This window comes from Geobacillus sp. YF-1 (assembly GCF_052692335.1).
On sequence record NZ_CP199850.1, the window covers coordinates 1,998,660 to 2,056,330 of the forward strand.

The following is a 57,671-nucleotide window of genomic DNA, read 5'->3' on the forward strand; positions in this document are numbered from 1 at the left end:
TCTTCCTTAATGACGAGATCTAACGGAATCGGAAAAATAAAGTGCTTTTTTTCCACGTCATATACATGCACTCCCCTGACCGTCAGTGAAACAGTAGGATCATCGTCGGTGTTGAGCTGCCTGGGGGTGAATTCATTTGGATTCGTTCCAAAATAGGCGCTGCGCAACGCCCCATAAAACGTGCTAGGCGGCGGTGGAAAAACGCTTTGAGCCGTGACATCCTCCCCCATCGAAAACGGCTTCCCATCCCGGACAAAGAGAAGGTCAAGCGGCTGAATGAGAACTCTCATTGCCCGTCTCCCTTTCCATCAGCTTGATGTCGTTTAAGGAACGAAAGGATATACAGTGTATTTATAAAATTCAAAATGGAATGATTCTCTGTCTGCACTCCGACTGCTTTTTGGTTGATTGTCGGAAGATAGTCGCTGATCTTCCACAATTTCATCAGCAGGGAGAGCAACTCTTCAACAGTCTCCTCTCTAGACACCCCGTCTACCTTTTTGAAACTTCGGTTGAGCAGCCTTCTCAGCTCCGCCTCCATCATTCCCCGGAATGGTTTCCGGGTGAAGGCAAACAATTCACGGGACAACACTTGCAAAAACGTATCGGAAAAATGTTTTGTCATTAAAGCAAGAATTTGCTGCAACAATCGAGGTGTGCTTTCATTTTCTTGGCTGGAGACGCCCCACTTCAGTGCTGAAATCAGATGTTCCCCATTTCTTTTCAAGACACTGATGCAAAAAGCATCTTTTTCTTGTTCATCGGGGCGTTTCGGTTCAACTTTTTTCCCTATTTTTTCTGCATAACGAGCTCCTCTAACCACGTCTGCAAGCGGTTCTTTATAATGGCCAATGCAGATGCCGGCCGTAAACGTCAGCTGCCCGCTCAGCTCAAACTCCCTCTGCAACTTTTGGTTCACTTGCCTGTCAAACTCTTGCCGCAGTTGGTCAATGACCTCAAACAGACAGCCGAGGTTGATGAAGCCAAACAAATCATCCCCGCCGGCATACACCGTTTTTCCTCTTGACCCGTTCAAATATCGTTTCGCCCATTTGGCGTATTCCCCTAGGCAAAACGTAAACTTTTGCTGGAACGCTTCGAGTTGTTCTTTGTACACGAGTTTCCCCCCGCCGAACCACTCTCCCATGCTGTCACCGTCAAATACGATCATGGCATAGTATGGGTTCGGTCGCTTCTTCTCTGCTTTCAACCGTTGAATGAGCTTATCGCTTTCCCTGCGCTGCTGCTCGGTGATGTCGTTAGCTGGTGGATTTTCGTTTAGTATGTCAAAGACATATGCATAATCGATATGATCGTTTTCTATTTCCTCATCTGTCAAGATGTCGAGCATGGCCACCTTAGCAGTCGATGGAAATTGGATCTTCTTGTTTTTGAATGCTTCATCCATAAAGGCAAACCGTTTGATAAAACCAAGAGCTCCTAAATACTCCCCTTCACGGATATAGGAAACGTATCGCTCCCCATTTAAAGGGATCGCTTCTTCCGGGATAAAAAACTTTCTCTTTCCTTCTTTATCCACTCTCGGATTACGATAGAATAATACATTGTGTTCCCCCGTCAAGTTGCATTTTCTTCCCTGCTCCTCAATCTGGCGGAACGGACGGATGTTTTTTACCTGCCCCATCAATGTTTCTAGCTTGGCATATGAGCGATGATAATCATCATACGGGATAACGACCCAGAAAATTTGCAGATGGGCTTCTAGCTGTTCAAAATACGACTGTCGAAAGGAATCAGACACAAAAAACGAGAGTTTATCCGGTCCAATCAAGCTTTTGCCAATTCTCATAAACTCTTCGTGAATATGCCGCTCGACTTGTCGACCTACTTCATCGATTGAATAATGCCCAGAAAGGCTGGCTACAAATCGATTGGGAGCAGAATCGTTCTCTGGATTGGGAAAGATAATCGTCCCCCCATACTCGGAACGGATCAAATTCATCCCAGTTTGCGACAAATGCGACAAAAGCAAGCTGCCAATATAAAGATCTTGTGTTTTCCGTGCCTGCTCGATAAAACTCTGTACCGGGCCGATGGTCACATAAAGCAGCGATCTGTTCATGTCAAAATCGCCTCCTTGAATGCTTGGAACTGATCCACCTCCCCTTTTAAAGAAAAAGGTGGAACAGAATTCAACGTCGTAATAATCGGCCGCAGCCGGCCGCTCCGATTAACTTGACAGGAATGATCTTCAATAACTGAAACGACGATAGGGGAAGCAAAACGACGGCCGGACTTAGCAATTCTTTTATGTTCGTGATTATGATCGCTAGCACTTTGAGCAATCCTTTGGAGGAGGGAATCAGCATTTGTCCACACATCCCCTACTTCAATCATCTTTATATAAGGAAACCGATTATCGCGGTTAGATGAAACAACAATGGCAGACTCCCGCACATCGATCATCGGCCTTGCGATGCCTGATTTGTCATAAAAATCGTCTAGCAAACACTTAATGCCTAGCAAGTCGCTCGGTAAGGCATAGGGATTCCCATTTATTTTCCTAATCGTTATACTCCCAAATCCTCTCCGGCTTCGCATCCCCCATCCCCCAAGCAGAACAACTATTTTGAATAACCGATCATATAGTTCTAGATGTTTTCTTGCCTTCAACACCACCTTGAACGACTGGCCGCACTTGTAACTTCTCGTTCTCACCTGCTTTTTGTGCGGAAGTAAATACGTCTCTCCGCTAGGAAAAATACTCCAAACACGAACAGTCAATGGGGATTGGCTCATGCCGCTTTCTCCAAATAATTCCCCTTCCCTCTTTCGCAGTTCCTCGAACGAAAGATGGCCATGCAACGCCCGCCACCAAAATCGCATCACCCCTTTCAAAGTCGAGGCGCGAAGTTCCAGTATGCTCTTGTCGGCTCCCTTAGCGACAAGCGGCGTAATTATTTCACACGTATACTCATTTTGCAGCAAGATTGTTCTCCCCACTTTCAACATGACTTTGCCAAAATTCCAACAACAGAGAGCGATATTGGCCGAACAGTTCCACTATTTTCTTCTCTAGCGTTTCGCTTGACAACGGAGCCGGCCGCCATCCGCCGTGGTTCAAGTCATTGCGATAATCTCTGATCTCGTGCAATATATCAAGCAACGGTTTATGTGAAAGCACCATTTCAATCAGTGACAAATATTTCTCATCACGATATTGTTCGCGGTATTGATCCATTGAACGTTTCTTTTCAATAATTTTCATCGCGGCAGTCAACGCCCGATCGACTAAATCTCTCTTGCTGATCTCTTCCCCCTCCTCCTTTTTGCCGTATGGATTCCATTTATATTTCAAACATATGGCCGTTGTATAAAGTTCACTGGCAAGTGTATATGCTTGTTGTGTGAGCCCATGGTTGATGCACCACTCAATCGCAGCCAAACCAGACAAGATGTCGTCTTGAACAGCCAAGTCACTAATATCTTCCTCCATTTTTTGGTACAGCACTTTCAATGGACGGAACATCGGCCGCAAGCTGCCGCTGACTTCCTGCAACTCTTTTAATGATTGGGACGCTTCCATTGCTATTTTCGATACTAACGGAGCACGGCTCGCTTGCAGCGCACTTGTCAGTTCTTTAAGTTTCTGGGCGGCGCTATTTAACTTGCTTAAATCTTCGGTACTCCTTTTTTCCTGGTTTCGGATCATTTTTTCACGCTCCAACACCCATTGACTCAGAGCGTTGGCATTGCCTGTCTGGATATAGGAGTATACGTTCGTCACCCAGTCCTGCATATCGGAAAAGGCCGTTAAATCAATGATTGGATGTTCCCCGTTTTCCTGTTCAAACAACCCGTAATAGATTCCTAACACTTTTACACGTTTTGTAATCCGGGCGTAATGAAGAGTAAGAAGCGCCAACATCGGTTGATAGCGGAATGAATGGGTGATGTCAAAAATCACCTCATCCTCCTCTTCCAACACGTTCGTCACGATTTCAAACATCTCCCATACTTCTTGCGGATATACCGCTGTCGGAATACGCACCGCGTCATATCGAAAGCCGTCCATTTGCTTGCGCAACTGCTCTAATTCAGAAGCTAAACCAGCCCAGTTTGTGCTTTCCGCTTTTTCCGTGACGAAAATATACGCACGGTCAACCATGATTCCTTGCTGCCGCAATATATCCAATACTGCTTTTTGCACGAAATGTGTTGTCTCTGACTTGATTCCTTCGAGATGGTATACGCCAGACAAATAACGACCAGTCCCTAAAAAGGATAAAAATTTGATCATTCTTCTCCCCCTCTGCCGCCCTTGGAATCTCTCATAGTCAAACCAAGGAAATACATAATTTCCAATTGTCACAAGTTACTTTGCCGCATCCATCTGCAATGCTACCAAATGATCTGTATGGTTGATACACCGGAGCAACGTTTGGTTTTGCCGCATCACGAAATGGTGAATGGACGTATCGGCCGAATCGACCCGGAAGTCATGGCTAAGCGGTAAGTTCATGACTTCTTTCAAAATGGCGTTAATGGCCCGCCCGTGCGTGACAATGCATACCGTTTGCCCTTGATGGCGATGGACAAGTTCATAGAACAACTCAATCACCCGCCGGTGAAACTCAAGCTCGGATTCGCCGTCATACGCTCGGTTAAATATTACCTGCCTCGGCGGAACAGGATATAAAATTTCCGCTTCCTTTTTCGTCAGCCCGCTTGGCTTCCCGTAGTTCATCGCCCGCAAATCGTCCAATACAAGCGGCTGAATCTCCAATTCCCTTCCGATATGCTCAGCTGTTTGGCGTGCACGCATCAGTGAGCTCGTGTACAGTACATCAATGCTAGGATAGTTTTGTTTCAAATATTGAGCTACCAGTTTCGCTTGCTTATGACCGACATCCGTCAGCTCAAAATCAGCCCATCCTTCAATTCTCTCTTCTTTTTCACCTACGTGCTGCCCATGACGGACTAAAATAAATTCCACGCTTTTCTCGCTTGGAGTTTGCACAAGCGGCTCAAAACGCTGATGCAATTCAACAACAGCCGCGTTGACTTGCATTTCATCAGCAGCAGTTGTTTGAATATCAAACAGCCATGTCTTTTGTTCGTGGCCGTAAGAACCGCGGATGATACCAGAATCCCCCTGTCCTATGAACGTCATTGGTCCTGAGACTTGCTCCTTCGTTCCAACAATTTGCACAGATGTCACAAACGGCAGCCGCTGGATCGTCTGCAACACCGTCTGCAAGTGAAGCGGCAAATCGCTCCCCCACTTTTGCTCTCCTTCCTGTCCTCCATCCTCGGCGACAGGAGGCAAATACAGCCGCCCGTGTTCCTTAAACTGGTTCCATAATACTTCGTGCATAAGCCAGCCAACCGAAGAGAGGCGAATTTGCTCTTTCGATTGGTATTCAATTAACCCACTAAGAGGGGACAAATCAACATGCTTCGGCAACAGCTTGACGGAAACGACTCCAAGGTGGTATAAATCCCAAAACAGCCGAAAATGCTTTAGCCAAATTTTATAGTCGAAAGAAATGGGCATTTCCGGCAGCTGGATCACCGACGAGAACCCTTCAAACTGGTAATAAACAGGGATTTTCAACACTTGCCCGATCAAACCGGCGAACGAAATTTGCGCCTTATATCCCCCTGTAGCGTTAATGACGCATCGATCCCCGCGGTTCGACGTCACCCTGACGATTTGGACGATCGTTTTAACTAAGTTCCTTAACCCTTCATTTTTAAACAGCTCTGGTTTTTCTCCATTTAAATTTTCAATCGCAAACACGTGCACTTGGCGGAAAAACGATTGAAAGTAAAGCTTCAAAATGCTAGCGATTCTTTCTCCATCAGGAGTATCGGAAGTCAATAAATACAAATCTTGCGATTCTTCCTCGATCAGCTGATCCCGAATTAAGGAAAGAGTCGAGGAAGCCTCGGCGCAGATCGTATGAGGATCGACGCGAAGAAGTTGGTTGACGATCTCTTCATCAGGCAGATCCATCGAAATATTGTGGCGTTTTAATCCCCCTAACAGCGAAATACCGACAGTTGCAATCACATTCACTTTATTCACCATGCATCCCCCTAGCGAAACCAAAGTTCATACTGTCCAAGCCCAAATGACGTCCCTTTGCCGACATGAAATTTTTCGTTAAACGAAAGAAGCGGCAGCCATTGGTCAAGCGCGTTCGACCTTCTCATCGCCAACGTTGCTTTGATGCCACCTAAATAGACTTTTTGCTGTTGCCGCATCGAGTAGCGGGACAGCTCCTCCCATTCTTCGCTGACAATCGCAACGTCCTTCTGATGAAGAAGGGGCAAATCGCCCCATGCAACTGTGTCCCCCTGCTCATGGTGCAATAAAAGAAGATGATAGGCACGATGCCTTACTTGCCATAAAAACTCCTCAACAGAAAAATTCCGCAGCACCTTGCCTTTTCGGATCATGCGGCACGGCGTGACAAACTGAAGCCGAACCTCCTCGTACGGCCGTTCTTGATACTGAAATCGGCTCTCTTTTGGCGCGGCAACAATAGAGTTGCCATCCATTAGAACGATAGACTTCGCATCAAGGATCTGATAGATTGTCAGTGTCCGAAAGAGCAACCGCTCCCTGCCAAATCCATATTGTTCCATCCCGCCAAAGCTGGAAAGCAAATGGATGGCGAACACCTTAGCATAGCGTCCAAACAAAATCATGTCAAAAGAAAGGTGATCCCCTGTTTGGAAAAACGTTCGGCCATCTCCGCATCGGATAATATATGGATGCGGCACTGTTCCACCACGATTCAGCCGATGAACGAGATAGTGCGGCGACTCAAACACTGCCGCATACATGCAGCTGTCATTAAGGCTACAGTTGCTACAAGCCGCTTCTATGTCGTAACAAACTTGCTTTTTAAATACTCTCGCAACGATCCCGCGAATCATCGATGCCTTGTATTTCGAAATATACCCGGCACTCTGGCACTCCAACACGACGCGTAAATGAATATAAGGAAAAGAATCTACGAGTTGCTCGATGATGCTTGACATTCAGCTTTCTCCTATCAAAATCGTTTGCTGATTTTGAACTGATTTTCCGCCGTAGACCGCCTAAGGCGAAAACCTAACATCCCCTTATGTGCACAATCGAACAGCGGGGTGCAGAGAACATTAAGCACCTTCTGCCCCTCTACACAGTCAAACCCACCTCAAAACTTGCTTGCATCGCACGAGGGCAATTCTCCCACACAAAGAAATTTCTAGATTGATATGGTTATCATACCATAAAAATAGTTAATTTTCACTATTATTTAATTATTTTTGCGTCAAATTAGGAGAATCTTCCCCATTTTCCATCTCTCATCACCAAAAGCCGACGTGACAGCCCGTTTCTTTTAGAGGCAAAATAAGGTGTCTAGTTTGTTGCTGTTTCATAAGCAAAAGTCTGTCCATATTGCTTTCAAGCTTATGGGTACACAACCCATCGCCTCGTCATTACGTGGGGACATTAACATAATAAACATGCCTAGCATAAGCGGAAGCCCATCAGCTTACGGAACTGTACACTTTAACAAGCCAACGACACATCTTTGAACCTAGGAGCTATCGAACATGAAACAGGTGAAGGCGTTAACGATTCAAGATTCCTGCGGCCTTATCCCGCGTGAAGCGTCAACTGAGGACAAACAGGGGAAACATTCCCTAGAAGGCTGGGAAAAAAACGGTTGTTTCTTTTGAGCGATGGGGGAATGTGTAAAAGGCGATACCGATGCGACAGAGCTTTTCTATTTGAGAAACGAGACCGGTAAGCGGCCTGCTCCCTTAAATCACCGGCCTTCTAGCATTTTTCAAAGGGGCAAAGAATCCTCTCTACGAGGCCCAATTCTTTCAACTGTATCTATGGGTGACCGAATTCAAGCCACATTGGATGATTGTTTCAATCCTCTCCGCGAGGCCCAATTCTTTCAACATACAAGTCCAAGTCTCCAATGGGAAGACTCTATGACTTTGTTTCAATCCTCTCCGCGAGGCCCAATTCTTTCAACAAGAAGAAGGAATAATCCTTCAATTTGAAGTCGGAACGTGTTTCAATCCTCTCCGCGAGGCCCAATTCTTTCAACTCACATAGAAAATTTTGAAGTAAAAGAAGGAATTCAATGTTTCAATCCTCTCCGCGAGGCCCAATTCTTTCAACAGCACCTTTATTTTACCATTGATTCTCTAAGGCGGCAAGAGGCCATTTTGCACACCCCTCATATCCCCTCAAATCATAAAAATTGATTATGTCAACTTTTACAGCTGACCGAATCTGTCAAACGTTCAAACTGTTGATCTATCAATACTATATTTCGCGAATCGAAAGAAAAAGAGGCTTGCACACCCCTGCCGTTTTTGCGGCTGTTTTGGGGTGTGCAACCCGGACAGAGCTGCTCGCTACACGATCAAGTTGTTCCACGGCAAATGCTCTAAAGGCGTGCCAATGACCTGTTTGTTTTCGTAGCTTTCCACCGTTAGCTCGTACACGCGCAAGGAATCTCCTTCCCCGATCCACGGCCGGGCTCCTTCCATCATTTCCATGGCTTCGGCCGCCGTCAAATACGCTTCGAATACACTTTTTTGCACTCGAATGCCGTAATTTAGCAGCCACTTAGCAAGCTTATTTCTCTTCTTTGTATCTTCAATATCATAACAAACGAGATAATAGCTCTTGGATGGCGGTGCTGAAGGCATGCGTTTCCCCCTTTAGAAACGTTTTCTCCAACCCTGATGAGAGATGTTCCAACTTTCCGCGCAAATCAAACTCTTTTTGCCATGAGTCGTAGAGGGAAAGAAACTTTTTTCTCCCGTCCTCTGTAAAATACATTCCTTGCGTATCGCTCCAATAAAAGTCTTTGTTTTGGATCTGCCGCTGCCGTGCCAATAAAATAATCCATTGATCCACAAACAAAGGGCGGAACAGCTCCATCACATCAAGCGATAGGCTGATTCTTCCGTAACGGACGCTATGATACAGGCCGAGAACCACATCAAAGCCTTGCAGTTCAAGAACGTTGTTCACTTCATTAAGCAAAAGCGTATAAGCAAAATTCAAGGCGCTGTTGACACCGTTCAGTGCCGGGCGCCGCGACCGCTTTTCGAACGGAAAATCCTTTGGCAGCAGCTGATCCCAAGCCGAAAAATATATTCGGGCTGCCGTTCCCTCGATCCCCCGCAATGACCCGATCGATTCTGCTGTTTTGGCCCGATCCTCCATTGCCCGCAACTGTGTGTCACATTCTCTCCAAAATTCACTTTTCAATGAGATGCCTCTTCTTCGTTTTTGCAGCACATACCGCTGGCCGCGAATTTTTCCGGCCACCAAATGACGCGCCAACGCAAGCAAAAACGGTTTGTTTTCCCAATGGGAAATTTGCGCCATTTTCACATATAGATTAGAGGAGGAAATCGGTGAAAGCTGGCCGCGATAATGTCCGTTCATCGTAAAATAGGCCACTTGAATGCCATAGTGCAAACATTGATGAATGGCTTGAGTCGTCATTTGCACATTGCCAAACAACAGGACTCTCGAAATATCCCGAAAATGGCGCTCCGCCACTACGGTATCACCGCGGACGACAACAAGCCGGTGGCCGGCTTTTTTCACTAACGCTCCTTGTTCCGTGATATAAATGGTACTCACAGTTCAATCACCCAACGATCACTGTTCCCTTCACGCTTCCATACTAAATAGCCTTGGTCAATCTCAAGACGGTCAATGCCAAGCTCAGTGAACACTTGTCGCAATTCTTGTTCAATGTTTCTCAGCTTCGACTGAATGCCTCGCTGATGTTTGCGCAGTTGAATCATTTTATTGACCAGTTCATTGACATGTTTGAGCCGGTCGAAATGCAGAGGGGACTCCGTCGGCTTCTCTTCCTTGGCTGCGGCCGTTTCCGCCAAAACAGCCGCTCCATCCTTTCTCCCCAACGGCTTTACCGCACGAAATTGCGGAGAATGAAGCGCCGGCGTCGGATACATCCCTTTCTCAAGATGAAACTGGCAATGGCAGCCAAGCTGAGCAGTTAAACCCGGAAAATGCTCGCGAATGCGAATGCAGCTAATCGGCTTATCATAACTGCGACGGACAAATTTTTCAGTCGTGTGAAAGTTGTAGTTAAATGTATGTGAAATCACGTGATGAATAAATCGTTTTCCATCCTCGCCCATCGGGGCAAACACATTTAACAAAAACAGCCGCTCCTGATGAGTCAAATAGTTCGTTTGTTTCGCTTTTTCGACCATATGGCTGGCAATCGGGCATCCTTGTACGACCGCCAGCACCGACGGAGAAGGAGTAAACTGTCGAACCGGCAAGCGTTCAGAAGATGACGTTCCCCCTTGGATGAATCGAAGGACAACCTGTTTTTCGATCGCGGCGATTTGATCTAGGGCCCCGAGTTGGTCTGTGAGCGGTTCTCCCTTGTTATCGACAAACCAAGCTTGTCGTCCCGTCAATGAATGCTTTCCCCAAGGCAGTTTAATCCCTTGGCCTTTCGCTCCTTCTTTCAGTTTTCGTTGTTTTGGAAACAGTTCCCATGTCAATCCATCTGAAGGCGTTCCTGTCTCTGCTGTAAGTTTCACAAGAAATTCATAAGCGCTTTTTAACATGAGCGGCTCGCTGAAGAAAAACCACACATGATAACCGCGAAATCCACTATCCACTAAATAAGACGGAAACCCTTTTTTCTGAGCCGTTTCACGAAGGCGAAGTGCATCCCGCAATGCCTGGCTCCGCTTTGCCGCGAACGCCTCCCCTTCATGCCCGATTTGATGAAGCACATGTTTAGGAATATCGACATCAATCACAGCGTACGAAACCGTTTTGTTCGAACGAATGATGTACTGTACGATCGTGATTTCCCCAACATAATGTTTTCTCACATCATCGACAGTCAGAGGACGCGGAATGTCCAAAAACGCCCGTTTGCCTTGTTCGGGCACTTCAAGCAAAAATCCATCTTCTTTTCCTGAAAACAAATGAAGGAATTTCGAAAAAGTATCTTCTTGCGAAATAGCAGGATCTTCGGAACTTTTACCCCCTTCTCTTTCCTGTGATAAGGGAGGCGTTGGATCGTGAAACCATTGGGCTAAAGCAAACCATCTTTTCTCTATAAAATAATTACTGTAGATGAGCATTTTTCATTACAATAATTTCCATGCCCTAAGAGACAAACAGGGGACCCCTTAGGCGACATGGAGCTGTTTTTTGATCACATCAATGGGAATATTTTGCTTCGCGGCATCGTAGATGAACTCGACGACGCTGTGCCCTTTCCGAGACCGAAGAAGCTCCAGGCCGGAAGAGAGGTCTTGCTGAGATTCGGCGATGCTGTATACGCAGGCGAACAGCACCACGGCCCAATACCGTTTCACCGCCCGAATGTGACGAACACGGTACCCATCGAGCTTCAGCTGGTCTTTGGCCTGCCGGAAAAAGCATTCGATCGTCCAGCGCTGGGCATAATAACGCAAGATCTCTTCATCGCCTAGCTCCCGGTCGGTGCTCAAGACGACATGGAGATGATCTGGCGTCATCGGTTCATCCGCCTTCCAAGCCAGCAGCACCACCGCGTCATCGAGGCCATGGATCGCTCCCTCGTAGCGATACACGCGGTAACGCTCCTTCCCCACCGTGACGAGGTGGGTGTCGTTGGGCTCGATATAGCGGGCGAACTTCTTCGCTTGGATGGCGATACCTTTCGGATAGAGAATCCGGTTCGTCTTGAGCATGGCGATGACATGGAATCCTTGTTTCAGGCAGGCTTCGATGAGCGCTTGGGACGGATACCAGGAATCCATGAGCACATACACCGGCTGAGCCCGCTTCCCCTTGAGCGAGGAAAGCATCTCGATCGCCAGGTCGATTTTGCTTCTTCCCGCCGTCTTGTCATACAGACGAAAGGCGAACGGAAACGCTTGCGAGAAAGTATGCACCATCAGCCAAACAAGCGAATGCCCCCAAACGGATTGATGATCTTTGTGCGAGTAGTGCCAATCACACCCTTGAATGGCGCGGGCAGCCCGTGACGAAGGCTTCGTTTTTTGGCAAATCGTATCATCAATCGAAACAAAAAGGGGTTGATTCTCCCGTTTGGCTAGGCGTTCGATCTGGCGAAGAATCCATTCTTGAAGCTTCTCAAGCAGTTTTTCCTCGTTCCAAGGGCTTTTCGTGAAAAAATGGCTGAGCGTGGTTCGATGGTTGGGATGAAAACTCCAGTACCGGACATCCGTCAATGTCCCCGAAAATCCCTTGGTAGTCAAGGCGTCGACAAGGTAAACGAGATGCTTGATGACCGGCTTCGAGAAATAAAGCGCCAATCCCAACGTCATGAAAAACTTGTGGATTCCTTGATGATGTGCTAATCTATTCATGAGACATGAACCTCCTTGTGTGAATGGGTTTGAGCACATCTATTTTACTCAAGGAGTTGGGTTCATGTCTCCTTTTTTGTTTAGTTGTCAATTTATGTTAGCAAATTTGCTCATCTACAGTAATTAATTAAATCATCATACGCCTCATCCCCTTGTTCAGAAACACATCGTTCCAAGTATGTAACAAGGGAAAGCCAATCCGTTTTAGTCAGCTGATAAACGGTATAAAGTTGCTGCTCATCCTCGGTGCTCAGTGGAACGCCCAATGTATGTAGACACGTTAGCCAGTACAGTTGGTCTTTTCGAAGTTCAAGCACCGAAGCCAATCGATACAAACGCTGGGCATGCCAAGTGGTGATATCTTTTCTCGAAAGCCGACTGGTTGCTTTTGTGTACGCATCAGAAATCTTATCTCGATCCGTCTCGAAATCCGCAACAAATAACAGCCATTCCGGTTCATCGAACGTTTCCCATGGAATCGACTCGTAATACTGCATCCAGCCGCGCAAAATCATTTCATACCTTCCTTCCCGTTCGCCGGCCGGATATTGTTTCACCCCATCCATCTTTTCCCGCAGCGACTCAACCCCTTTGACAGCCACCTTTCTACCTTCTTCGTCAAATCGAAAGCCAAGAAACTCAAATGTTTCCGACAAATGTTTCACCGCGGTCTTCTCGGGATGAATGGACAACCCTAACGTCAGCAAAAATTGTTCCATTTTCTGCAATCGCTGTTTTACTTGTTCATTTGACTGATCCAAAATCACCAAATCGTCAGAAAAACGGAGATACGGCTGGCCATTGGCAGCCATGTACTCGTCAAACAAATGGAGGTATACATTCGCCAACAAAGGAGATAACGGGCTGCCTTGGACAATGCCCTTCCCTTGGCCAGAATACAAATAAAGAATAAACGCGATTTTTTCCTCATCCTTAGTAAAATAGCGCAACTGCTGGGCTAAAACGTGGTGATCAATTTCATCAAAAAAACTGCGGATATCCGTTTCACCAATCCACTCGTACCCTTCATTAATCCAATGTTCCAGTAGTTCGATCGCCTGTGAAGCTGATTTTCCCGGCTGATAAGCAAAACTGCGGGGATGAAATCGCGGCAAACAAAGCGGCTCTAACCAGCATTTTACTAACGTATGGACAAACCGGTCCTCCAACGTCAAGATTCCTATCGTTCTTACCTTATTCCCTCTCTTCAATTCCATCGTTTTGACCGGAGAAGGACGATAGGCATTGGTCAAAATTTTCGCTTGAATCTCTTTAATAAATTCATCTGGAGAGGAAATGTCCTCAATGCGGACTCCGTCGACGCCGGCCGCATCGGTTGTCGTTTTTGCCAAGCGCTCCCACGCCTTCTGATACAGCGAATCCTCGAAGAAGACAGCTGGTTGTCCCACATCATTCCCCCCTAACCAATATATTCAATCCTAATTTCTCCAAAATTCAACAAATTCCTTCTATTTACACAAACTTCTTCTAACCATCGATAACAGCTTTCCGACAAAAATCTCACCTGAAATTGACTGGCAAGAAAGCAAGGAACACCCGCACCTGAACGATGGTCGCCACACGTTGATTGTTCACAAGCTGCGAACATCATCATCTAGAAGGCTGGTGAAAAACATTGGTTTCCTTTGGTCGATGAATAAAAGTGTGCAGTGTTGCAAGGCTTTTTTCTATTTGAGAAACGATGCCAGGAAGCGGTATACACGATATAATCACCGGTCTCCTAGACGACTGGTGAAAAACCGCCGTTTCCCTTGCTCAATGGGTGAACGTGTGAAAAACAGTGCCGATGCTACTGGGTCTCTCTATTTGAGAAACAAAGCCGAGAAGCACCCTCCTTAAATCACAGAGCTCCTAAAAGTGGCGTTATTCTTTTCCCTGTCCCAGCGCAGCAGATTCTTTCAACACTGAAGAAAATAAAACACTCCCTTCTCCAAAATGAAGAAAGGAGTTACATATAAACAACAACTTGACGAAGGCTATAAGTGAAAACCGGAGATTAAGTGTTCCAATCATCTCCGCGAGGCCCAATTCTTTCAACTTTGTGTATGACGAGGGCGCAAAAGCTCTAGTGGAAAAGAGTTTTCAATCCTCTCCGCGAGGCCCAATTCTTTCAACAAGGAAAATGAAAATGACGGAAGTAGAACTGCTCAAAAAGTTCCAATCCTCTCCGCGAGGCCCAATTCTTTCAACCATTGTTCCTATTTATCGTCGCTCGAAAAAACATGGAATTGTTTCAATCCTCTCCGCGAGGCCCAATTCTTTCAACCAAACAGCTAAGCACAATTCCTATATGCGTAACAAAAAAGTTTCAATCCTCTCCGCGAGGCCCAATTCTTTCAACGTTGATTACTGGAAATCACTCGAGAAAGCTCATATTAGCGAGGTTTCAATCCTCTCCGCGAGGCCCAATTCTTTCAACAGCACCTTTATTTTACCATTGATTCTCTAAGGCGGCAAGAGGCCATTTTGCACACCCCTCATATCCCCTCAAATCATAAAAATTGATTATGTCAACTTGTACAGCTGACCGAAATTGTCAAACGTTCAAGCTATTGATTTATCAATACCATGTTTCGTGAACCGAAAGAAAAAGAGGCTTGCACACCCCTGCCGTTTTTGCGGCTGTTTTGGGGTGTGCAGCTGGGGAAGGTCATCAGCTTGTTCCTCGCCGCGCCAACACCTGCTCAAGCCCCACGGCCACGCCGTCTTCCTCATGGGAGAGGGTGACGAAATCACTATTCGCTTTCAATTCGGGGGCGGCGTTGGCCATGGCGACGCGGCAGCCCGCCACCGCAAACATCGACAAGTCGTTATGGCTGTCGCCAAAGACGACCGTATCGCGCATATCGATGCCGTAATGGGCGGCGAGTTGCTTGAGCGCCTCCCCTTTCGTCGCCCGTTCGTTGTTCATCTCAATGTTATGCGGATGCGACGAGGTGACCGTGACGCCGGGGAGCGGGGCGAAACGGGACGCCGCATCAAGAAGCCGCTTGCGGTCAAGGACGAAAATCAGCAGCTTATACATCACCCGCGCCGGGTCGTCCCACACGGTGCGGATGTCGTCGACGTACGTCACCCGCGCCTGCTGGAACTGTTTGTTCACGAGCCATTTCACCTCTGGCGCCGCCTCAGCCATCTCCGAAGCGAGCGCTTCCCACTGAGCGCGGTTATGCAAGCCGACATAGACCGCATCGCCCGTGTACGTCTCACAATACAAGTCCGCCTGTTCGCGCACCCACTCAAGCACTGGGCGGACCGTCGCCCGCTCAAGCGGCGCCTCGCTGATGACAGTGCCGTCTTCGAGCGTGACGATCGCCCCGTTTAAGCTGGCGATCGGGCAGACGAGTCCCACCTCGCGGAGCGGGGCGAGTGCGTCTTTGCGCGCCCGGCCGGTGACGACGGCGACGATATGGCCTTGCGCTTGTGCGGCTGCGATCGCTTTTCGGTTTGGTTCGCTGATTTTTCCCTCCCCGTTCAACAGCGTTCCATCCATATCTAAGGCAATAAGCATCGATCCATCCCTCTCTTTCGCTGTTCTCCACACCGCGGACCATAAACCAAGGGCTCGCTTTCCATTAGAAGGCTGGTGAAAAACCGCTGTCACACACCAATCATCGCATTTTCATTCAGAAAAGAAGGCTGTTTCTACGAGGTTTCTCTAATTGAGAAATAGGTGGAAGCAGTAGTATTTTGCACGAAATCACCGGCCTCCTAGAGCCGTCCTCGTAGGCGCTCCCCTATTATACCAAAACGATGGCAAAAACGTGAAATCTTCCCGCTTTTCATAGTATAATAGATGAAAAAAATTCTCAACGAAAGCGAAGGGATGCCCATGTGGATCGTTTACGCCTTGTTGGCGGCGGTGTTCGCGGCGTTGACATCGGTGCTGGCGAAAATCGGGATTGAAAACGTCAATTCTCACTTGGCGACCGCCATTCGCACCGGGGTCGTGCTTGTGCTCGCCTGGGCCATCGTGTGGTTGACCGGCGCCCACCATGGCATCAAATCGATCTCTCCCAAGAGCTGGTGGTTTTTATGTTTGTCCGGGGCGGCGACCGGATTGTCGTGGCTTTGTTTTTACAAAGCGATCCAAATCGGTGATGTGTCCCGCGTTTCGGCCATTGACAAATCGAGCTTGGTGCTGACGATTTTGTTTGCGGCGATGTTTCTCGGTGAACCGCTCTCCTCGAAGGTCGTGATCGGGGTGCTGCTCATCACCGCGGGGACGTTGCTGATGATGTTGTAGCCCGTCCGTCTCAGCGGGCGCCTTGTCTTCCCTCCCGGCTGCCAGCCGGCCATCATGGGAACGATGCGCCTTGGCCCTCCTCTCCGCCCTCTCCCGAGCTCCGCGAACGAGCCAGCCGTTTAACGGAGAAACACCCCATTCTCGCTTGGTGCCACAATTTTTTTACTTTTTTATAGACAGGACGAAGGAAAAGATGATATGATGGTCTTCACTATGATGAAAAGCCACTCGGCATTTGATCACCTTCATTCAATGAATGATCGCGGCGATGAACCCGCGCTTGCATGATCGCGCGGCACATCGAGCGAAGAGTGATGTGGAAGGAGATTTTTGAATGAATGATTTTCACCCGTTCGGCTGGTATGCGGCGAAAATTTCCCCGCATTTGCCGAAAAAAGCGTTTCAGCCTGTGAGATCCCGTCTGTTGGGAGGTTTGGCTTATTTGCTGGTGGTCACTGGCGGCATCCTCGCTGTGTCCCTTTTCGACTTCCATCCTGTATGGAACCTCCTCATTTCCATTGTGCTCGGTTTCAGTTTTGCGGCGCTAGGATTTTTAGGCCATGAAATTTTGCACGGCACGGTCGTCAAAACGCCGTGGCTGCGCGATCTTCTCGGAGCGCTCGCCTTTTGGCCGCTCTGCACCGGGCCGAAGCTATGGCGAAAATGGCATAACGCCACCCACCATGTGCATACCCAACATGAAGAAAAAGACCCTGACGCCTGGCCAAGCATGGAACAATTGGCGAAAAGCCGCCTGCTTCGCTGGGTTTACCGCATTCCGTTCCCAGTTCGCGCTAGTTTCGCGTTTGCCTCCTTGTCGGTGATGTTTACCGTCCACTCGATTCGGATGCTCGTTTCGTTTTGGCAAGACTTCCGCTGGAAAAATCGCATCGTTGTCCTATGTCAATTTCTCTTGCCGTGGACGACTTGGATCGGGTTGTTATGGCTTGTCGGTTGGGAAAAGTGGCTGTTCGCCTTTTTGCTTCCGCTGCTTGTCGCCAACATGATCGTCATGGGCTACATTTCGACCAACCACCGCCTCAATCCATTGGTGCCGGTCAACGACCCGTTGGCGAACAGCTTGTCGGTCACCGTGCCGAAGTGGGTGGATGTTCTCCACTTCCATTTCTCGTATCATACCGAACATCATCTTTTTCCGGCGATGAGCTCAAAATACTATCCGCTCGTGAAAGAGCAGATCAAACGGATGTGGCCGGACCGCTACCACGAGATGCCGATGACCAAAGCGCTGGCCGCGCTTTGGAAAACGCCGCGCGTCTACTACGAGCACAATGAGCTCATCGAACCAAAGCAAGGTCATGTGTACGGCACGCTTGGCAACGGACTCGATCCCGATGAGATCGTGCCCCGCAGGCGGGAAGAAGACGCCGAAGCATCGCCGGCGACCCGGAAGGCAAAATGGAAAAACGCGTCCGGAGCGGGCAAGGCATAAAAACCGCTCACCAAACGATGTGCCATTCCCGGAATCATCAGCACCCGGTGTCGTTGCATCCGCCGCAGGGGAAAGCGCTGGCGGGCGCAAGCCGATCCGTAACAAGGCGAAACGACCGCGACGACATGCGGTCGAGAAGGCTGATGAAAAACCGCTGATTCCCTTCCTCAATGGGAGAGCGCATGAAAAGCAGGACCGATGCAACAAGGTGTTTCTAGTTGAGAAATCACATTGCAACACTGTATCCAAGATTAAATCAACAACTTCCGAGACACGTTTTCTTGACGGAGCGGATACAGATAGGCAGTGAAAAAGAGGAGGCTCACCGCTTTGTGAACCTCCTCCTTCCTTTTTCCTACGCCGATAAGGTTGGTGGCCTTGATCGATGATGGAACGCGTGAACATAGAGGCTAACGCAACAAGTTTTTTCTACTTTAAGAAACGGTTGCGCAAGCGAATCACCAGCCTCCTAGATGAAAGGGTGTCCCTCATCGTTTGAGACACCCTTTTCCCCCTCTCTTACTCTTTCATCCTCATTGGCGCAGCGAGCCGATCGTTGGACATCAACAGCACACAAACGATCGTCAGCGCCGCGGGGAGGAGCGCCCATAAAAACGTATCGGCAATCGACGAGGCGAGCGCTTCGGTCAAACGGTCGAGCACAGGGGCCGGGATGTGCGCCCGCGCTTCCGGCGACAACATCGCGCGCGGATCGTGCATATTCGCTCCATGGGCCCCTTGCGCCATGCCGCGAAACTGCTCGGCCAATTGATCGGTGAACAAGTTGCGCTGAATGATGCCAAACACGGTAATGCCGACCGTCATGCCGAGCGACCGGACAAACGAGTTCGTTGAGCTGGCCGCTCCCCGTTCCGCTTCAGAAAAATGGTGGATCGCCGCCATGCCGAGCACCGAAAACGATGCTCCAACCCCTAACCCAACAATCATCATGTACAACGTCACCGTAAGCCGCGTAGTATGCTCATCAATCGTGCCAAGCAGCCCGATCCCAGCCACAAACAGCAACATAAACCCGAACATCACGTTGCGGTAGCTCGTTTTCCCGGCCAAAAAGCCGCCGAGCTGGGCTGATACCGTCGTCGAAAGCATCATCGGCAACAAAATCAATCCGGAATTCGTCGCCGAACCGCCCGTCACCCCTTGGATAAAAATCGGGATGTACACGGTGGCGACAACAAACGTCGCGCCGGAGAAAAAGGCGACCAACGTCGTTGACGCAAACAGGCGCTCGCGAAACATATGGTAAGATACGATTGGCTCCTGCGCTTTCGTTTCTACATACAAAAACACGAGAAAGAGCAAGGCAAACGCCGAAAACAACCCGATGATCACGGCCGAGTCCCACGCGTACTTCTGGCCGCCAAGCTCCAGCGCAAACATCAGGCAGACGATCGCCGGAACAAGCGTCATCACGCCAAGCCAGTCAATGCTTTGCTTCGCATGCTTCGGCGACTCGCGGTAGTAGATCCAAAGCAAGAAAAACGCGACAATCCCAAGCGGAATGTTAATGTAAAACACCCAGCGCCAGTTGAGATAATCGGTGATATACGCGCCAAGCAGCGGGCCAAAGATGCTTGACAAGCCAAACACCGCGCCAAACAACCCGCCCATCTTCCCGCGCTTCTCCGGCGGGAAAATGTCAAACATAATCGTAAACGCGATCGGCACGAGCGCCCCGCCGCCGATGCCTTGAATGGCGCGGAAGATGCTGAGCTGCACGATCGTTTGCGCCATGCCGCACAACACCGACCCAATTAAAAACACGATGATGCCAAATAAGAAAAATCGCTTCCGTCCGTACATGTCGGACAATTTCCCAAAAATCGGCATCCCCGCCATCTCGGCCACCATATACGCCGACGTCACCCAAACAAACTGCTTGAGCCCGCCCAAATCGGCGACAATCGTCGCCATCGCTGTTGCCACAATCGTATTGTCCATCGAGGCGACAAAAATGCCGAGCAACAGCGCGATCACGACCAATCCCGTTTTCGTTTCCTTATTCTTCATCCGTTCCCTCTCCCTCTACCTCTGTCTTTTTTCTTTCACCATGGCATGTTCGTCTTGGGCAAACGCCATCTGATATTCAACAAGCCCGATCTCACAGCCGGGGCCGATCGTCACCCGCTCTCCCCGGACGATCGCGGCTTTCGTATATTCCAAATAAACCTCATCGCCTTCAATCGTGTCCGCCTCCAACGTGGCGGATAAGGAAGAAAAACGCGTCAGCCAGTGAATGGCGTTCCACGTTTTGTTTCGCTTGACGGAAATCGTCCGGCCGCCAATTTCCTTGACCGAACTGTCGGCAAAATAGAGCGACAATTCCACCTGTTCGGCATTCAGCGTCTGTCCGACTCGCACGACGCCGGTCAACGCGACCTTTTCCGCCTCGCAGCTTCCCGACACCGACAGCTCGCCATAGCCGCGAATCGCATGCGCTTCCACGTTCCCCTCCACCCGCACCATCCCGCGCAGCTGAAGATGCTGCAGATGGGCATGGCCGCGAATGTCTGCTTCCCCGAACACATCCATTTTCTCCATACGCACAGGACCGTCGATGTTCGCTTGGCCAAACAGGCGAAGCTGGCGGGCGGTGAGCGCTCCTTTCATGTCTGCCGAGCCAAACACTTTGCAGCGGTCGCATTCGACATCGCCGCGAATCGTCGCATCGCCGCGGACCGTCACGTGATGGAACGTGCCGCCGCCCAAAAACGCCGATCCGTTAATGGTCAAATTTCTCGCCGCCATCGTTCTCACCCTTTCTCTATGGTTCCGATTTTCGCCTCTTCATCGCATTCCAATGCTTCTCGGTACTCGACCCGCTCGATGTGACATCCCGGCCCGATCGTCACGCGGTTGCCGCGCACCGTTTTCGCCGTAGTATGTTCGAGATGAATGACATCCCCTTCGATCACATCGGCGGTCAACTCCGCTGGAAAAAACCATTTTTTGAACAGCGAACCTCCTTGCCTCTTTACCATAATCGTTTCCCCGCCGATCTCCGTAGCGCGGCTCGGACCAAACAGCTTTACTTCGATATAGCCTGCGTTCAACAGCCCGCCAACGGAGAAATGCCCTTCGACCTCCATCCGCTCGGCCGAACAGTCACCGCCAACGTCGAGCTCGCCATGGACACGGATCGTCTCCGCCGTGCATGAGCCTTTCACCAAGCCGTGGCCGCGAACCGTCGCCTCCTGGCATTGCACATGTTCTCCAATTTTCACACTCCCGCTCACTTTCATCCACTCGCACGCCATCCCACCTGTCACACGACCGTTTCCGGCAATATGAACGTTGGTGGCTTTCACGCTTCCTTCGATGGTCGCATTTCCTTGCACTTGCATCTCTAAGCAATCGAGGTCACCATACAGTTTTCCATTCCCCGATAATTTCACCAAGCTGTACAGCCCGCCGGACGCATGCCCCGTTCCGGCAATGACCAAATCACGCCGCTCCATTTCTCATCCCTCCGAAAGCTTCAGCTTTAACTCTTCAATGCATGCCGGCACATGCAGCCGCACTGCGAGCTTTGCTCCTTCTTCGATGTACAAGTTGACTGCCCCTTCCGCCAAAAAGCAAGTCGCCACTCCCATTTTACGGAGGACGATCAGCTCGCATGATTTTCCTTGCAGTTTTGGATAATGGCTCTCAAACATCTTCCATATGGTTTTTCCCTCTTCCATGCTAATCTCGCCGGAAAGAAGCAGCCGATCAACAAGATAAAGAGAAAGAAGCTGCACAAACGAAACGTCGTTTCGATCGCTCAACTCGTCATTCAATAATTGCAACACGACATCCGAAACAATGTGACGTTTTACGATTTCTTCTTTCGTCATGACGACCGTCGCCGGATCAGGGGCAAACATCGCCGCTAACTCATCGAGAGACCGCTCATCCTTCAGCTCCTTGATTTTCTCAATGCGAGCCAAGATTTTTTCTCTCGGAAAAAACGTCTCCTGCCCAGTGAATGTCGATTTGCGAATAAACCATTCTTCCGGAATCAGCTTTTTCCGCTTCCAGCGATACAGCTGGCCGTATGAAATGCCGGTCAGCTCAAGCAGCTCTTTTTTCGAAATCAATTCCTGTTCCATGAGCAGCTCACCTCCCTCACAACCAAAATGTAACATAACATTGTTACGTTGTAAAGGGGCATATGTCAAAAAATGAGACAAGGCGATTGACAACCTGCCGTCTAGCTCAGTACAATGAAGCCAATTTCCGCTGGCATCGCGATTCACATTATGAAGAGAGGAGAAAGAGAAACATGCATTCAACGTTGCAGAAGAAAATCGCCGCTGCCGCAAAACAAACGAAAACCGATCTCGTCATCAAAAACGGAAAAATCGTCAACGTGTTTACACGCGAAATCGTCGAAGGGGACCTCGCCATTGCCGAAGGGACGATCGTCGGCATCGGCCGCTATGAAGGCAAAGAAACGATGGACGCCAAAGGACGCTATATTTGTCCTGGACTGATTGACGGACACGTGCATATCGAATCGTCGATGGTGCCCCCGAGCGAATTCGCCCGCGTCGTTCTGCCGCATGGGGTCACTACGGTGATCGCCGACCCGCACGAAATCGCGAACGTCGCCGGCGTCCACGGCATTCAATTTATGCTCGACGACGCCAAGCGGACGCCGCTTGATGTATATATCATGTTGCCATCGTGCGTGCCGGCCGCTTCCTTTGAACATGCCGGCGCCGTCTTGTCAGCTGCGGACCTAGCACCGTTTTTCAACGATGAGCGCGTTCTCGGCTTGGCGGAAGTGATGGACTATCCGTCATTAAGAGAACAACACCCGTCCATGCTTGACAAACTGGCGCTCGCGGCCAACTCCAACCGTCTCATCGACGGCCACTTGGCCGGTCTGGATGCCGATGCCATCAACGTCTACCGCAGCGCCTGCATCCATACGGATCATGAATGCGTCACCGCCGACGAAGCGTTAGAACGCATTCGCCGCGGCATGTACGTGCTCATTCGCCAAGGTTCAGTCGCCAAAGATCTTGACAAACTTCTTCCCGCCGTCACTGAGCATAACGCGCGCCGCTTTCTGTTTTGCACGGATGACAAACATCTGGACGACTTATGGTTCGAAGGGAGCGTCGACCATAACGTGCGGCTGGCCATTCGCGCTGGGCTCGATCCGCTTCTGGCCATCCAAATGGCTACGTTAAATGCCGCCGAGTGCTACCGGTTGTCGACCAAAGGCGCGGTCGCCCCCGGATACGATGCCGATTTTCTGCTGTTGGAAGATTTGGAAACACTGAATATCACCCATGTATTCAAATCCGGCAGACTCGTCGCCGAATACGGCCGAACCACCTTCCACTCTGAATCGTCAGCTTGCCGCGTCCAATCGGAATTACGGCAATCGATCCGTTGCCAACCGGTCACCGAAGCTGATCTTCGCATTCCGATGCGGAAAGGAAACAACGCCCATGTCATGGAGATCATCCCGAACCACTTGCACACGAATCATCGCATCACCGAAGTCGATGTCCAGGACGGAGCCTTTTCTCCTTCGGTCGAACGGGATTTGTTGAAGCTTGTGGTCGTCGAACGCCATCGCGGGCTTGGCATCGGCCTTGGCATCGTCCGTGGCTTCGGCTTCCAAGCAGGCGCCATTGCCTCTTCGATCGCGCACGATTCGCACCACATCATCGCCGCCGGAACAAACGACGGTGACCTCGTCATCGCCATCGAACAGCTCCGCCAACAACAAGGCGGACTTGCCGTCGTCAAAAATGGAACGGTGCTCGCCAGCCTGCCGCTTGAAATCGGCGGATTGATGACTGGAAAAGACTATACCGAGGTGCTAAACGAATTGAAACAGATTGACCAAGCACTTAAAGCAATCGGCGCAGACGGCTCTTTCAATCCATTCATCACCCTGTCATTTCTCGCCTTGCCGGTCATTCCCGAGCTCAAGCTGACCGATCAAGGACTATTTGACGTTAAACGTTGGGAGTTTATCCCGGTCGAAGCATAACGGATGGACTCCACATATACGAGCCTAGTCTCGCTATAAGCGAAGAGGGTGTCTCCCAAAGCGACGAGACACCCTTTTCACTGCGATGTGCAGCATCGACATTCACGTTATACGGCTTGTGACACGCGCAACCACGCCCACTTATTTCATCGGAGATGATGAGCTCTATCACTTGTTCGTTCCACTGCCTTCGTTTCCATTGGCCTCATCTCGTTTCGCTGTTGATTTCCTCTCCCTCTGACAGATGCAAATACGTCTTGAAAAAGCCAAACAATCTCCGCCGCTTTGCTTTGTCAAGCTCGAGGCGCACGAGCATGTACAAAAATTTTTTAATGAAACCACTCGGATCATCCCACTACGTTCAGTTGGCCTCCGTCCGCTTCTTTCCTGCAGACAAATTATGAAACTTGCTCATCTCTTCCGCAGAGAAGCAAAGTCGGTTACCTGCACCTCCATCTCATCCGCCTGAACGCGCACAGCTTCCAAGCGGTTCAATTTCATTGGGCAAGTGTACAGCCGGGCCATCGGCCTTGGCACGGGCATAGCATCCCTGCCAGCGGGTTACCCCGCGATGGATGGTCGTGCACTGATCACAAAGCTGGCGTTTACATCCGCCTGTTTGGTATACCCGCACGAGCATTGGAACAACGAACCCCTTCGATTCGTGCGTTTCACGTTCCCGCATCGGAAGCATTGCTGGCTCGTTTTATATGGATCAACATATTCGACGATTAACCCTTTCTGTTCCGCTTTATACTGAATTTTCTTTTCTAAATCGAAAAAGGACCACGAATGAATATTGCGGTCACTTCGCTTCCAATGCCGCTTCATTTGGCGAATTCCTTTGAGTCGTTCCAGTTTTATCGTCGTCGCTCCAGTTTGCTCGGCAAACTGGACGATTCGTTTTGAAATGACGTGATTCCAGTAATGAACTATTCGCCGCTCCTTACATCCTAAACGTTTGATGGCCTTTCGATTTTTGGCCGTCTGCAGTTGTCGCCGCAACCGATGATATTTCCTCCGGGTAACTATTCAGCGACATAATAAAGTGAGTTGAATAGTTTTTGTATTTCTTGTCTATGATATGAATACTCATAGACAAGGAGGTGAATCACATGTTGACGGTACAACAAGCTGTATTGACAATGGAGAGCCTCATGGACAAAATCCAACAACAAAACCAGTTCATTCATCAGCTCATCCAAGAAAATGAACAGTTGCGTCAGAAAAACAAGCACTTAAGCAAAGAAAATGAACGACTCAGAGGTCGCATTCAAGAGCTGGAAGCACGCACGAAAAAAAACAGCTCCAATAGCCATTTGCCCCCATCCTCTGACCGTTTTGCCCGCCCTCGTTCTTCACGTAAGCCATCTGGCAAAAAGCCAGGCGGACAAGAAGGACATCGTGGAACGACGCTCCGTCAAGTGGAACATCCCCATCATCGTGTCGTCCATCGTGTGAACAGGTGTCAAGGATGTGGGGCTTCTTTGTGTGAAGTCCAACCTTTCAAAGTCGATGTCCGTCAAGTGTTCGATCTCCCTCCTGCGGCGATCGAAGTCACCCAACACGAGCGTGAGGTGAAATCGTGTCCGCATTGCCAATGTGTCCAACAAGCCCCGTTCCCACCACACGTAACGAATCATGTGCAATATGGCCCACGACTCATTGCGCTCGTTGTTTATTTACACCATATTCAATTGATTCCGTACAAGCGTTTAAGTGAGATGATCGAAGCGTTATATCAGCACTCGATCAGCACAGGAACTCTTACCAATATGGTGAAACGAGGACGCGAAGCGCTGGAACCCAACCTGGACATCATCGAAGACGCTTTGCTGGATTCCAATATCTTGCATGTCGATGAAACGAGTTTGCGCATCGAAGGGAAACGGGCATGGGTTCATGTCGCGTGCACATCGAAATATACGTACGTGGCTCCTCACGCTTCCCGTGGAAAGAAAGCGACCGATGATATCGGGATTCTTCCACGATATAAAGGGACGATGATGCATGATGCGTTCGGTACGTACCCGAACTACACGGAAGCCACCCATGCCCTTTGTCACGCCCATCATTTGCGTGATCTGAAGAACTTCATCGAACAAGGGCAGACATGGGCCATGCGCATGACCACCTTTCTGTTCGCCGCCAAACAGGCGGTCGAAGCCCATCACGGTGCACTCCCTAACGAAGAAGCGAAACGATGGGAGCGTGTGTATGATCGCATCTTAGCGAAAGCACAGCGCCGATTGGAAACGATGACGCCCCTCCCAAAAAAGGCACTTGCCTTTGTTCGACGGCTTCAAAAACGAAAGGAAGAAGCGCTTCGTTTCTTGCGAGAAGCTCATGTTCCCTTTGACAACAACCAAGCGGAACGGGATCTTCGTATGGTCAAAGTGAAAGAGAACATCTCGGGCACGTTTCGTGACGAAACATTCGCCCAGTCTTTTTGTATCGCAAGAAGCATTGTTTCCACACTCACGAAACACGAAAAAAACGTGTGGAATTCGTTGTGTCGTCTGTTGAAAGGCGAAACACTCGATGATATTCTTTCTACTACTTAGGGCGTTTTCTATAACAGAAATGCCCTATTTGTGCTGGGTTTCTTTACATACTACTATCGGGGTGAATAGTTACTCCTCCGGATATGGCCGAGATGCCGGCCGTGGAAAATCAAATACTCACCCGTTTGCCCGCATCCAGCGACAGCAATCATCTTAAGTCCACGATCAACCCCGACCGTTTTTCCTTGGACCGGTTTCTCGGGCTCTCTTATGATCAACGTGACTGAAAACGCAAAATACCACCGTTTTTTCTTTTCATACAGCTGACCTTGTCCTTTTTTGATCTCGATGACTCGCCCAAAGGAAGGATGATAATGCTTGCTCGTTCGATCCCACTCTCCCATCAGCAACGTCTGAACCCAAAATTCCGTGTAGTCGTTCGTTTGAACGGGGACATACTTTTCCAACGTCAAGCTTCCCTTTTCAATAGTAGGGATCCCTAGTTTCAGGCGTCCGTTGTCATAGCGAAGCCGCCAGTTTTGATTGTTGAACAAAATCGTTTGTTTCTCTTTAAAGCGAGGAAAGGATTTCGTTGTTTTGTTCATTTCCCATTCTTCATAACGGGATAGAGCAAGTTTTCTCGCTTCTTGCCTTGTTGTCGAGGGAAGGATGCTCTCTTTTTTGAGGAGGTGATCAATGTCCTTAGCGTTGAGAGCTGGTTGCTGCCGTTTGATGTCAAGCACTCGATTTAACAGCCGGGCAAACTCGCTTCTCATCGTTCGATACATCGCCTGTTTGGCATGGGTTGGGCGGAACAGCGGCAGTTTGACCGTCATCGTTATCTTTTTCATGACAACAGTCTCCTTTTGATTGTACGAGCAAAACAAGTTGAGCGCATCTCATTGCCCCCCTGATTCATTCGTTCCTTTAATATAATTTCAAAAAAGTTCATGAAACTCCTGCTTTCCACAATAAAAAAGCAGAACGCACTCACCCCCGCAACAGCAACTTTTATTGCACGAGCATTGCTTGAAGTGAGCTAATGATTTAAAATATTACAAGACTCCTTATGCTTTATAATCGTCGAACAGTTTACTACATGTATGTGGTAGCATAATATACCGAATCGCCTGTTACATAAAGCTTACCCAATTGAATCATTATATTTTTTAAAGGGGTATAAGAAATGGGATTGCATTATTTTTTAAAAAACAAGAAAGAAGATTTATATAAAAACGTCCAAGACGTGTATAAATCGGATGACCGTCCTTGGGTTGTGGGCTTCAGCGGAGGAAAAGACTCGACTGTCGTTGTGCAAATTATTTTTTATGCGTTGGCATCCATGAGCAAAAATGAGTTAACAAAACCTGTCTACATTATCTCGTCTGACACCATGGTAGAAAACCCTAAAATACTCGAGCATATCGATACACAGTTATTGAAAATGAAGAGAGCTGCCAACGAGCTTGAACTCCCGATTCATGTTGAAAAAGTAACGCCTAATATTTCAAACACGTTCTGGGTTAATTTGATCGGCCGAGGTTACCCAGCTCCCCGCCAAAAGTTCAGATGGTGTACAGATCGGCTAAAAATAGATCCAGCTAACAACTTCATCTTAAATAAGGTATCAGAATTTGGCGAAACAGTTGTCGTACTCGGCGTACGAAAGTCAGAGAGCTCGACAAGGGCACAAGTAATGAATACACATAAAGTCGAGGGGAAGATTCTGCGACGTCACACTAAGCTTCCAAACTCTTATGTTTACGCGCCCATTGAAGACTTTTCTCTCGATGATGTTTGGACTTATTTAATGCAAGTTCCCAATCCTTGGGGAGCCGATAACGCCGACTTGCTTGCTTTATACCAAGACAGCCAGGGGGAATGTCCACTAGTGATTGACAACTCAACTCCTTCGTGCGGCAATAGCCGTTTTGGATGCTGGGTATGTACAGTCGTACAAGAAGATAAATCGCTAAAAGGATTTATTGAATCCGGAGATGAATGGTTGATGCCCCTTTTACGGTTTAGAAACTGGCTTTTGGAAAACCGTGATAATGAAAACTTCAGAGAAAAGAAGCGGGCCAACGGTTCAGTATACTTGATCGGCGATGAAGAAAACAAACGGCTAGGGTTGGGCCCTTATACGCTTGAACATCGCAAAGAAATTTTGAAAAAATTACTGGAAACTGAAAAACAGCTACAACATCCGAATCATCCGAAATACGAGCTCATCACAGTTGAGGAATTAAAGGAAATCCGCAAAATTTGGTTTGAAAAAGGCGATTGGGAAGATTCCGTTTTAGCCATTTACGAAGAAGTATATGGTCATCGGCCAAACTGGGACGTAGAGGAAAGCAAATTTCTCGAAAGCGAAGATATTAAGCTTCTAAAGCAGCTTTGCCATGAAGAAGGAGTAGAATTCGAGCTCGTGCAAAAATTAGTCAATCTCGAATTTCGTCACTACGGATATAAACATAGATACGGCATTCTAAAAGACATTAACCGAATTTTAAACGAAGAATGGCTACATTTTGAACGGCTACAAGGTGACAACTATGCAGATTAACAAACTCGCGATTACAAACTTTGGGATTTATTATGGACGCAATGAGTTTATTTTCGGGAACAAAAAAGACCGCTCAAATATTATTTTAATTGGTGGGGAAAACGGGACAGGAAAAACCACCTTTCTTTCTGCAATCAAGCTGGCGCTTTACGGACCATTGTTTCTAGGATATAAATCAGCGAATGCAAAATATATAGATTTCATTAAAGACAAAATCAATATCTACTCCCGAGCCGAAGGAAATAAAATGGCAGGGATAGAAATGCATTTTACCTTATACAATAACGGAGAGCCGGAGAACTACTATATTATTCGTCAATGGCAATTAACGAGGGAGACAGTAAAAGAACACCTACAAGTTTATAAAAATGACATCCTACTCACCGACAACCAAATGGAAGAGTTTGATCACTTCCTGCGGCGCAACTTACCGCCGAGCCTGTTTGACTTTCTGTTTTTCGATGGTGAAAGAGTCCAACAATATGTCCTCGACTCGCGATTTGAGCAAAATATAAAAGAGGCATTTATGACGTTATTCAACCTAGATTTGTTTGATACGTTAAAAGAAGATTTGCTTAAATATTTAAAGCAGGACAACATTTTTACCAGTTTAACCCAAGAACAAAGAGAATACACACAAATTGAATATGACCTCCGCAATCAGGAAAACGTAATCCGCAGCCTTGAAAAACGGATCGCCGAACTAAGAGAGCAAATGAAAGATATACAAGTTAAAACCCGGGAACTCGAACGGGAATTCTCCAACAAAGGAGGAATGATTGCCCGGGAGAGAGAAGCTTTAAACGAGCAGCTTTTTCTTATGGAGCAAGAAAAGAAGCAGATCACTGAAAAGATCAAAGAAGCAACAGCGGAATTGCTGCCCTTTGTCATCACGCAAAAGTTATTGCAACAAACTGTCACACAAATTGAAACTGAGGAACGCGTTGAAAGATATAACGCATTGAAAGAGGAATTGAATAATGAAACATTCCCGCTGTTATTTAAGGAGCTTTCACGCCATTTCCACATTACCGATTCTGAAGGAAGAGAGGCAGCAACCTCTTTTGCCGAGGCATTGAAAGAGAAACTGTTTCAATCAATAAAACCTGCTGGCATCAATTTCGATCATTTTCAGTTTATCCATCAAATGAACTCTGAACAAAAACAAACGATAAGAAATCTGTTTCATCAAGTGCGTCATTTCGATGGGAAACGAATTGATGAATGGTTCGCCAAGATTCATCAATTAACTGACGAGATTTATACGGTAAAAAAACGGATCGAACATAGTTTGACGGACGAATCGTTAAAGGATATGATCAATAAGCTAAATGAACATGCCCGCCTTCATGAGCAAATCAAATATGAAATTGAAGCCAACACGGCCAAGCTATTTGAAGCGCAGAAGTTTTATCAAGAGCTGATTGCGAAAAAAGAAAAACTGCAAAAACGGATTCGTCAGGCGAAAAAAGATGAAAACATTTTTGAGTTGTGCCAAAAGCTTAGCCGGGTTTTGTCACGTTATCAAGAAGAGCAGGTCAAAAAATACCTTGGGACGGTCGAAAGATATTTTCTACAAATGTTTAATTCCTTGATGCGTAAAGGCCAGTTTTTAAACTCGTTTAAAATTGACCCACAAACATTTGAGATTACGATGCTTAATCACTCGAATAGGCCTATTTTTAAGCATTCTCTGTCGGCTGGGGAAACGCAGTTATTCTTTTTATCGTTGCTTTGGGCATTATTAAAGGCGTCCAAACGGCAAATACCTTTTGTACTGGATACATTGTTTGGACGCCTCGATCGGACGCATAAAGAAAACTTAATTCAAAAATACTTGCCTATCGCTGCCAATCAGGTCATTATCTTGTCAACGAACACAGAAGTGGACGAATACTACTATAATCAAATGAAACCATATATCCAGCGAGAATTCTCTTTACGTTATGACCGCAGTTCCAACCGCGTCCATATTGATAATCATTATTTCTTTCAAAAAGTGGGGATTTGATTTATGCAGTTTCGCCTAAAAACATCAAAGGAGACAATGGACATTTTAAAACAGCTGCAATCTAGTACAAACCTAACGCCAAACGTTCTCGCCCGACTGGCTATCGCATTGTCCTTGCTATCGAAAGAACCGATCGAATCGTTCGATTCGGACACCAACGGCTTGGAGTTTAACCGCAATACTTTGACCGGGGAGTACGATTTTGTTTACAAAGCGCTGATCGCTCAGCAGCTTGGCCGCCCTATTACAGATCATGAATACTTTCCTACTTTGATTAAGAAACATTTAGACCGTGGTGCGAAGTGGCTGGAAAATGAATATAGGTACGCAGGAAATTACGAGAAATTAATCAAAGGGTTAGCGAACTTCGAATTGGAGATGATACGATGATTTATCTCGATAACAGCGCTACGACTCCCATCGATCCAGAAGTAAGCAAAGCGATGTGGCCTTATCTGACTGAAGAATACGGCAACCCGTCAAGCAAATATTATACTCTTGCGGAAAACGCCAAAAGAGCAGTAGAGGAAGCGCGTGCTCACGTCGCTTCCCTCCTCTTTTGTGATTCAGATGAAATTGTTTTTACAAGTTGTGCCACGGAGAGCAACAACTTTGTTCTAAAAGGAGTTGCCCATTTTTACAAAGAGAAGGGGAAACATATTGTTACGTCCAAAATCGAACATAAATCTATTTTAGAAACGTGCAAGTTTTTAGAGGGAGAAGGTTTTGAAGTCACCTATTTAGATGTCGATTCCCTTGGGCAAGTACAATTGGAAACGTTAAAAAAGGCCATTCGTGAGGATACTATTCTTGTATCCATCATGTGGGGAAATAATGAAACGGGGACTTTGAATGATATCCCCACTCTATCCCAATACGTCAAATCGCACTATCCGAATGCGTTTTTTCATACAGACGCAACCCAAGTGGTCGGGAAAATCGAGGTTGACCTTTCTAAAACACCGGTCGATTTTCTCTCGTTATCTGCCCATAAACTTTATGGACCAAAAGGAATCGGCGCTTGCTTTATCCGGAAACAAGAGCTTGGTTTGCGCACAAAAATCACTCCCCTTCTCCATGGTGGCAACCAGGAAAACGGATACCGGTCTGGAACATTAAGCGTTCATAATATAGTTGGTCTAGGGAAAGCCGCAGAGCTAGCAAAGCTGAATTACAAAAAGCAACATCAGAAGTTGGTGGAATTGGAAACATACCTAGTAAACAAGCTAAGGGATTTGTTTCCAGACATTCAGTTTAACGGACATCCAACCGAAAAAATCCCTGGAGTAGTGAATTTTACAATTCCCAATGTAAGCAATGAGTTGATTATCCGTTCCTTAAAGGATCAATTTGCGATCTCGACTGGCTCAGCTTGCTCTATTAACGAACCTTCATATGTTTTGAAAGAAATGGGACTTAATGCTATTCAAATCCGCAGTTCTTTCCGAGTTTCACTGAATAAATACATCAGTCAAGAAGATATCGACCGTTTTTGCATTTGCTTGGATCACACTGTAAAAAGCTTATCTATTTAAACATCTACTATAAATTTTAAAACAAAACAGGAGAGCTCACCTAAAAGGTCGTCTGTTTTCAAGATAGATACAGCATATAGTTTAACAAAATAGATCACTGTGCATATATAGTGGTGAAAGAGGATGTCCCGGTCCTTTTGGGACACCCTCCTCGTTTTTTATATACTTCTATGCAATCCCGTGTTTTTCCAATAGGTAGAAAAAATAGCTATCTGCCCCCGTCAGCTGATTTAACTCCTCATTCATAATTTCTAATCCTTGTTCAATGCAGCTAACAATGAGTTTATCTAACAATTCATCATTAATTTGAGTTTGTACCTTATCAATTAATAAGTGTTTGATTAATACGATATCATCGCCTTTCGCTATAACTGATACGGGAATTTCGATATTCGCCATCTCCCCTTTTTCTCTTTCCTGAATTAGTTCTGATTCCGTCAATCCCTTCGCAAACGCAAGCCTTAACACGTCAGGACGTTCCATTTCAAGCTCTGCCATGATTCTTTGCAAAATCTCAAAACCTGTTTTTGATAATCTCATACTAGCCACGGATTTTTCACCTTCTCAAAAAAGTATCCTTCCTCGATTTTCGTATATTGTTCTTCCTCATCAAAGTTTAAAATATAAGATTTTTCAATAAACGGAGCGAGTTCACTATAAAAATCACTGGTGATCTCTGTATCCGTTGATAAAATAATGACTTGGTCACTTAGCTTCGTAAAGTAATGTTGTACAAGGTTAGACCGGTGAATACTGTCCAAGCGTGCTAATGGCGTATCAATGACAAATGGAATCTGGCTTCCCGATACTTTCGTCAGCGCCCAAATCATCGCCAAAGCAATCAGCTGCTTTTCACCTTCGGACCTCGACATTAAATCAACTTCATGGCCTTCTTTGTTATAAATAGTCAATGTGAATTTTTCAGGATGGAACTTTACTTCGCCAAATTCACTTTTCCGGAACATTTGCTCCATAATCGACTCTACTTGGAGTTTTAATTGTTTGGCTTTCAACAACGTCACTTGGTCGATAAACTCTTGTGTTGCACTACGGAGCTTGTTTAACAACTGGATTTTTTGTTCGACCGGGCCAAGCTCATCCCTTAGCTTCTTCTTTTCTGTAATTTCACGTTGAAGCTTTGTATGTTCATCACGCAACCGACGAATAATCGAAAACACATGTTTCTTTTTTTGGCGCAACTCCCCAAGCTGCTGATGATATTTCTTAATTTGTTCATCAAGTTCGGTTGTATCCACCGCATCAGGAGCCTCATCAAATTGAGCTCTATACTTTTCCAACATATTCTCCGCCTTTTTCATTTCCTCAAGGACCGTACGAATGTTCTGCGATTTCGCTTCAGGGTACTGCAATAAAAAGTGATAATCCTTATTTGATAAATCATGAATAACTTTTACATCCTCTTTAAGGAGCGTACGTTGAATGTTATTTAAATGCGCCCAAATATCCTTTCCTTTCGCTTTTAACTGGTTTTTTTGACTTTTTAAAAGAGGTGGAAAAACACTCACTTCCAGAAGTTTCTCAATAAACTGCTCGTATGGCGCAAATTGCATTTTTTCTTTATACTTGGCATCTAAATATTCCCGTTCTTTTCTTATGTTTTCTTTTAGTTGGCGAATTGCCGGAAGCAAGACCAATTGATATAGTTCTTTCTCTTTAAACTTTTTTAAAAAGACTCGATATTGATTGACCTTTTCTTCATATTCACCAATCCAACGGCTTAGTTCTTGTTTTGTAGCACTTGATTGAGCGATGAGTTGCCGCCGCTCACGCTCAAGTTGCCTTACTTCATCAGACAAAACAGCTAACTGCTCGTTAATCTTTGTTTCCTCATCCTGATACTTGTCTAACTGATTGCTAATTTCATCAGCACGGTCGAGAATAGCCTCGATGTCGCTATCTTTCACTTGTTTCTTTAAATCCCTTGCTAGCTCCCTAGCTATGTAATCCAAATCCTTTAACAATTGATTGTAAAGCTCTAAAGAAACGACTTTTTGAATGGCGCGGATCGTCTCTGTGCTGTCTTGTTCACCGACTAAATCACGAATTTTTTCTGCGTCGAAGATGAAAAATTGTGATACATCCATTGGGATGCGTTGGTCAATAAACTCGTAAAATGCCTGCTCCGTCGTGGCAATTTCGCGCACCTTCTTCATCTCTCCATTTAATTGATAGATGCGACGCGTTTCCTTAAGATCACGATGGTTAAACACTACCTCAATCGCATAGCTCCCCGTATGATCGGTGAAAGCAAGCTCGACGGCTCCTTCGTTCCCCCCCTCGGCAAGATGCTTTTTGTTTACTGCATTTCGAAGCAATTCCTCATACTCTTTAGCCTTGAATTTGCGGCGACCATAAAAACAAATAAAGATTGCGTTAATTAATGACGTTTTTCCGTGACCGTTTAATCCCCCAATTAATATAATATTTTTCTTGTATACCGAAGATAGCTCTTTGTTCCGGTCACGGAAATGAAGAATCTGCTCCCCATAATAAGGACGATAGTTTTTAAATTTTATATACTCAAAAATCATGACCCTCTCTCCTTACCTCATTTCGTCCATTCGTCAATTTTACGCTTAATATCCTTATAGATGCCACTTCTGGTGTACATATTTCTGTCCGCATATTCTTTCTCAATAAGAAACAGCTGTTTAAGATAGGAAGGATGAACACCGTGCTTTTGGCATATAGATTCTAGAAGTTTTTCATCATCCTTATGCATTGCTATCCCCCTTTTTATTAGTGTCTTTTGTTCCAAAAAAATATGCAATTGAGGATCCATAGTTGCAAAAACTGCTTTATAATATAAGTTGATAATCTCTATTCCCATATTATACTATATTTTTTAGAAAATATATACAGGTGGGATGAACTTGGAAATACTCTGCACCCCTTATACAGACGATGTAGACAAATGGCTTAATAAAAATGTTAATTTGTACAGTCACAAAAAAATACTTCATATTGTACCTACCCTTATTTTGTATCGAAAGAGGTTGCAAAGTTACAGAAAGCAACACAAAGAATTATTCAAAAATAATGAAAGTGATTTTCGAACAGTAGCTAAAACATTAGAGCAAAAAGGAATTTTCCTTTATGAAATGGATCGCTTCCTGTTAAAATTAATCAAAACTGGACCATATGCTGTTTTGTCCAAACGAGAATCCGCGGTAATCATTGAGCGGGTTTTAGAAAGTCATTCATTCTCTAATAATATTGCTTGGAAAGCATCATTACAAGATATTTCCGAATGCTTCATTACAATTTCGCAAAGCGGCTTATCTTTAGAGGAAATTCGTGCTCTTGATGCTACACGGTCATGGGGACTCGTTTGTGACTTGTATGAAAATTATTTAGCAGAGCTTTCACAACAAGGAGTCCTTGACTACGGCCAGGCTTGTGTGCGGCTACTTCAAGAATACGACTTTGAAAGCTTTGACATGCTTTTGCTTGATGGTGCCTTCTTGCCTATATTGCCCAAACATCAAATGCTCATCAATCGTTTTCAAAAACTGGATAAAAAAATTATTTGCTTTATTCCTATCGACTTAGACTTTCCGAATAATCCTGCGTTCGAAGCAGTGAAAACAACCTATATGAACTTCGCGCCTATGGCAGAGTGGAAATCGATCAAATCACAACAAATCGCCCATAGTACTGTCCGGCAGCTGGCGCAGTCTATTTTTCACTCCAAAGTGAATGAGATTAGCGACCGTTCAGTAACAGTATTGCGTTTTGTTTCCGAAGAAGAAGAGCTCGACTATATTGTTGAGCGTGCAGGCAAGCTGATCGAGCAAGGAGCAGCAAAACCTCATGAAATTGCCTTAATTACACCGAATCCAATGGAGCTGCGACCGACGGTTCGAGAACTTGCCGAAATCTATGGAATTGAGATGGAAGTTCCCGAACGCTCATTGATTCATCTTCCTCATGGAAGAGCTGTTTTTAATTTGCTTAAAATCCATACAGATGACCGTATCGAAGTGCTAGAACTCCCTCATTTTATAGACATAAACATGGTTCTTGAACTCATTGAAGGGGATTTAATACAGATTCCTGATAAAGCTGTTTTTCAGTGCATCGTTGATCTACAGGCCTTTTTCGAGGACTGCAAAACATTTCCGGATTGGTTCGACAAAATCGACGAACTAATTGCAGCAAAGGATCAAATAAATGATGATTATACATCTCACCCTTTATATTACATTGGCAAGGACACTTTAATTAATATAAGAAATATAATTGAAATCATTGCAACGATCAGTTCGGATTTAATATCTGCTTCAGACATGACATTTACAGAACATCTTAACCATATTGTTCGCTATTTCGAAGAATCACCTTATACAAACGAAATAGAGGACGAAATCAAAGAGCGGCTTGCGGAAATAGTAGAAGAACTGACTCTTCATAACCATCTTGCAATTACTCGTGCCGAATTTGCAAGACGCATTTACGCAGTCTTAAATGACAAGCAACATGAAAAAGAGAATGATCGAAGAAAAGTGCGACTCAGCAAAGTTTTGGTCACTGGCCCAAACAACGTAGAATATCAAAAATACGAATATGTTTTTATTACTCGCTTTAACCAACATATGTATCCGGAACGCATTTCCTATGCGTGGCCGATGTCGGCGGATATTGAACGGAAAATTTTAAACGCCGCCACTATACAAAAATTTTCTAATGAAATTTCCTTGTTGCGTTATTATGCAGACCGCTCGGTATATTATATCTATACTGCTCTACAAGCAGCGAAAAAGTCTGTTTTTATTTGCTATTCGCGGTTTGAGGACGGAATTAAATTATCCCCGTCTCATTACTTATATGACATAGCTAAAGCACTCGGAATTGAGGAAACAGTCGACCTGTCATCCATCGAAAATCGATTGGAAAAAGAAGGTCTGCTATTTGACGCAGGCAGGCTTCCCGATGCTCAGGCATTGCCATTGTATGAACAAAACCTGCCGCCTTTGCCTAAGGATAAAATCATCACAATTGAAGATGTTGCCGTTTACCAACTCTGTCCAAGACGATTTTACTACGAAAAAAACTTGGAGCATGAATACGTATATTCATCCGCCTTCCATCTTCAAAACTATGCAGTCTCTTTTTTGTATGAGAAGGCTGTTGTTTTATTAGTAAAGCAGTTTCCTGAAGTCTCCAAGGAAAATATGCATACAATTATGCATGCTTTGCCTAATATTATTGCTCATGCAGAAAAAGAACTAAAAACTGTTTTTCCAATGGCGCAACGTTATTGGGAAGATGTAAAAATGCGTGTTCACTTCCATCTGCAAGGATTGATTAACCAAATATTATCAAACCCGGATTATAACCGAGCATCATTATCCATTACAAAACAAAGACAAGAAGCGAAAATTAAAGGATATACATTTGTCGGTGAGCGTCAATTGCGTGTTTCCTATCCAACCATTACTCATTATTACTCTATTACCAACATGAGGAGGATATTGTCGTTCTCTGTAAATGAAACAAGAGATGAAAAACAAAAACTGGAGTGCGTTAAAAAGGATTACTTTGATTTGCTTAGCAGATTTTGTCGAAAAGAACACGTGGCAGAACAATCATTATCCTATTACGCACAACAAATCGAATCAGGCCACTTTTCTAAAAAAGCGGGGGCGCACTGCCGCTACTGCGCTTTTGAAAGCGCCTGTAAAGAAAAGGGAGTAGGTTAAGACATGAATCTGACGGAAGAACAGCAAACAGTGATTGAGGCAAACAGTAGGAAAATTCTGGTTAAAGCCGGTGCTGGGACTGGAAAGACAGAAGTATTAACTCGGCGAATTGTTCGATTAATCACTGAAAACCCATCTTTATCCATCACACAGATGGCGATCATTACGTTTACGAATAAAGCGACAGAAGAATTGCAAGCACGGTTAAAAAACCGCCTTTATGCTAAATGGAGCAATTGCACATCAGAAAGTGAGCGGAAGAGGTTTCGGTACGAACTTGAGCTGCTCAATTCTTCCCAAATTTCGACCATTCATAAGTTTTGCAAGAATATTTTAAGTGAAGCAGGACCTTATTATTTAGATGATGTACTGTTTAATCCAAATTTCCATATAAAAAGTGCTTTACATACACAGGCAATTACTGAAGTCATTGAAGTTTGGCTTCAAGAAAAAAGAGTCAACAACGAGCCTGTAGAGCATCTAAACATTATGCCTGTCCATAAGTTAAAAGATATACTTGCGACGTCATATGAGTTGCTCCGTACGAAAGGCTTGGATATTGAAACAGTGCTAACTCGTACGAAACGCTATTCATCGTTGGAAGAGCGGACAGTAAAGAGATTAAAAGTAGAACTCATTGAATTATTAAAACGTGTCCACGCTCACCATTATTTGATTAAATATAACTCGTTAGACGTCGATGATCTTCTTGAGTACTGCTATAAAATACTGAAAAACGATTATGGTTTATTGCGGAAAATCCAACAAAAGTACAAATATATCTTTATTGATGAATTTCAAGATACATCACTATACCAAGCGGAAATGGTAAAATTAATTTGCGACGGATCCGATGATGCCCCTTCCTTATTTCTCGTCGGCGATTTGAAACAATCAATTTATGAGTTTCGTGGGGCTGATACCGACTCATACTCGAAAATTGAAGAATGGATTGCCAAAGACGGAATGGTGCTGACTTTATCAACAAACTGGCGCTCCGACCCTCCTCTAGTAATATTTGTAAACAGCATCTTTGACCGCATTAAGAAAAAAGAAAACGGTAATTATACCTTTTACCAGGAACCGCTAAAGCCAAAAGAAGAGGAGACCTATATCAACTTTAGCGAAATAGCTGAATGGATTCTATGCAATCCGACGGAATCGCAGGCGAAAAAAGTAACTGAGTGGCTGAAGGAAAAGTTAAGCAATGATGATCCTAGCCGTTATTGTCTTTTATTTCGAAAAAATTTTGAGATTAAAGCATTTGAAAAAGAGTTTATAAAGCAAAAAATTCCTTTCAAGGTGATTGGGAGCGGAGATTTTTACAATTGCCGAGAAATTATTGATGCGCTGAAGCTACTTCAATACCTATACATGCCAACAATGAGCAAATATGCGTTTGAGGCATTGGATACTATTTTTATTAATTATGATCACAATAAACTCGACGAACTTTATAGAAATATAAAGCCGTTAATCCCAAAATTCACACCAGCGCAAATATTAGACTATATTTATAAATTTACCCTTGCCCATAAAGCATATCCAAAACAAGCTTATGCCAATCTCGTAAAATTAAAACAACTCGCAAGAGATTTAGGTTTCAATGAACACATTACCTTAGCGCAGTTCATCCAATGGCTATCCGCTATGATTCAGGCAGAGAAAGATGAACCACAAGCGGATGTTTTGGATGTTGATTCCGATGAAAGATATGTAACAATGATGACGATTCATAAGGCTAAGGGGCTCGAGTTTCCCATTGTGATCCTTCCAAATTTGGATCAAAGCATTAGCCAGCAGGCGTTAACCCCTGAAATTTTGTATCATCGCGGTCAGATGACGCTCGAATTTTGTTATGAAAAATACTACTCAACAGGCACAAAAATCATATCGAGCGGTTACGAAGAAGCGGTTAATCTAAACAAATATGCAACATATTCAGAAGAACTGCGAGTACTATACGTCGCCTTAACACGGGCTAAAGAAAAGCTAGTGCTTGTCGGGGCAGAAAATTGTCCAAAAAACAAAATTTGCTACCAAAATTGGCTAAAAATCGATTAGCCTTGCGCTAATCGATTTTTTAGCTGTTCAATCAACGATGACCGTTTATTTGCTGTTAATACGATGCGTGTATGATATCTTCTCTGCTCCATAATCAATTTTAAACAATCGTCAAAAGAAGATGAACGCGCGGAATTAATATCGACAATAAAAAGGCAATCTGTACTGCAATCCCCCTTGACTTGTTTTAAATCGGAAATTGTAATCGACAATCCTTTTTTTGTTAACAATCCTCTGCTTTTCAACAAGTCGATAATTAATTCTTTCAATGTTCCTTTTCTCAAGAAGCGGTTAAGTGGATAAGTGATCATTACATTTTTCACATCTTCCTTCTGGTAGAGGTGGTGAATCCGATCGACAACGTGATAAAGTTCATCGACATAATGCTCAAAAGGAATGAATTGAATGTTTTTCGGAATACTTTCATGCTGCTTCTTTTCTTCTTTCTTCCGTTCCCCTTCGGATGGCGGATCCTCTAAATCAACATGGGCAACTTTAATAACTGGATAAATCACTTGTTTGATGATACGGGCTTCTTCTTGAGAAAGGCTACTAATTGTAAACAATTTCCCCATCATATGATTGATTTTCTCATTTAAGATATGACTATTGTTAAGGTCGTCGATACATAGCAATTGATCGCTTGGAATCACTTGATCAATTGCTAAATGGACAATGTCCTCTCTTGTTAAATCACTAAAAACACATCCTACAATTACTGGGAATTTCAGCCTACCTTGAAAATTTCCTTTCCGTTCAAGCAATTCTTCATGTTGACTTAATAAATTCATCAATTCGTTTCGATACTTGATCACTTGGTTTAGTGGATTTTTTATACTGATTTCTTTCCCATCACTGTATATTTTCCAATAGTCTTTTCTAATTTCCCGAATTGTCTGAGGAACATAGTCCTTTACTTCCAATATCATAATTCCATAATATTGATGAAAAAGTATAAAATCAGGATATTTCCCGTTAATCACCGGCTCATAATACACTGTCCATAAATCGTCCAAATTCTTCTTTAAAGTATAAAATAATTTCTTTTCTCCAGACGTTTTAAACACTGGATGCTCCGGAATAACATATGCCATTTTATTTTCCCTTCCCTTTATAAACAAACCACTTATTATTCACTGGTTTTTTCTTATGCATTTATTATATCGCTTCTTTCCTTTTAGCAAAACCTTCTCTAAGAATTAGTCATTTGTAATTTTAACTACAATTCCCTTCCCTCACATACTCCCCCCTCCCCCGTGCCATACTAAAGGAAACTCAACGTGATTGGGGTAAAGTCGACAGTTTCTGTGCGTGGAGGCTTGTATGGAATGGCTCGTTCTTTGGCTGCTTGCGGCAATGGGCATCGGATTGCTTTTGTTTAGTTTCCGCTTGTTGTCGTTGCGGGAAGTGTCGATTTCGTTTTTGCTCAATGCGTATGCGGCGAGTTTTTTTGGCGCGATCGTGGCTGGGGCTGGGCTGCTTGAGTATCCAGTTCGGTTTTTGGCCGCTTATACGGACAATAGTGTCATTTTTGAATATCTTCTCTATCCGGTCGTTAGCGTCTATGTGTATGCGACATCAAGGCGTTCGGGCTGGTTGGGCGTGGCGGCGCAATGTGCGGGGTATGCGGCGGTGTTGACGGGAGTAGAGGTAGTATTTGAGCGGTATACGGATTTGATTGAGTACCGCCACTGGACATGGGGGTACTCTTTCGTCACCATGTTTTTCTTAACGTTCGCCGTCCGGCTGCTTGCGGGACGGGTAATAGGGAAGGCGGAGAAATAGGCATGTCTATTTTTTCGTGAAGAGCTATACATATAAGTATCAGCCTATTGGAAAGGGGCGGGAAATCGTGGTGCTGTTTGACGTGAAACATCGGTTGTACTACGAAGCAGTCAATTCGGCGCGCCCGAAAATGGCGCCGGTTCGCCAAGACCGGGCGTGGGGGTATGTCTGGAAAACCGTGAACGGGGAGACGGTGAAGTTTTGGATCGATTTCCGCCGCGGGCGGTACATGTACTTTGAATACGTGCGAAAGTGGTATCGGGTCGCGTATTTGCAGGCGAATGAGCGGAAGTCGGAACACGAGGTGCTCGCCGGGGCGATGATCGATTTGACCGTCGACGGACATCAGCTTCTGTTCATGAAAGGGCGCATTCGCCGCCAAGCGGCGCTCGCTGGGTAAGAGCGTAGCCCCATCGCTCCGCGCCTTTTCGGGAGAACGCGAGCGGCTCTGGGAAGGCGTGTCTAGGAGGGGGGATTTCATCCTAGATACAGCCTTGCAACGGCATTTCTCAACTAGAAAAACCCTGATCCATCGGTCCTGCTTTTCACGCATTTCCCCATTGATAAAGGGAACCAGCTGTTTTTTCACCAACCTTCTAGGAGGGGGGATTGAAGGGGCAAGCCGCTTATCAAGCTCATTTCGCAAATAGAAAAGCCTTGTCGCATTAGGATCGCCTTTCAAACGCTCCCCCATTGCTCAAAAGAAACAGCCGTTCTTCACCGGCCTTCTAGGAAGCCGGTGATTTACTCGTGGATACGGCTTTGTCATCTCATTTCTCAACTAGAAAAACCTTGTTGCATGGATCCTAATTTTCAGGCGTTTCCCCATTGATGAAGGGAAGCAGCGGTTGTTCACCGGCCTTCTAGGAGGGTGGGGAAAAACCGCTGTCACAAACGAATCGGGGGCATTGTCATTCAGAAAAGATCGATAGGCAGCGCGGCCTGCCCTCCACACGGGGATGAAAATCTCGCGCCAGTTCGGCATTTTCATTCAGAAAAGAAAGCTCGCTCTGCAAGGTTTCTCTAATTGAGAAACGGATCAAATCGGTAGTATTTTGCACTAAATGCCGGCCTTCTAGCGCAAAAAACGATCGGCGGCAAAGAGCCCTGCTCCTTGCCGCCTTCCTGTTTATGCCCACCACATCTCGGGCAGTTCTTCTTTGAACAGCACGTGTTTGAGGAGCGCCACCGCTTTGGACAGCCCTTCGTCGATCGAGGCGAGCATGTCTTCATGCTCGATGGAGAGCACATAGTCATAGCCGACGGCGCGCAAGGCGCTGACGATGTCGCGCCACCGTTTTTCGCTTTGCCCGTAGCCGACGGTGCGGAACACCCACGACCGGTCGAGAATTTGGCTGTAATGCTTCGTATCCAGCACGCCGTTTTTGCGGATGTTCGCTTCGTCCAAGTACGTATCTTTCGCATGGACGTGGAAAATCGCTTTTTCGCGGCCGAGCAGTTTGATCGCTTCAACCGGGTCGATGCCTTGCCAAAGCAGGTGGCTCGGGTCGAAGTTGGCGCCGATCGCTTCGCCGACGTGCTCGCGCAGTTTGAGGAGCGTTTCCGGGTTGTAGACGACAAAGCCCGGATGCATTTCAAAGGCGATTTGCGTGATGCCGTGCTCCTTGGCGAACGCCGCTTCTTCGCGCCAGTACGGGATGACCACTTCGTCCCATTGCCACTTTAAAATTTCTAGATAATCCGGCGGCCAGGAGCACGTGACCCAGTTCGGATATTTGGCGCCGGGATGGTCGCCCGGGCAGCCGGAGAAGGCGTTGATGACCGGGACTTCGAGCTGCTCGGCGAGCCTGACCGTTTTCCGCCACGTGTCATGCGATTGTTTCGCAAACGCTTTGTCCGGATGGAGCGGGTTGCCGTGGCAGCTGAGCGCACTGATGATCAGTCCGCGGTCGTGAACCGCTTTTTTCAACGCCTTGATTTTGTCCGGCTGATCGAACAGGGCATCCGGATCGCAATGAGCGCTGCCCGGGTAATTGCCGGTGCCAAGCTCGACGGCTTCAATGCCCATCGCGGCCACTTTGTCGAGCATGTCTTCAAACGGCAGCTGTTGATACAAGACGGTAAATACGCCTACTTTCATTTGTTTTTCTCCCCCTTCTCGCGGTGTAGAGCCGGTCAGTCGGCAGCCGGCCCCAACGTTTCATGTCGTTTTCCGTTCGCGCCCGTGCTGGCCGCGCTGACGCTGTTTATTCCGCCACTCGCACCCATCGTTTTGTCCGGTGGCTTTCCAAAATGGCGTCAACGATTGTCATCGTATGATGGCCGTCGGCGATCGTCGCAAACGGCAGCTCGCTGAGCGCCTCGCCGCGCTGTTTCCGGCTGATGGCGCTGTAAAAGTCTAAGAACAAGTTTTTCAGCCCATCCGGCCAGCCTTCTTCATGGCCGCCCGGGTAATGGGCGAGCGAGGCGGCGCGCGGCGACAAAAGCGCCGGGTCGCGAACGACTTCTTCGTTCGAGCCGTTGCGGCGCCCGACCCACAGGCGGTTCGGATGCTCTTGATCCCAAGCGAGCGTCATGGCATCGGCGGCGATTTCAAAATAGAGCCGGTTTTTCCGGCCGGCGCTCACTTGGGAAATCGTGAACGCGCCGTGGGTGCCGTCGTCAAAATGGACGAGCACGCTGCCGCCGTCTTCCGTATCAATCTGCACCGGTTCAGCGTCTTGAGCGCGTCCGGATGTGAACGTGCTTCCTTCCTGCTTCGGCTTGTAGCGAACCGGATGGACGGTGCGCAAATCGGCGAACACTTCGACGATGCGTTTGCCGAGCACGTATTGCACTGTGTCGCACCAGTGCGAGCCGATGTCGGCGATGGCGCGCGACGGGCCGTTTTGCGCCGGGTCGAGCCGCCAGTTGTAGTCAGTGTCATCAAGCAGCCAATCTTGCACATAGCCGCCATAGACGAAATGGACGCGCTTCGCTTCGCGGGCGAGCCGCTCTTTCGCCTCAGTAACGAGCGGGTAGTGGCGGTAGTTGAAGCAGACAGCGCTTAACCCTGTGCTTTTTTCCGCCAGTTGTTTCAGTTCGGCCGACTGCTCGCTGTCCATGGCGAGCGGCTTTTCCGACAACAAATGTTTCCCCGCCTCGAGCACGGCCTTGTTGATCGGAAAATGCAAGACGTTGCGCGTGCAGTTATGGACCGCCTCCACGTCCGGGTCATTAATCAGCGCCCGGTAGTCGCCGTATGCTTTCGGAATCCCGAACCGGCGCGCGGCTTCTTCCGCTTTTTCTTGGCTGCTTGAGGCGATGGCGACAATGTTCACCAACGGCAGACGGCGGAGCGCCTCGATATGGGATGAGGCGGAAAAGCCGGTGCCGATGATGCCGACATTGATCGGTTTCACGGCGTCACTCCCCCTTGTTTCGCTTTGATCGGTTCCAGCGGCTTGACGTTGCCGAAGACGATTTCCCCGCGGTTGACCGGCGCGGCCCAGCGGACGGCGTTGGCGATCACTTTCAGCACGTCCGGGTGATGGTACGTCGGATACGTTTCATGGCCAGGGCGGAAGTAGAAAATTTTCCCCTTCCCGCGCGTGAACGTGCAGCCGCTGCGGAACACTTCCCCGCCTTCAAACCAGCTGATGAAAATCGTTTCGTCCGGCTCCGGAATATCGAAAAACTCGCCGTACATTTCTTCCTGCTCGAGCTCGATGTACGGCCCGATCCCTTCGACGATCGGGTGGCCCGGGGCGACGACCCAGAGACGTTCTTTTTCATCGGCTTCGCGCCATTTCAAATTGCATGTCGTCCCCATCAGCTTTTTGAAAATTTTCGAGAAATGGCCGGAATGAAGGACAATGAGCCCCATTCCTTCGAGCACACGGCGGTGGACGCGTTCGACCACTTCATCTTTCACTTCATCATGGGCGATATGCCCCCACCAGATGAGGACGTCGCACCGGTCAAGCACTTCGTCGGTCAAGCCGTGCTCCGGTTCGTCGAGCACAGCGGTCGCCGTGTCAAACCCGGCTTCAGCTAGGTAGCCTGCGATCACGGTATGCATCCCTTCCGGATAAATCGCTTTGACTTGTTCATCTTTTTTTTCATGGCGAAATTCGTTCCAAACGACGACGCGGATCGGTGTGGTCATCCGTTCGCTCCCCCTTGTTTTTTCAGCCTGCCTGTACGCGGCTAGGCGGAGTGTTTTTTTGGAATGTTTCTCCATGTTCGCGACTCGTTGGGACGCCAGCGCGGTTCATGGAGCGTTTCTCACCATTCGAGGCGAACTTGCCGCCCTTGTTCAGACGATTCGTAAATCGCTTCCAACACTTTGGCGATCGTAAGCCCTTGTTCAGCGGTGCAAAGCGGCGGTGTGTTCTCGGCGATGCTCGTCAAGAAATGGTCAAGCAGCGCCACCCGTTCGCTTTGATCGTCAAAATGGAGCGTGACATCAGCCGGGACGCCGGATTCATTGCGGAACCATTTCACTTCTTGGCGGTTGCCGGCCACATTCCACTCCCAACGCACGCCGCCTTCCGTGCCGAGAAACTCGACATACGCCCGCTCTTCTTCAATGTGCGACGCCCAGCTCGTCTCAAGGAGCACCGTCGCGTCGTTTTCGAGCTGGATGAACGCGGAAGCAAAATCTTCGACCGTATACGCAGCGTTCGGCGCAAACGATGTCCCCGGCCATGCTCCTTGATGGCGCGGACCGAATTTGGCGTACGTTTTCCCGGTCACGGCAACCGGGTTCGGATTCCCGAGCAGCCAGAGCGTGACATCGAGCATATGGACGCCCAAATCGATGAGCGGGCCGCCCCCGGAGCGCTCGCGGTCAAAAAACCATGCCCCCCATGCGGGAATGCCGCGGCGGCGCACCCAGCCTGTTTTCGCGTAATAAATCTCGCCGAACGCGCCGGATTGGATTCGCTCATGAAGCCATTGCGCCGCTTGGCGGAACCGATTGTTGAGCGACACCATAAACTGTTTCCCCGACTCGTCGCGGGCGCGGATGATGGCGTCCGCCTCTTCCGCTTTCGTCACCATCGGCTTTTCGCAAAGCACGTGTTTTCCGGCCCGCAAGCTGTCGACCGCCACTTGGGCGTGCAAAAAGTTCGGCACCGTGATGATGACCGCATCCACATCGGGCGAGGCGAGCAACTCTTTGTAGTCGCGGTACACATCGCGAATGCCGTACGTTTTCGCTTTTTCCGCGGCTGCTTGTTCATTGACGTCGCAAATCGCTTGCAAAACGGCGCGTTCCGGAAGTTTAAGCGCCGCTTGAAGATGTTCTTTGGAAATCCCGCCAGCCCCGATCAATCCGAGGCGGATTGGACGTGCGCGTTCCATATGATTTCCCCCTTGCCTTTCCTTTTATTTCTCATGAAAATGCCGAACTGATCCAAGTTTCATCCCCGGGTAGAGAGCAGATCGCGCTGCCCATGCATCTTTTCCGACGATCAACCTCTTTTGTTGCTTATCATCTGAAGCAGCATCGCTTGCGATGTAATCGATTACATCACCAAAAACGAGACAGCCGAGCCCGGCTGTTGTAGGGGAGCGCTTTCACTCCTTCAAGCGCTTCCCCCGCATGAATCGCGAACGACGAGACGGTCAGGCAACACAAACTGGCGGCGGCCGACATCGCTCCCTTCGATCAGCTGAAGCAAAAGCTCCATCGCTTTTTGGCCGATTTCAAACATCGGCTGGGCGATGGTCGTGAGGCTCGGTTCAAAAATCGAGGCCATTTGAATATCGTCAAACCCGACGACAGCGACATCATCCGGAACACGGCCGCCGCGATGGCGAACCGCTTTGATCGCCCCAATGGCCATCTCATCGTTGGCGGCGAAAATCGCCGTCGGCGGCTCTTCGAGAGCGAGCAGCTTCAATGTGACATTATAGCCGGATTCATAAGTGAAATCGCCTTCCTGCACGAGCGCTGGATCGGCATCAATGTCATGCTGCGCCAATGCTTGGTAGTAGCCGCGCAGCCGATCGCGGCTCAAAATGATGTTCATCGGCCCGGACAGGTGGGCGATGCGGCGATGGCCAAGGCGAATCAAATGTTCTGTCGCCTTGCGGGCGCTGCTGATGTTGTCGATCGACACGGTTGGGATGTCCGTCCCTTCCAAATACTCGCACGCGAGGACGATCGGAAACTGCCTCGCCATCTCTTCCATCAGCTCTTTGCGGATGCGGGCGGTCAAAAAAATCATCCCGTCGACTTGCCGCTGCGGCAGCACATTTAAATATTGCTCCTCAAGCCGGGCATCGTTTTGCGTATCGCCAAGCAGCACTTGATAGCCGTGCTCGAGAGCGACCGCTTCGATGCCGCGCAACACTTTCGAGAAAAACGGATTCGTAATATCGGGCACGACGACGAGCACCGTTTCCGTTTCCATGCGGCGCAAATACCGGCCGAGCACGTTCGGCTGGTAGTTCAGCTCTTCAATGGCTTCGAGCACGCGCTGCCTCGTCTCTTCGGTGACGTTGCCAGCGTTGCGCAGCACGCGCGACACGGTCGCCGTCGACACGTTCGCCCGTTTCGCTACATCTTTTATGCTTGCCATTCGTTTTGTCCTCTCAACTATGTAATCGATTACATCTCCATCGTATCGAAAAGGCCGGTTGGTTGTCAAGCATTGTTTTTTCCATCTGTCTTGGAAGGGTGGTGAAAAACCGCTGTCACACCAATTGGAGGCATTTTTATTCAGAAAAAGAATGCTGATTCTGTCAGGTTTCTCTCATTGAGAAATGGGGGGAACTCAGCAGTATTTTGCACTAAATCACCGGACTCTTAGAAGGCCGGTGGTTTAAGGTGAAATACTGTTCTCCAACCGTGTTTCTCAAACTGAAAAAACTGGCAATGTCATCATTTCGCTTCTTGTCACTTCTCACCCATGGAGCGAATCGAAACGGGCGCCTTGGCGTTCAGGCAAAGGCGCCCGTAACATGGAAGGAGCTCGGACTAGTCAAGCGCCTGGCGCGCTCGGTCTTGCAGCATTTTCACCCCGGCCAGCGAGATCAAGCCCATGACGACGATATAGAAGGAGATGGCCGTTGCACTGCCGTATTTATGCAGCAGCCACGTGCTCACGAGCGGCGCCGGACCGCCGGCGATGATCGATGCCAACTGGTAGCCGAGCGAAGCGCCGCTGTAGCGCAGGCGCGTCGGGAAGTTTTCCGCGATCATGGCCGCCTGCGGGCCATACAGCATGCCGTGGAACACCATGGCTACGACTGTCGCCAAAAAGATCAGCCCGACACTTTTTGTGTTGACAAGCCAATAATACGGAAACGCCCAAAGCATCAACAAAATCGTTCCTGTCATATAGACGCGGCGCCGCCCCCACCGATCGGATAAATGGCCGGAATAGACGATCGCAAGCGCGTTAATGATCGCGGCAATGATCGTCACATTGACGAAAATGCTTTTTTCCATCCCCAAAAACGTCGTCCCATAGCTGACGATAAACGTGACGAAAATGTAGAATGACCCGTTTTCAATCACTCGCGCAAGCGCCGACCAAAGAATTTCGCGCGGATGCTTGACCAGCACTTCGCCGACCGGCATCTTGCTCGTTTCTTGTTTTTTCAGCGCCTCTTGGAACAGCGGCGATTCGAGCACTTTCAGCCGGATATATAGCCCAATGGCAATCAACAAGAAACTGAGCAGAAATGGAACGCGCCACCCCCACGCATAAAAGCTGTCGCCGCCCGCCGCCAACATGAGCGTCGTCACAAGAGAAGACGACAGCAGTCCGAACGGCACGCCCATTTGCGGGAGCGAAGCCATCAACCCGCGCCGTTTGCCTTCTTCCCACTCCATCGCAATCAAAATGGCGCCGCCCCATTCGCCACCGACCCCGATGCCTTGAATGAGACGAAGGATCGTCACCAAGACTGGGGCCCATAAGCCGATTTGTTCGTACGTTGGCATCAAGCCGATGAACGCCGTCGCCAATCCCATCAACAACAAAGTGGCGACCAACGTCGCCTTCCGGCCGATTTTATCGCCAAAATGACCGAAAATCGCCGCGCCAACCGGTCGGGCAATAAACCCTAAGGCGAACGTCGTAAACGACTGCATCAGCGCTACGTACGGGTCGCTTTGCGGGAAAAAGAGCTGCGGAAACACGAGAGCGGCCATCGTTCCGTAAAGGAAAAAGTCGTACCATTCAATCGTCGTGCCGACCACGCTCGAAACGGCAGCCCGTGTTTTTTGACGTTTCATCTCTGCCGCATCCATTGTCATTGCCATGGCGATCAGCCTCCTTTGGTTGTCATCGGAATATGCCGAACAAACGAATGGATAATGCCTGAAGCGGTCTTACCCGCCTTTCTTCCCCATCGTTTTCAAACCGTTAGGAAGCAGAACAGAAAACGAGGTTCAACGCAAGCAAATAGCGTTGTTAACGCTTTCAAACCCAACCCTTCCGCCCGCTGAACGAACGGCTGACAACAACGGCAGACGTTTCATTCCAAGCGCGCATGAAAAACAGCAATTTCACCATCAGAACGGTATGTTTTTTGTTCCTTCCCGAGCTACCAGAACATGCACCAGCGCGACAACGACCGTCTCACCGCGCTGATTGACAATTCGCTGATGCACGGTGACAAGCCCGGCTGTTTCGTTCCGTTCGGTCAATTGTTTCACTTCCGATTCCACGTAAATCGTATCGCCGATTTTCACCGGGCGGACGAAACGGAGCGAGTCAATGCCGTAAAAAGCGAGCACGCATCCCGGCTCCATCACCCACAGCCCGGTCGCCGCCGACAGCGTCAGCATCCCATGGGCGATCCGTTCGCCGAACGGTGTCTGCTTCGCGTATTGTTGATCCATATGCAGCGGATAAAAATCGCCGGAAACGCCGGCAAACTGCACGAGATCCGCCTCGGTGATCGTCCGCCCGCGCGATCGATGGCGCTCACCTACGGCATATCCTTCAAACGGACGGTCAAAACGCAACGTCATCCCTCCCTTTCCGCTCTATATCAAAAAATGGAATCTATCCCCACCCCCTTTCATGCAGCGAGCCCCTGCTTTGATATATTGTAAAAATTTTCTGTATATTTAAGGCGAACGACATCCGAAAACGGCCAAGCCTAGGAAGCCGGTGATTTAAGGGGGCAAGCCGCTTATCAAGCCCGTTTCTCAAATAGAAAAGTCTTGCAACAATTATTCATCGACCAAAGGAAACCAATGTTTTTCACCAGCCGTCTAGGAGGCTGGTGATTTCGTGCGAAAACGACTGATTTCATCCATTTCTCAATTAGAAAAACCCTGCAGAACCAGTTTTCTCTTCTGAATGAAAATGCCATCGATTGGTGTGCGACAACGGTTTTTCACCAACCTTCTAGGAAAACCCGCTCGAAATTTTCCTGCAGCTCGACCTCGTATTTGTCATTAACATATGATGCGTTTGCGGCGAATAGAACTGGCGCTTAGAAGGCTGGTCATTGAATCGCGGATCCGGCGTTCTCATCTCATTTCTCAATGAGAAAAACCTTGTTGCATCGGTCCTGTTTTTCACTCATTCTCCCATTAATGAAGGGAATCAGCGGTGGTTCACCAGCCCTTTAGGGGCGTTTCGTTCCGATCTACGAATCGACCATGGTCTCCGTTCGTTCGCCGTGCGCAGTTCGCGTTAGGTTCCTTTCCAGCTTCATTCATCAACACTGACGGATTTCGTGTTCCTTTCCGTCGTCAACGGGACAAAGAAAAGGGCGTCCCAAAAGAACTGGACCCCCTCATGTCACCCTTATATGTTGTGTCTTTCTGGAGGGGAGATCGCCTTTTGGGCCAGCCCCTTTTTCGGTTTGTCCCTATTCTTTAATCGAGCCGGATGTCAGCCCGGATACAATCCGCCGCTGGAACAGCAACACCATTATGACAAGCGGAACAGTGACCACCACGGTCGCCGCGGAAATTTCGCCCCACGGGATCGTATACTGGCCTTGGAACATGGCAATGCCGACCGGAACGGTTTTGTATTTTTCCGCTGTATTGATCGTCAAAGCAAATAAAAATTCGTTCCACGCGGCAATGAAGACGAGAATGGACGTCGTAAACACCCCGGGCACCGCAAGCGGCAAAATAACTTTAAAATACGTCTGCATCGGCGTCGCCCCATCCATTTTCGCCGCTTCTTCCAAATCAAACGGAATTTTGCGGAAAAAGGTGACGAGCAGCCAAATCGACAACGGCAACGCAAACGTCGTATACGGAATGATCAATCCTAAGTAGCTGTTCGTCAACCCGAACGTTTTCACAAACATGTAAATCGGCGAAATAGTGGCAATTTGCGGAAACATCGATACCGCTAACACAAGGCCAAGAATGACGGTTTTGCCCTTGAATTGTAACCGCGCGATGGCGTAAGCGGCAAATGCGGCCACAAACACGGTGTACACGGTCGTGATCGTCGCCACCACCGTACTGTTCCATAAGTAGCGCAAAAACGGGTAATTGACAAAAACCGATACATACGACTTCAACGTTGGATGGCTCGTAAACCAATTAAACGCTTTGTCGCCAAACAGTTCACTGAGCGGCTTAATCGAACTAAGCAGCACCCATAAAAATGGAAACATGACAAAAAAGACGAATACGAGTAGGAAGAGATAAAAGAGAGGCCCTGCTTTTTTCTGCATCATCTCACCCCGCTTATCGTTTCGCGCCGGCGCCGTCGGACAATAAGTCTTTTCCAAGCCAGCGGATGTATATCATGGAAATGATGGCGACACAAAGAAAGACAATCACAGCCAGCGCCGATCCCGCGCCGAAATTCGTCTGTGAAAACATCACTTTATACGCCAAAATCGAAATCGTCTCCGTCGAGTTCGCCGGCCCTCCGCCGGTTAAGACGTAAATCAGATCGAACACGCGGAACGCATCGAGCGTGCGAAACAGCAGCGCGACCAAAATGCTTGATTTCAACAATGGCAGCGTGATTTTCGTGAATTGCTGCCATTTGGTCGCTCCGTCGATCGCGGCGGCTTCATACAGCGAGTCTGGAACCGTTTGCAGCCCGGCGAGCAACAAGAGCGCCATATAAGGGGTTGTCTTCCATACATCGGCAAAAATGACCGAAAACATCGCCCCTGCTTCCGTCGTCAACAAGTCCCCCATTCGGTCGACAAGGCCAATCGTTTCGAAATAGTTGGCGACAATGCCGTTTTGTCCATCGTATAAAAATTTCCACATGAGCGCAGATACAGCAGTAGGAATCGCCCACGGAATCAAAATCGTCGCCCGCACCAACCCGCGGCCAAAAAACGCTTTATTGATGAGCAGCGCGATTCCAAGCCCGAACACGAGCTCAATGGCGACCGACACCACCGTAAAGAACGTCGTATTCCATAACGCTTTCCATAAGCGCATATCGCCGAAGCTGTCCTTATAATGCTTGAGGCCGACAAAGTTCGGCTCGATCACAACCCCTTTGAGCCCTTCGGCCAAGCCGACGACTTTATCCGCGTGCTGCAGTTCGCCCGCTTTTTTCATCTCCTTGAGCGTCTGGATGACATCATGAACCGTGTCGGTCAGCCGCTCGGCCGTCTGTTTGTCCAACTCGGCGATCTTTAGCTCATTGCTTGGTGTTTCGAAGTTATCGAGCGCTTCGTTCACTTTGTCGTACTGTTTCGCCACTTGATCATCGGAACGGATCGCCGCGTCCAGTTTCGTAAGTTTTCGTTCGATTTGCGCCAATGTTTGCTTTGTTTGTTCATCCGCAGCCGCCATTTCCTGCTTGAGGGCGCTTTTGAGGAACGGATAGGTTTGCAGATATCCTTCCAGATCGAGGCTGTAACTCCAGTGAATCGACGATTTGGTCGGATCGTTGAGCCGATAGTCGAACAAACTGTAATAAAAGGACTGAATGACCGGCCAAATGGCGATCGCCAAAATGAGCAGCATGGCCGGCGCGACAAGCGAATAGCCTAGCAAACGCTCCATTCGCTTTTCATTCCTCATCGCGGTTCTCTCCCTTCTGCTTCGAAAAGGATATTAGCCTTCAGCACCGGGCAGATGACGGCCTGAAGGCTAATGAGCCGAAAGCGGGCAACCAACTTAGTGTTCTTTGCTTGTCACAAAGCGCAAGGCCGGCGTTGGCCAGCGGAGAAGCGGGCCGCGCCGACCGTCCATTCGCCCTACTTGTTCAACGCTGCTTTCATTTCTTTTTCCATATTGGCCACGGCTTGTTCGACCGTCAGCTCGCCGGCCAGCGCTTTCGATACGTTAATTTGGATGATTTCTGAAATTTCCGGATAGTTCGGAACGACCGGGCGCGGCACAGCAGCGTTCAACGCATTGACAAATCCTTCTTCCGCAAAGAACGGATTGGCTTTTAAGACATCCGCGTCTTTAAACAAATCCGGAAGCGTCGGCGCCAAACCGCCGTAAATCGCAGAAATTTTTTGCCCCTCCGGCCCCGTCATAAATTTGACAAATTCCCATGCTTCTTTCGGATGTTTCGAATATTTGTTGATCGCGGTCATCCAGCCGCCCAGCGCGGCAGCCGAACCTTTGTCCCCGGCCGGGAGCGGAGCCACGCCGACTTTGCCGACGATTTTCGATTGTTCTGGATCGTTTGCCAAGGCGTATTGATAAGGCCAGTTGCGGATAAACGGCGATTGTCCTTCAATGAACGCGGTATGCGATTCCGGTTCAGTGAAGGTGGTGATATTGCTCGGCACAACATCGGACTTGACGATTTCCACCATTTTCTTCAGCCCTTTGATCGCCTCGGGGCTGTTGATCACGACATTCCCGTTTTTATCGACGATTTGTCCGCCGTAAGAGGCGATAAATTCGACGGCGTTGCACACCAATCCTTCATATTGTTTGGCCTGCATCAAATAGCCGAATTTCGTGCCGCCCTGTCCTTTCAGCGCTTTCGCCTCTTTTAAGAGTTCATCCCATGTTTTCGGCACTTTGTCTTTCGGCACCAAGTCGGTGCGATAGAACAGCATGCCGGCATCAATGAACTTCGGCATCGCCCATTGCTTGCCATTGAAGTTGCCGGCCGCGAGCGCCCCTTGGTTGTATTTGCTCAGGTCAATGCCGTCTTTCTCAATAAACCGGTCGAGCGGCAGCGTATAACCCGCTTGAGCAAACTCAGCCGGCCAAATGACATCGAGATCCATAACATCGATTTCCGACGACTGCGCGTTTAGCATCGTCACATACGCATCATGCTGCTTCCCGGTGTCAGCCGGCATTTCGCGAAATTCCACATCAATGTTCGGATGCGTTTTCTCGAACGCTTCGATGATTTTTTCGGTGGCTTTCGTGGAATCTTGGCCGCGGGCATAAACAATTTTCACGACTTTTTCGGATTGCCCTGTTTTCCCTTCTTCTTTTTTGCTGTCTTGGCCCGTCTGGCTAGCGCTTTGCCCGCCGGAGCACGCCGCGAGCCCCATCGTAAGCGCTAACAAAAGCGCGGATGATTTCAAAACTTTTTTCATCTTTGTTTCTCCCCCTTTGTCTTTGTTTGAGTTGTTCGATCGTCAATTCACTTCTCCCATCAATGCGGCTTCGAACCGACGAACCACCTCCTTGACGAAACATCTACCGCTTTCCGCCTAGGCAACCACGGCTTCTTGTCTATACAACGATGCTTTGTAATCGATTACATCAAAGTGTCACATTCCCCTCGTTTTGCCACTCCTTGCCGCCGCTGCCAAAGCTATGGGCAAGGAACGCTTGGCGCGCCCGGCTTTTCCGCCAAAGCCACCTGTCTAGGTCGCGCGCGCCTTCCGACTTTTTCGGATAAATTTTCTATGTAATCGATTACAAAAATATCTTACCTTGTTGCAAAATCGCTCGTCAAGTCCCTAAATTCTTTTTTTATCTTGCCAACAAAGAAAAAGGGGCTGAAACGCCCCCTCTATCACTTCCCGTAACCGGTGACCTTCTGTCCGTCCTTTCCCCAAAACGAGCGGCGCGCGCCCGTTTTTTATACCTCGACCACCTTTCCTTCCTCAACGACATGATACAGTAAATGCGCCAAATGGTGAATCGGACCGTATTCCTCTTCGCCGTCTTCCGTCATTTCTTCTTCTTCCGCGAATTCGAGGTCGTTTAAGTAGAGCGCCATAAACTCATAAAAGTCTTTCAGCTCAAAGCTGTAGCACGCGCTTGGGTCTTCGCTATCTTCTTCGTATTGAAGCATTAAATACGATACGTTACCTTCGCGATCCTCGGCATCGAAAAAGACAAAATAGCCGATGTTCGTGTCAAGATCAAACAAATGCCGCGTTCCGCCTTCGGTCGCCTTGTCAAAATCCTCTTGGCTCAACTTGCCGACGTTCATCGCTTCCACATCATCTTCACGGTGAAACTGGACCGTAAACGTTTTCAACGTCATTCCCTCCTCCAAAAATGCTTAATGAATACGTTTTGGACAGCCGCTCGAGCAGTTTCACCCCGGCTAGACTGTTCCCTTTGTCGTCAAGCGCCGGGCCGAAAATGCCGATGCCGCACCGCCCGGGCACGGCGGCGAGAATGCCGCCCGAGACGCCGCTTTTCGCCGGAATGCCGACCTTGATGGCAAATTCACCCGACGCATTGTACATGCCGCACGTGACCATGAACGTTTTGCAAATGCGGGCGACATCGAGCGGCATGAGCGGCTTGCCCGAATGCGGATCGCGCCCGTCAAGCGCGAACACCAAGCCGATGCGTGCCAGGTCGACGCACGTCATTTCGATGGCGCACTGTTTCGTGTACAAGTCGATCAACTCTTCAACGCCTTCATCAATAATACCATGTTGCTTCAAAAAATAGCAAAGCGACCGGTTTAAAAACGCGGTTGCAAATTCGGAGCGGGCCACTTCGTCGGAGTACGAGATGTGTTCGTTGCCAGCAAGACGGCGGACAAACGCCAACAACCGGTTCAGCCGTTCGGGCACCGAGCCGCCTTCAATCATCGACGTGACGACAAGCGCGCCGGCGTTAATCATCGGATTCAGCGGCTTGGCCGGTTTTTCCTCTAACTTGGCAATGGAATGAAACGGATAATCCGTCGGCTCCATGCCAACTTTGCGGAACACTTCATCTTCTCCGTGATCCATCAACACAAGGGCGAGGGCAAGAATTTTGGAAATGCTTTGCAGCGTTACTTTCACCGTCACATCGCCGGCGCTTACTACTTCGCCGTCCGGGGTATAAACGGCGATCGACAGCTCATTCGGATTCGCTTTGGCTAGAGCGGGAATATAATCGGCCACTTTGCCATAGCAGGCGTACGGCTTCGCTTCTTCGACAAAGCGGGCCAGTTCTTCTTGATTGTACACAAGCATCACCGATCGTTAGTATCGCCTATTTTTTCCGTTTCTATGCCCAAACGGTTCACTAACGGGAGCGCTTTGCCCTCGCCAAGCGGACCTCCGGCAAATAACGGCCCTGCT

The 57,671-nt window shown here is 47.8% G+C and carries 47 protein-coding genes and 1 CRISPR repeat array (1 of these 48 only partly in view); of the genes, 13 read left to right on the top strand and 34 right to left on the bottom strand.

Features of this window, described 5'->3' with window-relative positions; all coding sequences use genetic code 11:
- From cmr3 to cas6, 6 genes are all read right to left on the bottom strand, one after another.
- Window positions 1-290, bottom strand: the 5' end (the start) of a protein-coding gene (gene cmr3, locus ACTVIM_RS09885) for a type III-B CRISPR module-associated protein Cmr3 (RefSeq protein WP_445612490.1). The gene continues 880 nt to the left of window position 1, outside the view; only the first 290 of its 1,170 coding nucleotides appear in the window; it begins with the start codon at window positions 288-290; the stop codon falls past the left edge of the window.
- Entirely contained in the window at window positions 287-2,083 is a 1,797-nt protein-coding gene (gene cas10, locus ACTVIM_RS09890; RefSeq protein WP_445612491.1) for a type III-B CRISPR-associated protein Cas10/Cmr2, read from the bottom strand. The genes cmr3 and cas10 overlap by 4 nt, the downstream gene beginning before the upstream one ends.
- Window positions 2,080-2,949 (bottom strand): type III-B CRISPR module RAMP protein Cmr1, encoded by an 870-nt coding sequence (cmr1, locus tag ACTVIM_RS09895; RefSeq protein ID WP_445612492.1) that lies wholly within the window; start codon window positions 2,947-2,949, stop codon window positions 2,080-2,082. The genes cas10 and cmr1 overlap by 4 nt, the downstream gene beginning before the upstream one ends.
- Window positions 2,936-4,261 carry a TIGR02221 family CRISPR-associated protein gene (gene csx2, locus ACTVIM_RS09900; protein WP_445612493.1) on the bottom strand — a complete coding sequence of 442 codons (1,326 nt, stop codon included), beginning with the start codon at window positions 4,259-4,261 and terminating at the stop codon, window positions 2,936-2,938. Before csx2 ends, cmr1 begins: the two co-directional genes overlap by 14 nt.
- Window positions 4,262-4,336: 75 nt before the next feature.
- Window positions 4,337-6,052 carry a histidine phosphatase family protein gene (locus ACTVIM_RS09905; RefSeq protein WP_445612494.1) on the bottom strand — a complete coding sequence of 572 codons (1,716 nt, stop codon included), beginning with the start codon at window positions 6,050-6,052 and terminating at the stop codon, window positions 4,337-4,339.
- 11 nt (window positions 6,053-6,063) lie between these two features.
- Window positions 6,064-7,014 (bottom strand): CRISPR system precrRNA processing endoribonuclease RAMP protein Cas6, encoded by a 951-nt coding sequence (gene cas6 / locus ACTVIM_RS09910; protein ID WP_445612495.1) that lies wholly within the window; start codon window positions 7,012-7,014, stop codon window positions 6,064-6,066.
- A 561-nt stretch (window positions 7,015-7,575) separates the two neighbouring features.
- Here cas6 and ACTVIM_RS09915 point away from each other — a divergent pair.
- Entirely contained in the window at window positions 7,576-7,701 is a 126-nt protein-coding gene (locus ACTVIM_RS09915; RefSeq protein WP_268746079.1) for a hypothetical protein, read from the top strand.
- Between the two features lie 696 nt (window positions 7,702-8,397).
- Here the strand turns inward: ACTVIM_RS09915 and cas2 are convergent.
- The 6 genes from cas2 to ACTVIM_RS09945 all read right to left on the bottom strand — a co-directional run bounded on the left by cas2 (window position 8,398) and on the right by ACTVIM_RS09945 (window position 15,907).
- Entirely contained in the window at window positions 8,398-8,694 is a 297-nt protein-coding gene (cas2, locus tag ACTVIM_RS09920) for a CRISPR-associated endonuclease Cas2 (protein ID WP_445612496.1), read from the bottom strand.
- Window positions 8,648-9,643 carry a CRISPR-associated endonuclease Cas1 gene (gene cas1, locus ACTVIM_RS09925; protein ID WP_445612497.1) on the bottom strand — a complete coding sequence of 332 codons (996 nt, stop codon included), beginning with the start codon at window positions 9,641-9,643 and terminating at the stop codon, window positions 8,648-8,650. The genes cas2 and cas1 overlap by 47 nt, the downstream gene beginning before the upstream one ends.
- Window positions 9,640-11,139 (bottom strand): CRISPR-associated primase-polymerase type A1, encoded by a 1,500-nt coding sequence (locus ACTVIM_RS09930; protein WP_445612498.1) that lies wholly within the window; start codon window positions 11,137-11,139, stop codon window positions 9,640-9,642. Before ACTVIM_RS09930 ends, cas1 begins: the two co-directional genes overlap by 4 nt.
- 48 nt (window positions 11,140-11,187) lie before the next feature.
- The gene (locus tag ACTVIM_RS09935) at window positions 11,188-12,375 is read right to left on the bottom strand and encodes an IS701 family transposase (protein WP_445612345.1); all 1,188 of its coding nucleotides are present in this window, start codon (window positions 12,373-12,375) and stop codon (window positions 11,188-11,190) included.
- A 110-nt stretch (window positions 12,376-12,485) separates the two neighbouring features.
- Complete coding sequence (locus tag ACTVIM_RS09940) at window positions 12,486-13,784, bottom strand: reverse transcriptase domain-containing protein (protein ID WP_445612499.1); 1,299 nt, start codon at window positions 13,782-13,784, stop codon at window positions 12,486-12,488.
- Window positions 13,785-14,398: 614 nt separating this feature from the next.
- A CRISPR array of direct repeats spans window positions 14,399-14,815; the repeat unit is 36 nt; unit sequence GTTTCAATCCTCTCCGCGAGGCCCAATTCTTTCAAC.
- 234 nt (window positions 14,816-15,049) lie between these two features.
- Window positions 15,050-15,907, bottom strand: coding sequence for a Cof-type HAD-IIB family hydrolase (locus tag ACTVIM_RS09945; protein ID WP_445612500.1), 858 nt, complete (start codon window positions 15,905-15,907; stop codon window positions 15,050-15,052).
- A gap of 321 nt (window positions 15,908-16,228) precedes the next feature.
- Between ACTVIM_RS09945 and ACTVIM_RS09950 the strand changes: the two genes are divergently transcribed.
- Window positions 16,229-16,642 carry an EamA family transporter gene (locus ACTVIM_RS09950; protein WP_445612501.1) on the top strand — a complete coding sequence of 138 codons (414 nt, stop codon included), beginning with the start codon at window positions 16,229-16,231 and terminating at the stop codon, window positions 16,640-16,642.
- A 334-nt stretch (window positions 16,643-16,976) separates the two neighbouring features.
- Complete coding sequence (locus tag ACTVIM_RS09955; protein ID WP_445612502.1) at window positions 16,977-18,095, top strand: fatty acid desaturase family protein; 1,119 nt, start codon at window positions 16,977-16,979, stop codon at window positions 18,093-18,095.
- Between the two features lie 519 nt (window positions 18,096-18,614).
- Here ACTVIM_RS09955 and ACTVIM_RS09960 read toward each other — a convergent pair.
- From ACTVIM_RS09960 to ACTVIM_RS09975, 4 genes are read right to left on the bottom strand one after another with little or no spacing between them, the layout of a single operon-like run.
- The gene (locus ACTVIM_RS09960) at window positions 18,615-20,126 is read right to left on the bottom strand and encodes an MDR family MFS transporter (RefSeq protein ID WP_445612503.1); all 1,512 of its coding nucleotides are present in this window, start codon (window positions 20,124-20,126) and stop codon (window positions 18,615-18,617) included.
- Between the two features lie 15 nt (window positions 20,127-20,141).
- Window positions 20,142-20,864 carry a polymer-forming cytoskeletal protein gene (locus ACTVIM_RS09965; protein WP_445612504.1) on the bottom strand — a complete coding sequence of 241 codons (723 nt, stop codon included), beginning with the start codon at window positions 20,862-20,864 and terminating at the stop codon, window positions 20,142-20,144.
- Between the two features lie 5 nt (window positions 20,865-20,869).
- On the bottom strand, window positions 20,870-21,574 hold the full coding sequence (locus tag ACTVIM_RS09970) for a polymer-forming cytoskeletal protein (RefSeq protein WP_445612505.1): 705 nt from the start codon (window positions 21,572-21,574) through the stop codon (window positions 20,870-20,872).
- 3 nt (window positions 21,575-21,577) lie between these two features.
- Entirely contained in the window at window positions 21,578-22,207 is a 630-nt protein-coding gene (locus ACTVIM_RS09975) for a YhbD family protein (RefSeq protein ID WP_445612506.1), read from the bottom strand.
- A gap of 173 nt (window positions 22,208-22,380) precedes the next feature.
- On the opposite strand from ACTVIM_RS09975, the gene ade reads away from it, so the two are divergent.
- On the top strand, window positions 22,381-24,111 hold the full coding sequence (ade, locus tag ACTVIM_RS09980; RefSeq protein ID WP_445612507.1) for an adenine deaminase: 1,731 nt from the start codon (window positions 22,381-22,383) through the stop codon (window positions 24,109-24,111).
- Window positions 24,112-24,672: 561 nt separating this feature from the next.
- On the opposite strand, the gene ACTVIM_RS09985 is transcribed toward ade, so the two are convergent.
- A complete protein-coding gene (locus ACTVIM_RS09985; protein ID WP_445612508.1) occupies window positions 24,673-25,116 on the bottom strand; it encodes an RNA-guided endonuclease TnpB family protein in 444 nt (147 codons plus the stop codon).
- A gap of 110 nt (window positions 25,117-25,226) precedes the next feature.
- Between ACTVIM_RS09985 and tnpC the strand changes: the two genes are divergently transcribed.
- On the top strand, window positions 25,227-26,675 hold the full coding sequence (gene tnpC / locus ACTVIM_RS09990) for an IS66 family transposase (RefSeq protein WP_445612509.1): 1,449 nt from the start codon (window positions 25,227-25,229) through the stop codon (window positions 26,673-26,675).
- Window positions 26,676-26,728: 53 nt separating this feature from the next.
- Here the strand turns inward: tnpC and ACTVIM_RS09995 are convergent, their stop codons facing one another.
- Window positions 26,729-27,466: a hypothetical protein gene (locus ACTVIM_RS09995; RefSeq protein ID WP_445612510.1), complete on the bottom strand. Its 738-nt coding sequence runs from the start codon at window positions 27,464-27,466 to the stop codon at window positions 26,729-26,731.
- A gap of 335 nt (window positions 27,467-27,801) precedes the next feature.
- On the opposite strand from ACTVIM_RS09995, the gene dndC reads away from it, so the two are divergent.
- From dndC to ACTVIM_RS10015, 4 genes are read left to right on the top strand one after another with little or no spacing between them, the layout of a single operon-like run.
- Window positions 27,802-29,181, top strand: a complete 1,380-nt coding sequence (dndC, locus tag ACTVIM_RS10000) for a DNA phosphorothioation system sulfurtransferase DndC (RefSeq protein ID WP_445612511.1) — start codon at window positions 27,802-27,804, stop codon at window positions 29,179-29,181.
- Entirely contained in the window at window positions 29,171-31,192 is a 2,022-nt protein-coding gene (gene dndD / locus ACTVIM_RS10005) for a DNA sulfur modification protein DndD (protein ID WP_445612512.1), read from the top strand. Before dndC ends, dndD (ACTVIM_RS10005) begins: the two co-directional genes overlap by 11 nt.
- A gap of 36 nt (window positions 31,193-31,228) precedes the next feature.
- Window positions 31,229-31,582 carry a DndE family protein gene (locus tag ACTVIM_RS10010; RefSeq protein WP_445612513.1) on the top strand — a complete coding sequence of 118 codons (354 nt, stop codon included), beginning with the start codon at window positions 31,229-31,231 and terminating at the stop codon, window positions 31,580-31,582.
- Complete coding sequence (locus tag ACTVIM_RS10015; protein WP_445612514.1) at window positions 31,579-32,727, top strand: cysteine desulfurase family protein; 1,149 nt, start codon at window positions 31,579-31,581, stop codon at window positions 32,725-32,727. The genes ACTVIM_RS10010 and ACTVIM_RS10015 overlap by 4 nt, the downstream gene beginning before the upstream one ends.
- Window positions 32,728-32,895: 168 nt before the next feature.
- On the opposite strand, the gene ACTVIM_RS10020 is transcribed toward ACTVIM_RS10015, so the two are convergent.
- The 3 genes from ACTVIM_RS10020 to ACTVIM_RS10030 are packed head-to-tail and all read right to left on the bottom strand — an operon-like array spanning window position 32,896 to window position 35,470.
- Window positions 32,896-33,267, bottom strand: a complete 372-nt coding sequence (locus ACTVIM_RS10020; RefSeq protein WP_445614343.1) for a DndE family protein — start codon at window positions 33,265-33,267, stop codon at window positions 32,896-32,898.
- Window positions 33,264-35,279: a DNA sulfur modification protein DndD gene (gene dndD, locus ACTVIM_RS10025; RefSeq protein WP_445612515.1), complete on the bottom strand. Its 2,016-nt coding sequence runs from the start codon at window positions 35,277-35,279 to the stop codon at window positions 33,264-33,266. Before dndD (ACTVIM_RS10025) ends, ACTVIM_RS10020 begins: the two co-directional genes overlap by 4 nt.
- Window positions 35,280-35,296: 17 nt before the next feature.
- A complete protein-coding gene (locus ACTVIM_RS10030) occupies window positions 35,297-35,470 on the bottom strand; it encodes a DNA modification system-associated small protein (protein WP_167337621.1) in 174 nt (57 codons plus the stop codon).
- A 145-nt stretch (window positions 35,471-35,615) separates the two neighbouring features.
- Between ACTVIM_RS10030 and ACTVIM_RS10035 the strand changes: the two genes are divergently transcribed.
- Complete coding sequence (locus tag ACTVIM_RS10035; protein WP_445612516.1) at window positions 35,616-38,450, top strand: hypothetical protein; 2,835 nt, start codon at window positions 35,616-35,618, stop codon at window positions 38,448-38,450.
- Window positions 38,451-38,453: 3 nt separating this feature from the next.
- Complete coding sequence (locus ACTVIM_RS10040) at window positions 38,454-40,514, top strand: UvrD-helicase domain-containing protein (RefSeq protein ID WP_445612517.1); 2,061 nt, start codon at window positions 38,454-38,456, stop codon at window positions 40,512-40,514.
- Here ACTVIM_RS10040 and ACTVIM_RS10045 read toward each other — a convergent pair.
- On the bottom strand, window positions 40,511-41,608 hold the full coding sequence (locus ACTVIM_RS10045) for a nuclease-related domain-containing protein (RefSeq protein ID WP_445612518.1): 1,098 nt from the start codon (window positions 41,606-41,608) through the stop codon (window positions 40,511-40,513). The genes ACTVIM_RS10040 and ACTVIM_RS10045 overlap by 4 nt on opposite strands.
- 229 nt (window positions 41,609-41,837) lie before the next feature.
- On the opposite strand from ACTVIM_RS10045, the gene ACTVIM_RS10050 reads away from it, so the two are divergent.
- Both ACTVIM_RS10050 and ACTVIM_RS10055 read left to right on the top strand, forming a co-directional pair.
- Entirely contained in the window at window positions 41,838-42,299 is a 462-nt protein-coding gene (locus tag ACTVIM_RS10050; RefSeq protein ID WP_445612519.1) for a CBO0543 family protein, read from the top strand.
- A 67-nt stretch (window positions 42,300-42,366) separates the two neighbouring features.
- The gene (locus tag ACTVIM_RS10055; protein ID WP_445612520.1) at window positions 42,367-42,699 is read left to right on the top strand and encodes a hypothetical protein; all 333 of its coding nucleotides are present in this window, start codon (window positions 42,367-42,369) and stop codon (window positions 42,697-42,699) included.
- A gap of 729 nt (window positions 42,700-43,428) precedes the next feature.
- Here the strand turns inward: ACTVIM_RS10055 and ACTVIM_RS10060 are convergent.
- The 12 genes from ACTVIM_RS10060 to glsA all read right to left on the bottom strand — a co-directional run bounded on the left by ACTVIM_RS10060 (window position 43,429) and on the right by glsA (window position 57,563).
- Window positions 43,429-44,400 (bottom strand): sugar phosphate isomerase/epimerase family protein, encoded by a 972-nt coding sequence (locus ACTVIM_RS10060; RefSeq protein WP_445612521.1) that lies wholly within the window; start codon window positions 44,398-44,400, stop codon window positions 43,429-43,431.
- A gap of 106 nt (window positions 44,401-44,506) precedes the next feature.
- Entirely contained in the window at window positions 44,507-45,661 is a 1,155-nt protein-coding gene (locus ACTVIM_RS10065; RefSeq protein WP_445612522.1) for a Gfo/Idh/MocA family protein, read from the bottom strand.
- The gene (locus ACTVIM_RS10070; RefSeq protein ID WP_445612523.1) at window positions 45,658-46,407 is read right to left on the bottom strand and encodes a ThuA domain-containing protein; all 750 of its coding nucleotides are present in this window, start codon (window positions 46,405-46,407) and stop codon (window positions 45,658-45,660) included. The genes ACTVIM_RS10065 and ACTVIM_RS10070 overlap by 4 nt, the downstream gene beginning before the upstream one ends.
- A gap of 119 nt (window positions 46,408-46,526) precedes the next feature.
- Window positions 46,527-47,606: a Gfo/Idh/MocA family protein gene (locus ACTVIM_RS10075; protein WP_445612524.1), complete on the bottom strand. Its 1,080-nt coding sequence runs from the start codon at window positions 47,604-47,606 to the stop codon at window positions 46,527-46,529.
- A gap of 224 nt (window positions 47,607-47,830) precedes the next feature.
- Complete coding sequence (locus tag ACTVIM_RS10080) at window positions 47,831-48,829, bottom strand: LacI family DNA-binding transcriptional regulator (RefSeq protein ID WP_445612525.1); 999 nt, start codon at window positions 48,827-48,829, stop codon at window positions 47,831-47,833.
- Window positions 48,830-49,227: 398 nt separating this feature from the next.
- Complete coding sequence (locus ACTVIM_RS10085) at window positions 49,228-50,520, bottom strand: MFS transporter (protein WP_445612526.1); 1,293 nt, start codon at window positions 50,518-50,520, stop codon at window positions 49,228-49,230.
- Between the two features lie 252 nt (window positions 50,521-50,772).
- A complete protein-coding gene (locus ACTVIM_RS10090; protein WP_445612527.1) occupies window positions 50,773-51,228 on the bottom strand; it encodes a MaoC/PaaZ C-terminal domain-containing protein in 456 nt (151 codons plus the stop codon).
- 857 nt (window positions 51,229-52,085) lie between these two features.
- Complete coding sequence (locus ACTVIM_RS10095) at window positions 52,086-52,913, bottom strand: carbohydrate ABC transporter permease (RefSeq protein WP_033018604.1); 828 nt, start codon at window positions 52,911-52,913, stop codon at window positions 52,086-52,088.
- A 13-nt stretch (window positions 52,914-52,926) separates the two neighbouring features.
- Window positions 52,927-54,234, bottom strand: coding sequence for an ABC transporter permease subunit (locus tag ACTVIM_RS10100; protein ID WP_445612528.1), 1,308 nt, complete (start codon window positions 54,232-54,234; stop codon window positions 52,927-52,929).
- 176 nt (window positions 54,235-54,410) lie between these two features.
- A complete protein-coding gene (locus tag ACTVIM_RS10105) occupies window positions 54,411-55,727 on the bottom strand; it encodes an ABC transporter substrate-binding protein (RefSeq protein WP_033018601.1) in 1,317 nt (438 codons plus the stop codon).
- A gap of 491 nt (window positions 55,728-56,218) precedes the next feature.
- Window positions 56,219-56,623 carry a hypothetical protein gene (locus ACTVIM_RS10110; protein ID WP_033018624.1) on the bottom strand — a complete coding sequence of 135 codons (405 nt, stop codon included), beginning with the start codon at window positions 56,621-56,623 and terminating at the stop codon, window positions 56,219-56,221.
- Window positions 56,592-57,563, bottom strand: coding sequence for a glutaminase A (gene glsA / locus ACTVIM_RS10115; RefSeq protein ID WP_445614344.1), 972 nt, complete (start codon window positions 57,561-57,563; stop codon window positions 56,592-56,594). Before glsA ends, ACTVIM_RS10110 begins: the two co-directional genes overlap by 32 nt.
- Window positions 57,564-57,671 lie beyond the last annotated feature (108 nt).

Coding starts and splice junctions, on each gene's coding strand:
- csx2 (WP_445612493.1), bottom strand. CDS start 4,261: ATGATCAAATTTTTATCCTTTTTAGGGACTGGTCGTTATTTGTCTGGC.
- ACTVIM_RS10040 (WP_445612517.1), top strand. CDS start 38,454: ATGAATCTGACGGAAGAACAGCAAACAGTGATTGAGGCAAACAGTAGG.
- ACTVIM_RS10015 (WP_445612514.1), top strand. CDS start 31,579: ATGATTTATCTCGATAACAGCGCTACGACTCCCATCGATCCAGAAGTA.
- ACTVIM_RS09945 (WP_445612500.1), bottom strand. CDS start 15,907: ATGCTTATTGCCTTAGATATGGATGGAACGCTGTTGAACGGGGAGGGA.
- ACTVIM_RS10085 (WP_445612526.1), bottom strand. CDS start 50,520: ATGGCAATGACAATGGATGCGGCAGAGATGAAACGTCAAAAAACACGG.
- ACTVIM_RS10030 (WP_167337621.1), bottom strand. CDS start 35,470: ATGCATAAGGATGATGAAAAACTTCTAGAATCTATATGCCAAAAGCAC.
- dndC (WP_445612511.1), top strand. CDS start 27,802: ATGGGATTGCATTATTTTTTAAAAAACAAGAAAGAAGATTTATATAAA.
- ACTVIM_RS09965 (WP_445612504.1), bottom strand. CDS start 20,864: ATGGCGGCGAGAAATTTGACCATTAACGGATCGGCGTTTTTGGGCGGC.
- ACTVIM_RS09930 (WP_445612498.1), bottom strand. CDS start 11,139: ATGCTCATCTACAGTAATTATTTTATAGAGAAAAGATGGTTTGCTTTA.
- ACTVIM_RS09960 (WP_445612503.1), bottom strand. CDS start 20,126: ATGAAGAATAAGGAAACGAAAACGGGATTGGTCGTGATCGCGCTGTTG.
- ACTVIM_RS10075 (WP_445612524.1), bottom strand. CDS start 47,606: ATGGAACGCGCACGTCCAATCCGCCTCGGATTGATCGGGGCTGGCGGG.
- ACTVIM_RS10070 (WP_445612523.1), bottom strand. CDS start 46,407: ATGACCACACCGATCCGCGTCGTCGTTTGGAACGAATTTCGCCATGAA.
- ACTVIM_RS09935 (WP_445612345.1), bottom strand. CDS start 12,375: ATGAATAGATTAGCACATCATCAAGGAATCCACAAGTTTTTCATGACG.
- ACTVIM_RS09975 (WP_445612506.1), bottom strand. CDS start 22,207: ATGGAACAGGAATTGATTTCGAAAAAAGAGCTGCTTGAGCTGACCGGC.
- ACTVIM_RS09970 (WP_445612505.1), bottom strand. CDS start 21,574: ATGGAGCGGCGTGATTTGGTCATTGCCGGAACGGGGCATGCGTCCGGC.
- ACTVIM_RS10010 (WP_445612513.1), top strand. CDS start 31,229: ATGGACATTTTAAAACAGCTGCAATCTAGTACAAACCTAACGCCAAAC.
- ACTVIM_RS09915 (WP_268746079.1), top strand. CDS start 7,576: ATGAAACAGGTGAAGGCGTTAACGATTCAAGATTCCTGCGGCCTTATC.
- ACTVIM_RS10100 (WP_445612528.1), bottom strand. CDS start 54,234: ATGAGGAATGAAAAGCGAATGGAGCGTTTGCTAGGCTATTCGCTTGTC.
- ACTVIM_RS10060 (WP_445612521.1), bottom strand. CDS start 44,400: ATGAAAGTAGGCGTATTTACCGTCTTGTATCAACAGCTGCCGTTTGAA.
- tnpC (WP_445612509.1), top strand. CDS start 25,227: ATGTTGACGGTACAACAAGCTGTATTGACAATGGAGAGCCTCATGGAC.
- ACTVIM_RS10080 (WP_445612525.1), bottom strand. CDS start 48,829: ATGGCAAGCATAAAAGATGTAGCGAAACGGGCGAACGTGTCGACGGCG.
- ACTVIM_RS10050 (WP_445612519.1), top strand. CDS start 41,838: ATGGAATGGCTCGTTCTTTGGCTGCTTGCGGCAATGGGCATCGGATTG.
- ACTVIM_RS10035 (WP_445612516.1), top strand. CDS start 35,616: ATGAACTTGGAAATACTCTGCACCCCTTATACAGACGATGTAGACAAA.
- ACTVIM_RS09995 (WP_445612510.1), bottom strand. CDS start 27,466: ATGAAAAAGATAACGATGACGGTCAAACTGCCGCTGTTCCGCCCAACC.
- glsA (WP_445614344.1), bottom strand. CDS start 57,563: ATGCTTGTGTACAATCAAGAAGAACTGGCCCGCTTTGTCGAAGAAGCG.
- cas10 (WP_445612491.1), bottom strand. CDS start 2,083: ATGAACAGATCGCTGCTTTATGTGACCATCGGCCCGGTACAGAGTTTT.
- ACTVIM_RS10105 (WP_033018601.1), bottom strand. CDS start 55,727: ATGAAAAAAGTTTTGAAATCATCCGCGCTTTTGTTAGCGCTTACGATG.
- ade (WP_445612507.1), top strand. CDS start 22,381: ATGCATTCAACGTTGCAGAAGAAAATCGCCGCTGCCGCAAAACAAACG.
- ACTVIM_RS09955 (WP_445612502.1), top strand. CDS start 16,977: ATGAATGATTTTCACCCGTTCGGCTGGTATGCGGCGAAAATTTCCCCG.
- cas6 (WP_445612495.1), bottom strand. CDS start 7,014: ATGTCAAGCATCATCGAGCAACTCGTAGATTCTTTTCCTTATATTCAT.
- dndD (WP_445612515.1), bottom strand. CDS start 35,279: ATGATTTTTGAGTATATAAAATTTAAAAACTATCGTCCTTATTATGGG.
- dndD (WP_445612512.1), top strand. CDS start 29,171: ATGCAGATTAACAAACTCGCGATTACAAACTTTGGGATTTATTATGGA.
- ACTVIM_RS10045 (WP_445612518.1), bottom strand. CDS start 41,608: ATGGCATATGTTATTCCGGAGCATCCAGTGTTTAAAACGTCTGGAGAA.
- ACTVIM_RS09950 (WP_445612501.1), top strand. CDS start 16,229: ATGTGGATCGTTTACGCCTTGTTGGCGGCGGTGTTCGCGGCGTTGACA.
- cas2 (WP_445612496.1), bottom strand. CDS start 8,694: ATGCCTTCAGCACCGCCATCCAAGAGCTATTATCTCGTTTGTTATGAT.
- ACTVIM_RS10095 (WP_033018604.1), bottom strand. CDS start 52,913: ATGCAGAAAAAAGCAGGGCCTCTCTTTTATCTCTTCCTACTCGTATTC.
- ACTVIM_RS10020 (WP_445614343.1), bottom strand. CDS start 33,267: ATGAGATTATCAAAAACAGGTTTTGAGATTTTGCAAAGAATCATGGCA.